A 52,603-nucleotide genomic window follows, 5' to 3' on the forward strand; every position below is an offset into this window, starting at 1 on the left:
AGAGAGTGAGCAGACAATGGCGGGACAGAAGATCCGCATTCGCCTGAAGTCGTACGACCACGCCGGACTGGACTCGTCCGCGCGCAAGATCGTCGACACCGTGACCCGTGCCGGTGCCACCGTGGTGGGCCCGGTCCCCCTGCCGACCGAGAAGAACGTCGTGTGCGTCATCCGGTCGCCCCACAAGTACAAGGACAGCCGCGAGCACTTCGAGATGCGCACCCACAAGCGCCTCATCGACATCATCGACCCGACGCCCAAGGCCGTCGACTCGCTGATGCGCCTCGACCTCCCGGCCGATGTCAACATCGAGATCAAGCTCTGAGGTTCGACATGGCTGACATCAACTCCAAGATCTCCAAGGGCCTCCTCGGCACCAAGCTCGGCATGACCCAGGTGTGGGACGAGAACGGCAAGCTCGTTCCCGTCACCGTCATCGAGGTCGCCCCGAACGTCGTGACCCAGCTCCGCTCGGTCGAGAAGGACGGCTACAACGCCGTTCAGATCGGCTACGGCCAGATCGACCCCCGCAAGGTGAACAAGCCCCTGACGGCCCACTTCGAGGCCGCGGGCGTCACCCCGCGTCGTCACCTCACCGAGGTTCGCACCGCGGATGCCGCTGACTACTCGCTCGGTCAGGAGCTCACCGTGGACGGCCTGTTCGAGGCCGGCCAGCTGGTCGACGTCGTCGGCACCAGCAAGGGCAAGGGCACCGCCGGTGTCATGAAGCGTCACAACTTCAAGGGTGTCTCCGCTTCGCACGGTGCGCACCGCAACCACCGCAAGCCCGGCTCGATCGGCGCCTCGTCGACCCCGAGCCGCGTCTTCAAGGGCATGCGCATGGCCGGCCGTATGGGTGGCGAGCGCGTGACCGTCCTCAACCTCACGGTGCACGCCGTCGACGCCGAGAAGGGTCTGCTGCTCGTCAAGGGCGCCGTCCCCGGTGCCCGTGGCCGCATCGTCTACGTCCGCAACGCAGTGAAGGGTGCCTGATCTCATGGCTGACTCGACTCTCGCGCTCGACGTTCGCAAGTCCGACGGCAAGAAGGCCGGCTCCGTGGAGCTGCCCGCCGCGATCTTCGACGTCAAGACGAACATCCCGCTGATCCACCAGGTCGTCGTCGCCCAGCGCGCCGCCGCCCGTCAGGGCACGCACTCGACCAAGCGTCGTGGCGAGGTCTCCGGTGCCGGTCGCAAGCCCTTCAAGCAGAAGGGCACGGGTAACGCCCGTCAGGGCTCGATCCGCGCGCCGCACATGACCGGTGGTGGCATCGTCCACGGCCCGAAGCCCCGTGACTACGGCCAGCGCACCCCTAAGAAGATGATCGCCGCAGCCCTGCTGGGCGCGCTGAGCGACCGTGCTCGTGGCGAGCGTCTCCACGTCGTGGAGTCGTTCGGCATCGAGGGTGCTCCGTCGACCAAGGCCGCTGCCGCGGTCCTGACCGCTTTCGGCGCCGTCAAGAACGTCCTCGTGGTCATCGACCGCGACGACGAGCTGACGGTCAAGAGCGTGCGCAACCTCGCGTACGTCCACGTGCTGACCTACGGCCAGCTGAACGCCTACGACGTGCTCGTCTCCGACGACATCGTCTTCACCAAGGCCGCCTACGACGCGTTCGTCACGTCGAAGTCCGGCGCCACCGAGGAGGTCTCGGCATGACCGCCGTCAACAAGGACCCGCGCGACATCATCCTGAAGCCGGTCGTCTCCGAGAAGAGCTACTCGCTCATCGACGAGGGCAAGTACACGTTCCTCGTGGACCCCCGCGCCTCGAAGACCGAGATCAAGCTCGCGATCGAGAAGATCTTCGGCGTCAAGGTGGCTTCGGTCAACACGATCAACCGCGTGGGCAAGGCCCGTCGCACCCGCTTCGGCATCGGCAAGCGCAAGGACACCAAGCGCGCGATCGTCAGCCTCAAGTCGGGCACCATCGACATCTTCACGGCAGTCGGCTGACGGTCGGGATAGAGGACAAGAACAATGGCTATTCGCAAGTACAAGCCCACGACGCCCGGTCGCCGCGGCTCGTCGGTGGCCGACTTCGCCGAGATCACCCGATCGACGCCTGAGAAGTCGCTGCTGCGCCCGCTGTCGAAGACCGGTGGCCGCAACAACCAGGGCCGCATCACGACGCGTCACATCGGTGGCGGTCACAAGCGCCAGTACCGTCTGATCGACTTCCGTCGTAACGACAAGGACGGCATCGACGCCAAGGTCGCTCACATCGAGTACGACCCCAACCGCACCGCGCGCATCGCGCTCCTGCACTACAAGGACGGCGAGAAGCGGTACATCCTCGCCCCCAACAAGCTGCAGCAGGGCGACGTCATCGAGTCCGGTGCCGGCGCCGACATCAAGCCCGGCAACAACCTGCCGCTGCGCAACATCCCCACCGGTACGGTGATCCACGCGATCGAGCTCCGTCCCGGGGGAGGAGCGAAGATGGCCCGTTCGGCCGGCGCCTCCGTGCGCCTGGTCGCCAAGGACGGCCCCTACGCCCAGCTGCGTCTGCCCTCGGGCGAGATCCGCAACGTCGACGTGCGCTGCCGCGCCACGATCGGCGAGGTCGGCAACGCCGAGCAGTCGAACATCAACTGGGGCAAGGCCGGCCGCAAGCGCTGGAAGGGTGTCCGTCCCACCGTCCGTGGTGTCGCCATGAACCCGGTCGACCACCCGCACGGTGGTGGTGAGGGCAAGACGTCCGGTGGTCGTCACCCCGTTTCGCCGTGGGGTAAGGCCGAAGGCCGTACCCGCCACGCGAACAAGGAAAGCGACAAGCTGATCGTCCGCCGTCGCACCGCCGGCAAGAAGCGTAAGTAGGAGTAGAGGAAGATGCCTCGCAGCCTTAAGAAGGGCCCCTTCGTCGACGAGCACCTGCTTCGCAAGGTCGTCTCGCAGAACGAAGCCGGTTCGAAGAACGTCATCAAGACCTGGTCGCGCCGTTCGATGATCATCCCCGCCATGCTGGGACACACCATCGCCGTGCACGACGGACGCAAGCACATCCCCGTGTTCGTGACCGAGACCATGGTCGGCCACAAGCTGGGCGAGTTCTCGCCCACCCGCACCTTCCGCGGCCACGTGAAGGACGACAAGAAGGGCCGTCGCCGCTAAGGCGACCGAGGAGGAGAGAGAAATGGTGGAGTCCATCGCACGCGTGCGACACATCCGCGTGACCCCTCAGAAGGCTCGTCGTGTCGTCGCTCTCATCAAGGGGAAGCAGGCCGAAGAGGCCCTCGCCATCCTGAAGTTCGCGCCGCAGGGTGCGAGCGAGCCGATCTACAAGCTCGTCGCCTCGGCGATCGCGAACGCTCGCGTCACCGCCGACAAGACGAACGAGTACCTGGATGACGCCGACCTGTACGTGAAGAACGCGTACGTCGACGAGGGCACGACGCTCAAGCGTTTCCAGCCCCGCGCACAGGGTCGCGCCTTCCAGATCAAGAAGCGCACGAGCCACATCACGGTCGTGCTCGCGACGCCGGAAGACGCTGCTGCGGCCCCGGCTCGCGCCAACAAGAAGGCGAGCAAGTAATGGGACAGAAGGTCAACCCGTACGGCTTCCGCCTCGGCATCACCACCGACCACGTGTCGCGGTGGTTCTCCGACTCGACGAAGCCCGGACAGCGCTACGCCGACTACCTCGCCGAGGACATCAAGATCCGTCGCCTGCTGACCACCTCGCTCGACCGCGCGGGCGTCAGCAACATCGAGATCGAGCGCACGCGTGACCGCGTCCGCGTCGACATCCACACCGCCCGCCCGGGCATCGTGATCGGTCGCCGCGGCGCCGAGGCCGAGCGCATCCGCGCCGACCTCGAGAAGCTCACCGGCAAGCAGATCCAGCTGAACATCCTCGAGGTCAAGAACCCCGAGGCCGACGCTCAGCTGGTCGCCCAGGGTGTCGCCGAGCAGCTCTCCGCCCGCGTGGCTTTCCGCCGCGCGATGCGCAAGGGCCTGCAGGGCGCGCAGCGCGCGGGCGCCAAGGGTGTCCGCATCCAGGTGTCGGGCCGCCTCGGCGGCGCCGAGATGAGCCGCTCGGAGTTCTACCGCGAAGGCCGTGTGCCCCTGCACACCCTGCGCGCGAACATCGACTACGGCTTCTACGAGGCCAAGACGACCTTCGGCCGCATCGGCGTGAAGGTGTGGATCTACAAGGGCGACCTCACCAACAAGGAGCTCGCCCGCGAGCAGGCCAACGCCCCGAAGTCGCGCGGTCGTGACGACCGTGGCGGCGACCGTCGTCGTGGCCCTCGCAATGAGGCCCCCGTGGCAGAAGGAGCGTCGGCGTAATGCTCATCCCCCGCAAGGTCAAGTACCGCAAGCAGCACCACCCCGGTCGCTCGGGCCAGGCCACCGGCGGCACCCAGGTGTCGTTCGGCGAGTTCGGCATCCAGGCTCTGACCCCCGCCTACGTGACCAACCGTCAGATCGAGTCCGCTCGTATCGCGATGACCCGTCACATCAAGCGTGGTGGAAAGGTGTGGATCAACATCTACCCCGACCGTCCGCTCACCAAGAAGCCGGCCGAAACCCGCATGGGTTCCGGTAAGGGTTCCCCCGAGTGGTGGGTTGCGAACGTCAAGCCGGGTCGCGTCCTCTTCGAGGTCGCCGGTGTCAACGAGGAACTCGCTCGTGAGGCACTGACCCGTGCCATCCACAAGCTGCCGCTGAAGGCACGCATCATCAAGCGCGAGGAGGGCGACGCGTAATGGCGATCGGCACCAAGCAGCTCGCCCCGAGCGAGCTCGACACGTTCGAAGACCAGCGCCTCGTCGAGGAGCTGCGCAAGGCCAAGGAAGAGCTGTTCAACCTGCGCTTCCAGTCGGCCACCGGCCAGCTCGAGAGCCACGGCCGCATCCGTGCAGTCAAGCGCGACATCGCGCGTCTGTACACGGTGATCCGTGAGCGCGAGCTCGGCATCCGCGCCACGCCGGCCCCGGTCGAGGCGACGAAGGCGAAGAAGAGCAAGGCGAAGAAGGCGGATGCCGCTGACGACGCCGCGAAGGAAGAGGCGGAGTAATGGCTACCGCGAAGAAGGCAGAAGCCGAGGCGCAGGTCGTCGGCCACGAGCACGCGGCGAACGATGTCCGCGACGAGAGCGCCCGCGGTTACCGCAAGGCGCGTCGTGGCTACGTCGTCAGCGACAAGATGGACAAGACGATCGTCGTCGAGGTCGAGGACCGCGTGAAGCACCCGCTCTACGGCAAGGTCATCCGTCGCACGTCGAAGGTCAAGGCCCACGACGAGACGAACTCGGCCGGCATCGGCGACCTGGTCGTCATCAACGAGACCCGTCCGCTCAGCGCCACCAAGCGCTGGCGCCTGGTCGAGATCCTCGAGAAGGCCAAGTAAGCCTCGCGGCTTGCTTGGAACCCAAGGAGTAACAAGTGATTCAGAACGAATCCCGGCTGAAGGTCGCCGACAACACCGGCGCCAAGGAGCTGCTGACCATCCGTGTGCTGGGCGGCTCCAACCGTCGGTACGCGGGCCTGGGCGACGTCATCGTCGCCACGGTCAAGGACGCGATCCCCGGTGGAAACGTCAAGAAGGGCGACGTGGTCAAGGCCGTCGTCGTCCGCGTGGTCAAGCAGACCCGTCGTCCCGACGGCTCGTACATCAAGTTCGACGAGAACGCCGCCGTGATCCTGAAGAACGACGGGGAGCCCCGCGGCACCCGCATCTTCGGACCGGTCGGTCGTGAGCTTCGCGACAAGAAGTTCATGAAGATCGTCTCGCTCGCCCCGGAGGTCATCTGATCATGGCGAAAATCAAGAAGGGTGACCTGGTTCAGGTCATCTCTGGCAAGAAGCAGGACAAGGGCGGCGACCGCGGCAAGCAGGGCAAGGTCCTCGAGGTCCTGACCGAGCAGAACCGCGTCATCGTCGAGGGCGTGAACTACGTCACGAAGCACAACCGCGTCGGCCAGTCCCAGCGCGGCACCAAGACCGGTGGCATCGAGACGTTCGAGGCCCCGATCCACATCTCCAACGTCGCGATCGTCGACCCCTCGACCAAGAAGCCGACCCGCGTCGGTCACCGCGTCGAGGAGCAGGTGAAGGACGGCGTCAAGCGCACCGTCCGCGTGCGCTTCGCGAAGAAGTCAGGCAAGGACCTCTGAATATGAGCACCGACACTGCCGCGGTGGCTGGCAAGATCCAGCCCCGCCTGAAGCAGAAGTACAACACCGAGATCAAGAAGGCCCTGCAGGAAGAGTTCGGCTACGCGAACGTCATGCAGATCCCCGGTCTGGTCAAGGTCGTCGTGAACACCGGTGTCGGCGAGGCTGCTCGCGACAGCAAGGTGATCGATGGCGCGGTCGAGGACCTCACCAAGATCACCGGTCAGAAGCCCATCGTCACCAAGGCCCGCAAGTCCATCGCGCAGTTCAAGCTCCGCGAAGGACAGGCCATCGGTGCGCACGTCACCCTCCGTGGCGACCGTGCGTGGGAGTTCGTCGACCGTCTCGTCAACCTCGCCCTGCCCCGTATCCGCGACTTCCGCGGTCTCTCGGCCAAGCAGTTCGACGGCAACGGCAACTACACCTTCGGTCTCCAGGAGCAGTCCGTGTTCCACGAGATCGATCAGGACCGCATCGACCGCGTGCGTGGTTTCGACATCACGATCGTCACCACCGCGAAGACCGATGACGAGGGCCGCTCGCTGCTTCGCCAGCTCGGCTTCCCGTTCCAGTCGGCGGACGCTCAGGCCTGAGCCCCCGGGCCCCCGGGATCCCGGGGGCCTCTCATCGAAGGTCGCCTGTCGTGTAACGGCAGTCGAAACCTCATGATCGAAAGAAGCAACACATGACGATGACAGACCCGGTCGCAGACATGCTGACCCGTCTGCGCAACGCGAACTCGGCGCACCACGACTCCGTGTCGCTGCCGAGCTCGAAGCTCAAGACGCACATCGCCGCCATCCTCAAGCAGGAGGGTTACATCGCCGACTGGTCCGTTTCGGACGCCCGTGTCGGCCAGACCCTCACCCTGACGCTGAAGTACGGCCCGAACCGCGAGCGGTCGATCGCCGGCATCAAGCGCGTGTCGAAGCCCGGCCTTCGCGTGTACGCGAAGTCCACCGAGGTCCCCACGGTCCTCGGCGGCCTGGGCGTCGCCATCCTGTCCACCTCCTCCGGTCTCCTCACGGACCGTCAGGCCGAGCAGAAGGGCGTCGGCGGGGAAGTCCTCGCCTACGTGTGGTGATCTGACATGTCGCGTATCGGACGTCTTCCCATCGACATCCCCGCCGGCGTCACCGTTTCGGTGAACGGCCGGGAGGTCCACGTCAAGGGCCCGAAGGGCGAGCTCGCGCTCACCATCGCGCAGCCCCTCGAGGTTTCGGTCGAGGAGAACCAGGTTCTCGTCACCCGCCCCGACGACGAGCGCGAGTCGCGGTCGCTCCACGGCCTGACCCGCACGCTCATCAACAACAACATCATCGGTGTCACCCAGGGCTACACCAAGGGCCTCGAGGTCGTCGGCACGGGTTACCGCGTGGCGCAGAAGGGCAGCTCGGTCGAGTTCGCCCTCGGCTTCTCGCACCCCGTCCTGATCGACCCGCCCGCGGGCATCACCCTCACGGTCGAAGGCAACAACAAGCTGACCGTGAGCGGCATCGACAAGCAGGCCGTCGGCGAGGCCGCCGCCAACATCCGCAAGATCCGCAAGCCCGAGCCCTACAAGGGCAAGGGTGTGCGGTACGCGGGTGAGGTTGTGCGCCGCAAGGCCGGAAAGAGTGGTAAGTAGCCATGGCTATCAAGACAAAGTCCGCCGCCCGCGCGCGTCGCCACGCTCGTCTGCGCAAGAAGGTCGTGGGTACGGAGCTCCGTCCCCGTCTCGTCGTGACGCGTTCGGCCCGCCACGTCTTCGTCCAGCTGGTCGACGACAGCAAGGGCCACACCGTGGCCTCGGCCTCGACGCTCGAGGTCGACCTGCGTTCGTTCGACGGTGACAAGACCGCCAAGGCCCGCAAGGTCGGCGAGCTCGTCGCCGAGCGCGCGAAGGCCGCCGGCTTCTCGGACGTCGTGTTCGACCGTGGCGGCAACCGTTACGCCGGTCGTGTCGCCGCGATCGCCGAAGGCGCCCGCGAAGGAGGGCTGAACCTGTGAGTGACAACAAGGAGACCGAAGTGACCGAGCAGACTGCACCGACTGAGGGTGCGGCTGGGTCCCAGGCACCCGCCGAGCGCGAGCGCGAGCCCCGCCGCGGCGGTCGCGAGCGCAACGCCAACCAGCGCGACCGTGGTTCGCGCGACCGCAACGAGAGCCAGTTCCTCGAGCGCGTCGTGACGATCAACCGCGTCTCGAAGGTCGTCAAGGGCGGTCGTCGCTTCAGCTTCACGGCGCTGGTCGTCGTGGGCGATGGCAACGGCGTCGTGGGCGTCGGCTACGGCAAGGCGCGCGAAGTGCCCCTCGCCATCTCGAAGGGTGTCGAAGAGGCCAAGCGCAACTTCTTCCGCGTGCCGCGCTCCGGCTCGACCATTCCCCACCCCGTCCAGGGTGAGGCTGCCGCCGGTGTGGTGCTCCTGCGCCCCGCCGCTGCCGGTACCGGTGTTATCGCCGGTGGTCCCGTCCGCGCCGTCCTCGAGTGCGCCGGCATCCACGACGTCCTCTCGAAGTCGCTCGGTTCGTCGAACACGATCAACATCGTGCACGCGACCGTCGAGGCTCTGAAGTCGCTCGAGGAGCCCCGTGCCGTGGCCGCCCGCCGCGGTCTGGAGTTCGACCAGGTCGCCCCGGCCCGCCTCGTGCGCGCCGAGGCCGCCGCTCAGAAGGTAGGTGCCTGATGGCCGAGCGTCTGAAGGTCACGCAGATCAAGTCCAAGGTGAGCGAGAAGCAGAACCAGCGTGACACGCTGCGCTCGCTCGGTCTCAAGCGGATCGGCGACTCCGTCGTCCGTCCCGACGACGCGCAGACGCGCGGCTACGTCAAGACCGTCGCCCACCTCGTCAAGGTTGAGGAGATCGACTAATGGCTGACAAGAAGGACGAGACCACCACGGTCGACGCCCCGAAGAAGGCTCCGGCCCGCAAGACGGCCGCGAAGAAGGATGCCGCACCCGCGGCGCGCCCCGGCGTGCTGAAGGTCCACCACCTGCGTCCCGTCCCCGGCGCTCGCACCGCGAAGACCCGTGTCGGTCGCGGTGAGGGCTCCAAGGGTAAGACCGCCGGTCGCGGTACCAAGGGAACGAAGGCCCGCTACCAGGTCAAGGTCGGCTTCGAGGGTGGGCAGATGCCGCTGCACATGCGCACCCCGAAGCTCCGTGGCTTCAAGAACCCGTTCCGGGTCGAGTACCAGGTCGTCAACCTCGACAAGCTGGCCGAGCTCTACCCGCAGGGCGGCGATGTGACCATCGTCGACCTGGTGGCCAAGGGCGCCGTGCGCAAGAACGAGAAGGTCAAGGTGCTCGGCACCGGCGACATCTCGGTCGCGCTCAACGTGTCGGTCGACAAGGTCTCCGGCTCTGCGGAGCAGAAGATCGTCGCCGCAGGCGGCTCCATCAACTGACGTCACACCCCGAAGGGGCCGGCGGCCGTGTGGCCGTCGGCCCCTTCTGGGTTAGTCTGATTCCGTGTGCGCCTGGTCGCGCGCCGAGATCGTTCTGGAGGAATCCCCTTGTTCAGCGCCATCGCGCGGGTTTTTCGCACGCCCGACCTGAGGCGGAAGATCGCCTTCACGCTGGGCATCATCGCCATCTACCGGCTGGGTGCCCACGTGCCGACGCCCTTCGTCGACTTCCCGAACGTCCAGCGCTGTCTGGCGGCGTCCGGGAGCACCGAGGGCCTGCTCTCCCTGGTGAACCTCTTCTCGGGTGGAGCGCTCCTCCAGCTGTCGATCTTCGCCCTGGGTGTCATGCCGTACATCACGGCGACGATCATCGTGCAGCTGCTGCGCGTGGTCATCCCGCACTTCGAGACGCTGTACAAAGAGGGCCAGGCCGGTCAGGCCAAGCTCACGCAGTACACGCGCTACCTGACCATCGCGCTCGCGCTGCTGCAGTCCACGACTCTGGTCACCGTCGCGCGCTCCGGGCAGCTCTTCGGCACCGGCGGCGCCCCGGAGTGCCAGCAGCTCCTCACCAACGACATCTGGTGGGCCCAGCTGCTCATGATCATCACGATGACCGCCGGTACGGGCCTGGTCATGTGGTTCGCCGAGCTCGTCACCGAGCGCGGCGTCGGCAACGGCATGTCGATCCTCATCTTCACCTCCGTCGCCGCGACCTTCCCGGCCGCCATGCTGTCGATCCTGAACACGCGCGGCGTCGAGATCTTCCTTCTCGTGCTCGCGGTGGGCATCGTGGTCGTCGCGCTGGTGGTGTTCGTCGAACAGTCCCAGCGCCGCATCCCGGTCCAGTACGCGAAGCGCATGGTGGGACGCCGCACCTACGGCGGTACGAACACCTACATCCCGATCAAGGTCAACATGGCCGGCGTCGTGCCCGTGATCTTCGCGTCGTCGCTGCTGTACATCCCGGCACTCATCGCCCAGTTCAACCAGCCGCAGGCGGGTCAGGAGCCGGCCGCGTGGGTGACGTGGATCTCGCAGTACCTCACGCGCGGCGACCACCCGCTGTACATGCTCGTGTACTTCCTGCTGATCGTGGGCTTCACGTACTTCTACGTCGCCATCACGTTCAACCCGGTCGATGTCGCCGACAACATGAAGAAGTACGGCGGCTTCATCCCCGGCATCCGCGCGGGTCGTCCGACCGCCGAGTACCTCGACTACGTGTTGACGCGCATCACGCTCCCGGGATCCATCTACCTCGGCCTCATCGCTCTGCTGCCGCTCGTGGCGCTGGCGACGGTCGGTGCCAACCAGAACTTCCCGTTCGGTGGCGCGTCGATCCTGATCATCGTCGGCGTCGGCCTCGAGACGGTGAAGCAGATCGACGCTCAACTCCAGCAGCGTCACTACGAGGGGCTTCTGCGATGACCGCACGTCTTCTGATCGTCGGACCCCAGGGCTCGGGCAAGGGGACGCAGGGCGTCCGTGTCGGCGAGGCTCTGGGTGTCCCGGTCGTCTCCACCGGCGACGTGTTCCGTGCCAACGTCTCGCAGGGCACCGAGCTGGGGCTCCAGGTGAAGTCGATCATCGATGGGGGAGACCTCGTCCCCGATGAGCTGACCAGCGCCGTCGTCCGCGACCGGCTGTCGCAGGCCGACGCGGCCGAGGGTTTCCTCCTCGACGGCTACCCGCGCAACCTCGCGCAGGTCCTGCACCTCGACGAGTTCCTCGAGGGACGCGACGAGAAGCTGGACGCCGTGATCGCCCTCGTCGTCCCGCGGGAGGAATCGCTGGCCCGGCTCACGTCCCGTGCGGCCGAGCAGGGCCGTGCCGACGACACCGAGGCCGCGATCGCCACGCGACTCGGGATCTACGAGCGCGAGACCGCTCCGATCCTCGACGTGTACGGCACCCGCGGCATCGTCGATGAGATCGACGGCGTCGGCGACCTCGACGAGATCACCGCGCGCATCTTCGCGGCGCTCGAGGCGCGCGGTCTGCGACCGGCGCGCTGACGTGGTCCTGCGCTCCTCGATCTACAAGAAGCCCGCTCAGCTGCGGGCCATGGTCGAGCCCGGTCTGATCACCGCCGCCGCGCTGGATGCCGTGCGCGAGCTGATCGCCCCCGGCGTCACGACCCTCGACCTGGATGCCACTGCCTCCGCCGTCATCACCGGGCGCGGCGCGAAGTCGAACTTCCAGATGGTGCGGGGATACCGTCACACGATCTGCGCATCGGTCAACGAGCAGGTCGTGCACGGCATCCCGAACGACCGTCCCCTCCAGGCGGGGGATCTGCTCTCCATCGATGCCGGGGCCGAGTTCCGAGGCTGGAACGGCGACTCGGCGTTCACCGTGGTCGTCCCCGGCGACGCTCCGGACGAGATCGTCGCTCCTCGGCGACGCCTGTCCGAGGTGACCGAGGGTTCGTTGTGGGCCGGCATCGCCGCGCTCAGTCGTGCCGCGCACCTCGGCGAGGTGAGTGCTGCCATCGAGGGATACATCGAGGACAACGCGCCCGATGGGGGTTACGGCATCCTGCGCGACTACGTCGGCCACGGCATCGGCCGCAAGATGCACGAGTCGCCGAGCGTCTTCAACTACCGGGTGCCGGATCGTGGCGCCGAGGTGCGGCCCGGACTCGCGGTCGCGATCGAGCCCATGGTGGTCATCGGCGATCAGGAGACCCGGGTCGAAGACGACGGGTGGACGGTCTCGACCATCGACGGCACAGCCGGCTCCCATTGGGAACATAGCGTCGCCGTGCACGATGGAGGAATCTGGGTCCTCACCGCGTCCGACGGCGGTGCGGAGAAGCTGGCACCCTTCGGTGTGGTGCCGAAGGAGATCGACTGATGATGATGGCCGCGGCTCGCAAGTCCACGAACTGGTTCGCGATCGGGGTGACGGCGGCCGCAGTGGTCGTCGTCCTCGTGATCGGCGGAGTGGTGTGGTTCGCCAACAACCAGGCGACGTCGCCGGGGACGGTGCCGCAGTCCTCGGCGGTCAACGCCGACACAGGCGCGATCGCCGTGGGTTCCGGCAGCCAGACGGTCGACACCTACATCGACTTCATGTGCCCGATCTGCAACTCGTTCGAGCAGGCCTACGGCTCGACGCTCCAGCAGCTCGTCGACGACGGCACCATCACCCTCAACATCCACCCGATCTCGATCCTCGACGCGCAGTCGCAGGGCACGCAGTACTCGACGCGCGCCGCGAACGCCGCCTACTGCGTCGCGGTCGACGACCCGGCGAACGTGTCCGCTTTCGTCACGGCGATGTACGCCCAGCAGCCCACGGAGGGCACCTCCGGCCTGGATGACGCGACGCTCGCGACCATCGCGAAGAACGCGGGAGCCTCGGATGCCGTGAGCTCCTGCATCACGGACGGGACGTACACGAAGTTCGTGACGGCGATCACCAAGAAGACGCCGTCGCAGACGGGGTCCGGGATCGCGACGCCGACGATCGCCATCAACGGCACGGTTCTGGTCAACCAGACCGATCTCACCGGCGACCCCCAGAAGGACATCGTCGATCGCCTCAACGGCTGAGTCGATGCGGCGAGTTGCCGCATCGCGCTCTACCACGTATGATTGATCTTTGGTGCGTTGCGCCTTTATTGGCGTGTCGTAGCACCGAATCCCCATCCACCGCAGACCGGCCGGTCTGCAATGAGCGTGAGCGAGTTTATGGCGAAGAAAGACGGTGTCATCGAGATCGAGGGCACGGTGTCCGAGGCACTGCCCAATGCGATGTTCCGTGTCGAACTGACCAACGGTCACAAGGTGCTCGCCACCATCTCGGGCAAGATGCGGCAGAACTACATCCGCATCATCCCAGAGGACCGCGTCGTCGTCGAACTGAGCCCATACGACCTCACGCGCGGTCGTATCGTCTACCGCTACCGCTGAGCCCGGCCGAGAAGTAACGAACCGCTCGCGCGGATCGAAGACAGCGAACAGGAACACCCCCATGAAGGTCAACCCCTCCGTCAAGCCCATCTGCGACCACTGCAAGGTGATCCGTCGCCACGGGCGCGTCATGGTGATCTGCAAGAGCAACCCGCGTCACAAGCAGCGCCAGGGCTGAGTGCGGACCGGACTCCAGGTCCGGCCCGACTCGACGACAGACTTCCAACTGAATACACAACGGCAGGATCAGAACCCGCGATGCGGGGGACACCTCGGGGCGGAGGCCCGGGCACCGATCCTGCTCCACACCTCCACGACACTCTGAGGAGAGCCGCATGGCACGTCTCGCCGGCGTCGACATCCCGCGCGACAAGCGCGTGGTGATCGCACTTACCTACATCTACGGCGTGGGCCGTACCCGCTCCACCGAGATCCTCACCGCGACCGGCATCAGCCCGGACGTCCGCGTCAAGGACCTCACCGACGACCAGCTGGTCGCGCTGCGCGACCACATCGAGGGCACCTACAAGGTGGAGGGTGACCTCCGTCGCGAGGTGGCCGCCGACATCCGCCGCAAGGTCGAGATCGGTTCCTACGAGGGCCTGCGCCACCGCCGCGGCCTCCCTGTGCGCGGTCAGCGCACGAAGACGAACGCGCGTACCCGCAAGGGCCCCAAGCGCACGGTCGCCGGCAAGAAGAAGGCGCGCTAGGCCTCCGCCGGCGCAGGATTCAGGAGAACCGCACATGGCACAGGCCAAGTCCGCCGCGCGCAAGCCGCGCCGCAAGGAGAAGAAGAACATCGCCGTGGGTCAGGCCCACATCAAGTCGACGTTCAACAACACCATCGTTTCGATCACCGACCCCTCCGGGGCCGTCATCAGCTGGGCATCGTCCGGCGGCGTCGGCTTCAAGGGCTCGCGCAAGTCGACGCCCTACGCCGCTGGCATGGCCGCGGAGTCCGCCGCCCGCCAGGCGCAGGAGCACGGCGTGAAGAAGGTCGACGTCTTCGTGAAGGGCCCCGGCTCGGGTCGCGAGACCGCGATCCGTTCGCTCACGGCCGCCGGCCTCGAGGTCGGCTCGATCCAGGACGTGACGCCGCAGGCGCACAACGGCTGCCGTCCGCCGAAGCGCCGCCGCGTCTGACGCATCGTTCCCGGGGAGTGCTCGTCACTCCCCGGGAACGTTCGCGCTCCCGCGCATCCCAGGACACCCGGATGCCGGCGGCCGTCGGGCCGTCAGCATCCGGCGAGTACAACTCAACACCTCACCCCATTACACGTGTCATATAGCGGGCACGTGATCGAAAGGAACACATAGTGCTCATCGCACAGCGTCCCACTCTGACCGAGGAGAAGATCGGGGAGTTCCGCAGCCGTTTCGTCATCGAGCCGCTCGAGCCCGGCTTCGGTTACACGATCGGCAACGCGCTGCGTCGCAGCCTCCTGTCGTCGATCCCCGGCGCGGCCGTCACGAGCATCCGCATCGATGGCGTCCTGCACGAGTTCAGCACCATCCCGGGCGTGAAGGAAGACGTCACCGAGATCATCCTGAACATCAAGCAGCTCGTCGTCTCGAGCGAGCGCGACGAGCCCATCACGGCCTACCTGCGCAAGACGGGTGCCGGCGAGGTCACGGCGGCGGACATCTCCGCACCCGCGGGCGTCGCGGTGCACAACCCCGAGCTGGTCATCGCGACGCTCAACGACACCGCGAAGTTCGAGCTCGAGCTCACCATCGAGCGCGGCCGCGGCTACGTCTCGGCGACCCAGAACCGCAACGAGTACGCCGAGGCGGGTCAGATCCCGATCGACTCGATCTACTCGCCGGTGCTCAAGGTCAGCTACCGCGTCGACGCGACCCGTGCCGGTGAGCGCACCGACTTCGACAAGCTCGTCCTGGACGTCGAGTCGAAGCCGTCGATCGCCCCGCGCGACGCCGTGGCGTCGGCCGGTCGTACGCTCACCGAGCTGTTCGGTCTCGCCCGCGAGCTGAACGTCGAGGCCGAGGGCATCGAGATCGGCCCCGCGCCGGTCGAGACCGTCCTCTCCAACGAGCTGTCGATGCCGATCGAAGACCTCGACCTCTCGGTGCGCTCGTACAACTGCCTCAAGCGCGAGGGCATCAACACCGTTTCGGAGCTGGTCGCCCTCTCCGAGACCCAGCTGATGAACATCCGCAACTTCGGTCAGAAGTCGGTCGACGAGGTGCGCGACAAGCTCACCTCCCTCGGCCTGTCGCTCAAGGACTCGGTGCCCGGTTTCGACGGTGCACAGTTCTTCGGCGGCTACGACGACGAGACCGTCTGACCCGTCGGACCCGACCGAACCTTCCTACTGGAGTAACACGACATGCCCAAGCCCACGAAGGGTCCCCGTCTCGGCGGCGGCCCGGCCCACGAGCGCCTGCTTCTCGCGAACCTCGCGGCGGCCCTGTACACCCACAAGTCGATCAAGACGACCGAGACCAAGGCCAAGCGCCTGCGTCCGCTCGCCGAGCGACTGATCACGTTCGCGAAGCGGGGTGACCTCCACGCCCGCCGCCGCGTCCTCTCGGTGATCGGTGACAAGGAGGTCGTGCACACCCTCTTCACCGAGATCGCTCCGCTGGTCGCGGACCGTGACGGCGGATACACCCGCATCACCAAGGTCGGCAACCGCAAGGGCGACAACGCGCCCATGGCCGTGATCGAGCTCGTCCTCGAGCCCGTCACCAAGAAGCCGTCGGCGTCGAAGTCCGCGGCACCCGCTGCGGCTGCCACGCCCGCTGCCGAGGAGACCCCCGCCGAGGAGACCTCGACCGAGGAGACCCCCGCCACCGACGAGGCTGCCGACGCCGGCGCCGAGTCGCAGGAGGAGGGCGCGGCCGCCGAGGCCGCCGCCACCGACGCGGTCGAGGACGACGCCAAGGCGTGATCCTCTGCTTCCTGAACGAGGCCCTCTCCCGCTGGGGAGAGGGCCTCGTTCGTCATCCCGGGGCACGTAGGCTGAACGGGTGCGCATCCGTCTCGACATCGCCTATGACGGCACACATTTCCGCGGGTGGGCGCGGCAGCCGGACCTGCGCACCGTCCAGGGAACGCTCGAAGACGCCCTGAGCCGCATCGTCGGCGGAGAGCCGCGATTGGTCGTCGCCGGACGGACGGATGCCGGGGTGCACGCCTCGGGTCAGGTCGCTCACGTCGACCTCGATGAGGCGCAGGTCGCCCGCCTTCCGCGCCGGCGTCGCCAGGGGGACGAGCCGGACGGCGTCACGGCCCTCGCGGGCCGGATCCGAGGCGTCCTGGGCGCCTATCCCGACGTCACGGTCCATCACACGGTTCCGGCCCCGGCGGGGTTCGATGCCCGCTTCTCCGCCGTCTGGCGTCGCTACGTGTACCGCATCGCCGATCTCGGAACCGGGTACGACCCGCTCGAGCGTGCGCGGACCACCACCGTCAAGGCACACCTGGACGTCGCGGCCATGGATGCCGCAGCCCGGAGCCTCATCGGTCTCCACGACTTCGCCGCCTACTGCAAGGCGCGCGAGGAAGCCACCACGATCCGCACACTGCTGGAGTTCGATTGGCACCGTGACCCCGCGGGCGCACTCCTCGCCCATGTGCGCGCCGATGCCTTCTGCCACAGCATGGTGCGTGCACTGGTGGGCGCGTGCGTGGCCGTCGGCGAGGGCAGGATCAACCCGGAACGCGTCGTCGCGATCCGTGACGCGGGAGCGCGTCTGCCGGACACGAAGGTCCTCGCCGCACGCGGGCTCGTGCTGGCCGAGGTGGGGTATCCGGCGGACGAGCTGCTGGCATCCCGGGCCGAACAGACGCGGAATCGGCGCGACGCCGACGACATCGGTTCGTGAGCGTTGTGCAACCCTCAGCAAGCTGAGGGCTGCGCCTTCTAGGCTGGCGGGGCCATGAAGGTCATTTCGTACAACTTGCGCAAGCATCGCGCGGCGGGCGAGCTCGCCGCCCTCGTCGACGCGCACGCGGTCGACGTCCTGTGTCTGCAGGAATGCGACACCCGCGACATCCCCGCGGAGATCTCCGGGCTGCGTCTCGCGGAGGCCACGCAGCGCAACCGGCTCGGACTCGCCGTGTACTACCGCGAGAACACGTTCCGTGCGGTCGAGGTGCGGTCGATCGCCCTCAAGAAGTCCCTGCACGACTACGTGCTGAAGCCGGCGGAGGAGCGCATGCTGGGTGTCCGCCTGCGCGACATCGACGACGGTCACGAGATCATCGTCGCCTCCTTCCACGCGGCACCCCTCACCGCGCTCAACTCCCTGCGCCGCCATCAGATCCGCACCGCGTTGGCGGAGCTGCAGAACCTCGGTCCCGGGTTGCCCGCTCTCATGGTCGGCGACTACAACTACCCGGTGTTCAAGGAGAACCTCGGGCAGGCGGTGCGCGACCAGGGATACGAACTCACCCTCAGCGACTCGCGTACCTACACGCGCTACCGCTTCTTCCGGGGTCACTACGACTTCGCGACGTCGATCGGTTTCGACATCGCACACATCCGCACCCTCCCGCAGGGGCTGAGCGACCACCTGCCGATCCTGATCACCGCGGAGGTCGAGGGCAGCCGCCCCGCGGTGGCCTCCTGAGCCGACCGGAGACCGGTACCTCGCCGGGCGTCGGCGACTCAGACGTCGAGATCGTGCCGGTGACGTCGGACGGTGGCGCCCACGGCGATCGCACCGCCCGCGAGCGCGAGAGCGCCGCCCCCGATCCAGAACCCCAGCGCGGGTGCGCCCCCGCCGGGGACGCTGGCGGAGGCGTGGGTCGTGGTGTCATCGGGGGAGCCGTCCGCCGCCGCGTGGGCGATGGACGGGAGGGCCAGGACGGCTCCGGCGGCCAGAGCGGCAGCGGCCAGGGAGCGGACCAGCGTGTTCTTCATGCGGCACCCACAAGCATCGAGGACGGGAGACCGCGCACGTCGCGTGCAACGGGCCGGCGGTGATCGCCCCCAGCGCGATGCGGATCCGCCTCTTCGACTATCCCCCATCCGTACACGGCGCGCCACCGATCGGCGTTTCGATTGCGTAAAGGATCGGCGTCGTCTGCGCCACCCGTCGCCCAGCCGCGGGCGTCGACGCCCGAGGCCGGGCGTGGCTCCCTGAGCCCTCGCGACCCGTTGCCGCCTAGACTCGACGGAAGACCACAGGAGGATTCATGGGGGACCGGGTGCGCCGCGGCCGAGCCGCGCTGGGTGCGATCGGCGCGGGGACGATGCTGCTCGCGCTGGTCGGGTGCGGCGCGCCGCCGTGGGCGCAGGGCGGTGGGCAGACGACGCCCTCCTCCTCGCCGACGGTTTCGGCCTCCACCACTCCGGTTCCCACGCCGGTGCCGAACGACCTTTCCAGCGGTTCCACCGAGAAGAAGGTGACCGCCGGCGCCATCGCCGCGACGGTGAAGTACTGGTCCACGCTGTCGATGGACCGCTGGACGGCGACGGCGCTGAAGCCGGTGAGCATCTCGATGGACACCACCGTCACGCCCAACGACGGGCAGCAGGTCTATCTGCAGAGGGCGACGATGACGGTCGTGCCGGGCAATGCCACGCAATCGTTCGCGCCGCTGACCCCGCAGGTCGATCAGAGCAACCCGCCCGGCTACGTGGTCCTGTCGCCGTACAGCTACTCGCAGACGTTCAACGTGGGGGAGGTCCCCGCCGAGGCGACGTTCGTGACGCTCCAGTTCACGTACGAGTTCCTCCTTCAGACGACGCCTACCTCGAGCGACTTCGCCAAGCAGACCGCCAGCGACACCCTCACCGTCGCCATCGCCCGCGACGCCACGCCCGAAGGCTGATCACGCGCGAACGCGCTCCCACCGGTCGCCGCCGAGTCGCGTCGCCGTCATCGCGGCGTCCTCCGCCCGGCCTACGAGTTCGTCGAGGTCGTACCAGGCCGACTCCGCCGGCACCCACCCGATGCTCGCCGAGAGCTGCAGGTCGGCCCAGTCGTCGGCATCCATCTCGGTCACCCGTCGCAGGAGAGTGCGCACGTGCTCGCGGAGCACGGGCCCGGGGCGACAGACCACCACCACCAGGCGACCGCGCGCCGGACGCCCGATGTCGGCCTCCGCGGGGAGCGTGGCGGCCACGACGGCCTCGAAGGCCGTGGTGATGCGGTTCCAGCCGTTCTCGCCGATCGTGCTGCGGATCTGGTCGGGGTCGTCGAGGCGGATCGCCAGCACGTTCCAGGAACTCTCCTGTGCCCGACGCGCGCGGGTGAGCCGATCCTCCGCGGTCACGGAGAACTGCGGCCACGAGCGCGCCGCGCGTGTCCCGACGGGCGAGACCGAGGTGAAGTACAGGACGCTCACCGTCGCGCACACGAGGTAGATCAGCATCGCGAGGCCGTTGAGGATGCGGGGGAGCGTGAGGTCCTGCGCGCTCGAGGGCAGCGCCAGACCCGCCACGACGATCGCGCCGGCGAGGGCGACGAAACCGGCGGACACGACGGTCAGGGGCAGCGCGAGTCGCTCGAACCGGTCGGCGGCACGACGGACCTCGGCGATCGTGAGTCCGGCGAAGATCGCCGCCGCCAGGAAGGCCACGCGGAACGTCATCCCGTACACCTGGGGGTCGACCGCGAGCACGAAGGCGACGGCGGTCGCGATCGACTGCAGCACGGCGATCCACGGCAGCGCCGGAACGTGCCGCCGGGCGCGGAAACCCGACCAGATGAGCGCGGGAGCCCCGAGCATCAGACCGAGTCCCGCGCGACGGACGGCCTCGTCGCCGACCACGGAACCGGCGACGGAGATCCACGTGCTCGACATCGCCAGTACGAACGCCAGCGACCACAGGAGCGCGGCACGGGACGGTCGGTGCAGGAAGCCGAGACCGATCACCATCACGGTGGCCAGGGTGGCGACGGTCGCCTGGGCGAGCCCGAGATTGGCGAGCGTCTCCTGGGCGGTCATGCCTCGGTCGCCCCCGACCGCGAAGGCAGACGCACCGTCACGGTGGTCCCCGTCCCGACCTCGCTCTCGAGCTCGAGCGATCCCCCCTGCTCTTCGACGATGCTGCGGACGATCCCCATGCCCAGGCCCGTGCCGGGGGTCGGGCTCTCGCGTGCCGCCCGGGCGCGGAAGTACGGGTCGAAGATCCTGGGCAGTTCGTCGGGGTGGATGCCGATGCCGGTGTCGGCGAACGTGAGCTCGACGTGGTCGTCGAAGACGTGCCCCGTGATGTGCACGCTGCCTCCGCCGGGGGTGTACTTGATGGCGTTGCTGAGGATGTTGTCGAACGCCTGGCGCAGGCGGAACCCGTCGCCCACGACCTCGGCCGAGAGGGGGAGGTCGTCGGTCACGCTCACGCGGCGCGCGGCGGCGGCCGGGCGGAACGACTCGAGCGAGGAGGCGATGATGCGACTGGCGTCCGCCGTCGCGGCCGACTTCTCTTCGCGGAACACCCCGCGGGAGTTCGCCAGGATCTCGGAGATCAGTGTCTGCATGCGTTCCCCGGCGCCCGCGATGACCTCGAGCTGCTCGCGCACCTTGGGCGTCAGATCCGGGGCGTCGAGTGCCAGGTCGGCGTGGCCGATGATGGCCGTGAGGGGGTTGCGCAGTTCATGCGACACGGTCGCAGCGAGACGCTCGCGCGCCCGCTCCGCCTCGATGAGGGCGGTGACGTCGTGGACGATGAGGAGCGTGCTCTCGGGCTCGTCGGACGAGACCAGGCGCCGGGTGGACGCGGACAGGGCGTGCCAGTCGCCCTGGGCGTCGAACAGCCACACCCGTTCGTCCTCGAACTGCTCGCCCCGCGCCGCGCGCGCGAACGGGCGCTCCGAGTCGGGCAGCGGTTCGCCCCGCAGGGTGGCGTACTCGACGGCTCCGCCGGGCCGCGACGGTTCGTCGCGCTCGATGCCGTAGAGGTTCACGTACGTGTCGTTGAGGGCGAGCACCTCGCCGTCGACCGACAGCCGGGCGATGCCCGTGTCGAGACCGTTCAGCATCTGCGACACACGACGTTCCTGTCCGGTCACGCGTTGCAAAGTGCCCTGCAGCCTGCTGGCCTGGCGTCGGAGGAGTTGTTTGAACGCGCGCGTCTGGCGCGACGACAGATACGCCGTGATGGCGATGAACGTCAGGGACAGGAGCACCACGATCAGGCGCAGTGCCGTGGCGGGTCCGGCGCCGTTGACCGAGGCGTCCGCGACGATGATGACGCCGACCGCGGCCAGCGAGGCGATCATCATGCTGAGGACGAAGTGGGTGGCGATCCACGTGATCGGGAACACCCAGAAGAATCCGAACCGCAGGTCCGTCCCGAAGCTCAACAGCCCGATGCCGACGATGTCGCCGAACGGGATGAGGGCGACCGCATTCCGCGGCAGTCGGTGCCAGGGCACCATGATGGCGACCGCGGTCAGCGCGATGACGACGCCCACTCCGGTGGAGAACGTCCATACCGCGAAGAGGGACGGTTCGAGCGCTTGGACGAGCAGGACGGTGATGACCACGCTCGCGCCGAGGACCAGCTGCAGGAGCCAGACCGAGCGTGTCCGGCTGCTGGGTCCGCTCGCGTCGTCGGACTCGGAAGCGACCGGCGACGACGCCGGCGGAACGCTCCTCACGGCTGCCATGTGATCGAGTGTATAGACGATGGTGTAGTCTTCTGCGCGCCATCCTGTCTCTGCTCGCCCTTCGCGTCCTACCCGTCGCGTCGTCCGGTCAGACTCCCCCTGAGGCCTGCATCCCGCAGCGTGATGGTCGTCTCGTCGACCTCTGCGCACCCGCGCCCTCAGACCCGGGAGATACCTGTGAGCAGCTCCACTCACCGTCGTACCGTGCGAGCCCTCGCGCTCGCCGCCGTCGTCGCGCTGGGCGGCCCGATCACCCTCTCCGGGTGCACGCAGGTCGTGGACGCCTTCAACGCCATCCAGGCCCAGACCTCCGGTGGCGGGCAGTCGGTCGTCGTCGCCACCCCCGCACCGCAGTCGACGGCGTCCGCGATGCCGTTCGACTCCCGATTCACCTATGACGGGTCGGTGTCGCTGTCGTCCGAGGTCGCCGACGGTCTCGAGCTGCGCCTGGACGTCTGGGCCGTCGACCCCAAGCGCACGATGGAGTGGACGACGACGAACGAGAAGCAGTTCGGCTTCGCGCTCAACGTGCACGACCACCGCGTCGACGAGAAGGCGGTGCTCACCGAGAAGCGTCGCGTCTACATCTCCTCGGTGTCCATCACCTCTCAGACCGCCCAGACGGGCGGCCAGGTGTCGAACCCGTTCCAGTTCAGCGCGGACCCGCGCACGCTCGTCCCCACGGACACCCTGCGCTCGGACCGTGGTCTGCTCCTGAACAGCTTCCAGGGCGGTCTGCTCGTGCCCACGACCTCGATCCGCCAGCTGCCCAACGACACGTACGGCATCACGCTCGAGTTCGCCCTGAACATCGCCGTCGAAGGCTCCGCGAACTCCGATACGTCGTTCACCCAGCAGACGGTCTACCAGTACCTGCCCATCGCGATCTTCGAGTCCGACGGCGCCACCGCCGCCGGTCAGGCCACCGACTCCGGCACCAGCACCGGCCGGGCGCCCGGATGGGGTCAGACCACCGACCAGGGCTGAGTGCCCGGCGAGCCCCGGTTCAGGCGTGGGGCACCGCGCTCGAACCGGGACGCAGCCGACGGCTCTCCATCAACAGGGAGAGGTCGTGCACGTCCGCCACGGCGTGGTGCTCGAAGGTCAGGTCGGGCGTGTCGGTGTAGTCGATCAACGGCATCTGCCCCGCGAACGTCCGCCGTACGCCGGCCTCCACCTCGGTGCGGGGCGTCGACCCGGCGTGCAGCACGAAGACGGTGTCGCGGGCGGGGACGCCGGCCGCGGATCCGGGCAGCGCCTCGTGGGCGGCATCCACGAGGACCGTGATCATCTCCTCGGCGCGACCGGAGCTGTGCGCCGCGCGGATCAGATCGATCTCCGGGATGCGGACGACGGCGACGTGGACGCGCCCGTGGGCGCGCAGGAGATCGTCCGCGGCCTGGCGGAGGCTTCGACGGTCGTGCGCGCGGGTCCCCGGTGAGGGGTCGTCGTCGAGCTGCCGCCCCAGGCGCACCGATCCGAACCCCATCCCGACGATGGCCAGCGCACTGAGGATGGTGGTGATCTGCGTCGACGTCGTGTGCTGCCAGAGCGCCGACGACATCCCGGCGACGGTGCCCACGACCAGCCGGTAGAGGTTGAACGTCCCGAACACGACCAGGGTGGCGACCAGGACGCGGGTTCCGGAGAGGTCGCTCAGCGGTCGGCGCGCGAACTCGACGGAGGCGAGCGCGGCGAAGATCACGAGTCCCGCGGTCTTGATCAGCGTGGCCTCGTCCAGCGGAACGACGAAGGTGACGGCCAGCATCAGGATGCCGACGGCTCCCGTCGTGGCCGCCCCGATGCCGCGGCGCGCGTTGAGGCGCCGGGCGCCCGCCCAGGCCAGCCCGACCGTCACCACGTTGGTCGCGTTCCCCACGGCGGCGGCGAACGTTCCGCCGCCGGCGACCTCCGCGACGTTCGCGAGAGAGCAGGCCAGCGCCGAGATGGCGGCGACGCCCATGTACCGCACGAGCTCGGCGCGCGGCCCTCCGCGGTCGTCTCCGTGGCGGCCGTGCGCCAGGAACAGCGCGGCACCCGCGACGGAGGCCGCGGCGATGGCGGCGAGGAGGTCGAGGACGACCATCGGTCGGAACTCTCCCTGTGCCGGGGCCCCGGGGGAATCTTGAGGAAACCTTGCGGGGACGATGGTCATGTTCGGCTGTTGCCTTGCGGTGAACCTATCAGAGTGGGACACGGCTGAACCGCCGCCCCTCCGACAGGAAGACACCGCCATGACCGATGCGCGCAGCTTCGCTCCCCAGACCCGGGCGCTCACCTACCCCGTGGGCGGCACGGCGAGTCCCGTCGTCGAGGAGCACGCGTTCCCGGACGACTTCGCCTCGGTCCTGGAGCACTCCACGGTGCACCGCTCGACGATCGGATGCGTCATCCCGGCGTACAACGAGGAGGAGTCGATCGCGGAGGTCATCGAGGCCCTGCTCGGCCAGACCCGCGTGCCCGACGTCATCCACGTCGTCGTCAACAACACCTCCGACGCGACGGTCAAGATCGCCTCCGAGTACAGCGGGCCGCACGAGATCACCACCGAACTCGGTGAGCAGTTCACCGAGGTGTTCGTCCACGACATCGGCAAGAACCCCGACAAGAAGGTCGGCGCCCTGAACTACGGCTACTCGCTGGTCGAGGGGTACGACTACCTGCTCGGCGTCGACGGTGACACCATCGCCGACAGCAAGGCCGTGGAGTACCTCGAGACCGAGGCCGTGTCCGACTCCCGCATCGGCGGCATCTCGGCGATCTACACGATCGACGACAAGCCGATCAAGGGTCTCGTGGCACGCTTCCTGACGGCGGGTCAGCGCACCCAGTTCGCCGCGTTCAACCTGCAGAACCTGCTGCGCGGTCGCAACATGGCGGTGCTGGGCGGCCAGTTCTCGATCTTCTCCACCAACGCCCTTCGCGAAGCGATGAAGCAGAACCACCAGGTCACGCCCTGGGTGAAGGACTCCGAGGTCGAGGACTCGCTGCTGTCGCTGCAGATCAAGAGCGCCGGCTACCTGACGAAGATCAGCCCGTACGCCCGCGCCAATGTGGGCGGCATGACGACGCTCTCGGGTTACGACGCGCAGCAGGTCAAGTGGACCTACGGCGCCATCGAGCTCATGTGGCCGGGGCAGCGCGGCGACACCAAGGGTCAGCCGTTCCACCCCAACCTGCGTCTGCGGTGGTTCGAGAACTTCGGCATGTTGACGAACCTCTTCGTGCGAGTCGCGTTCCTGACCCTGCTCGCCGGGTCGCTGTCGATCAACGCCTTCGTCTTCTCGCCCCTGTGGCTGATCCCGCCGGTGGTGGCGATGCTGCTGAACCTGCGCATCGCGCGCACGATGGCCGCGGTCAACCGCACCGATGTCCTGTTCGCCGTGCTGTTCTTCCCGGCCGAGATCTTCATGTGGATCCGTATCAGCCACTTCGTCCGCTCGTGGACCCGCTTCCTCTCGCGGAAGAAGGTCGACAACTGGGCGATGCAGGCCAAGGCGGAGCGCGGTGGGGGACTCGGTCACTGGGCTCCGATGGTGGTCCTCATCGCCGTCGCGATCGCGCTCGCCGTCATCTGGGTGCTGGTCGGCCCGATGGTGCAGTCCTCGATCCTCTGGATCGGCTGGCCCATCGTCGGTGTCGTCACCGTCCTGCAGACCCTCCTCATGTTCTCCAAGCTCGTCCGTCGTCACCACGGATACAAGGTCTGATCGCGACCCGAACGCATCAGAGATAAAACGGATGCCTCGGCCCTGGGGAGGGTCGAGGCATCCGTGATGTCCGGGGTCGGTCAGGGGGCCGCCAACAGCTCCGACGTGAGGCGATAACCCACGCCGCGCACGGTCTCGATGTACCGCGGGTTCGCGGGGTTGTCGCCGAGCTTGCGACGGAGGTTCGTCATGTGCGCTTCGATGGCGCGCTTGTCGGCCTCGCCGACGAAGTAGCTGGTGACGTAGGACTCGCCGCGGAGCACGAGTGTGAGGTCGGCCTTGCTGCGCACGCGCCGCTTGGATTCCATGAGCGTCGCGAGGAGATCGAACTCCGTGCGGGTCAGGTCGAGTTCGAGGCCGTCGACGCGGACGATGCGGCTGTCGGGATCGAGCTGGAGGTCGCGGTGGACGATCCACTGGCCGCCGGTCGGGGTCAGCTCCCCGTGCGCGCGGGGCGCGACGTCGGTGCCGGGGCGCGTCGCCAGGTCGTTGCCCGGCGGCGTGGACCACGGATCCGGGCCCTGCGACGACGGCACGACGACCGGGGCGCCCGGCAGGGGTGCGGCGGGGGCCGGTGCCTGTTCGACGTGCGGGACGGGTTCGGGTGCCGGGCGCGCGGCCGGGAACGACGGCCCCACGCTGTCCTGGCGCGGACCCGGGACGGCGGCGCCTCCGGCGCGCGGGCGGCGCAGGAGCGCCTCGATGCGCGCACGCAGCTCGCGAGGACGGAAGGGCTTCACGACGTACTCGTCGGCACCCGCGCCGAGGCCGAGGACGACGTCGGCCTCCTCTTCGAGCCCGGTGAGCATGACGATGTAGGTGTCGCTCTGCTGGCGGATGCGCCGGGCGGCTTCGAAGCCGTCGATCCCGGGCATGTTCACGTCGAGCGTGGTGATGAGGGGTTGATAGGCGATGACGGCTCGCACGCCGTCGATCCCGTTGCCGACGGACACGGTGGAGAAGCCGGCCGATTCGAGCACCTCGACGAGGAGGTGGCGGATGTCGGGGTCGTCCTCGACGATCACGGCCGTCTTCAGCATCTCGGTGCTGTCGCTCATCCCACCACTCTTCCGGGTTTGCACGGATGTCGTGCCCGCGATCTCCCCCGAGTCACGGCGACCGCAGTGCGGCCGAGCCACATCTTTACATACTTAGTGGCGCTTACGGGTTAGCTCGTGGCGCGTAGGGGTGAGATCAGCGGCTCTCGCGCGTCAGCTCGACGGCGGCATCCGGCCACCACTTTCCCGCGACGGGGCCGCCGTTGCACTCGCCGTCGCTCTCGCCGGGGGGCTTGATCCACAGGGTCGTGTCGACCACGCCGTCGCCGTACGCGCCGCTGGCCGCTCCGACGAGCCGACCGGCGGGGTTGCACCACTCCGCCCCGGCCGGACCCGCGCCGTTACGGGAGGTGTCGATGATGGCGTGCGTTCCGCCGAGCAGCTCGGAGAGCTGGTGGGCGTAGGCGAACTCGTCCGCGGTGTCCTGGTAATTGGAGACGTTCAGGGCGACTCCGCGCACGTCGCCCATGAGACCGGTGGAGCGCAGAAGGTCGGCCATCTCGGTCGCGGGATGCCACGCCGAGTGGCCGCCGTCCAGGTAGATCCACGTGTCGACGCCGCGGATGTTGTCCACCGCGGTGCGCAGGTATCCCGCCCGGTCCTCGAGTGACCCGCAGGACGGAGCGAGGGCGATGCTGTCGGGTTCGAGGACGACGATCTTCCGTACGTCGGAGGCATTGCGCAGCGCATCGCCGATCCGCGCCGTCCATTCGCGGTAGGCGTCCGGATCCAGCCCGCCGGCGGAGTGATTGCCGCAGTCGCGGTCGGGGAGCCCGTAGACGGCGATGGAGACGGTGGCATCCTGGTCGCGCGCCTCGGCCGCCAGGTGTGCGATGCGATCCCACACCTCGTCGACCGGGTCGATCTCGGGGGTCAGCCAGTAGGTCGTCGGCTGGGCGGCCAGCCACGCGGCGGCGTCCGCCTCGGGGGAGCCCGACTGCTCTTGCGCCGCGGCTTTCGCGGCCTTGGATTCATCGGGGGTCACGATCCGCGTGTCCACGGCGGGGGGCCGGGCCGACAGGGTCTGGAAGAGATTGGTCACCAGCGAACCGACGACGGCGATACCGATCAGGAGCGCGACGACGAGCACGACAGCCCCCGTCACCAGGACCGGCCGCGGTATCCGACGCCGACGGCCCGGGCGGTGCGCTCTCCCCACTCTGAGGACTTTAGTCGAGCGTCGGGGGGCGGCGGTCGTGTGCGACCGATCGTGCGGTGGGGCGCGGATTCTGGACCCGATCCGATAATTCCCCGCACGCGTGCGGCCCCGCCGTATTGGTTAGGTCGGTGGAGCGGATACGCTGTCGGGGTGGGCAAACTGGTTTACGACGCGCTCGGTCACTCTTTCGACATCGAGGACCGCACGCTGGCTCACCTGCGCCTCGTGTTCATGAACAAGCTCCGCCGCGGCGAGCCGTTCATGTTCCACTTCCCGCTCGGAGACGGGAGCGGTACGCGCACCCTCTGGATCCACCCGTCGATTCCGCTCGTCTTCCACTTCTACGGCAGTCGTCCGCCGCACGTGAACCGCCGCTGGGTCGACGAACTCATGCACGAGGCGAGTTCGGCGAACGGGCTCACGGTCGTGGCGGAACCCGACCCGGATGCCGTGGAGCCCGTGCGCGTCTGAACCCGCTCAGCGGCACTCGGCGTCGACGACCTCGCGGACGCGATCGAGGAAGTCCGCCAGTTGGTCGGCCGCTCCGGGCGGGAGGTCCAGCGCGAATTCGCGGATCCGGGCCGTGACGGGGTCGATCGAGTCGGCATCCGTGTCGCGGTCGAAGGGGACGACGAACTTGCTGCGCCGGTCCGCGGGGTTCGCCACGAAGCCGATGAGCCCGCCGGCGGCCAGCCGATCGAGCATGCCCGTGACCGATGCCGTCGAGACCGCGAGGGCCTGGGCGATCTCGGTGGGGGTCACAGTGGCGCCTTCGTCGGCCCGCTCGAGGATCAGGCGCATCGCCGCACGGGCGTTCTCGCTGGGTCCGCAGTCCGTCTGCCGCCGTCGGGCCAGGCGCGCCTCGGCGAGTCGCAGTCTCTCGACGGCGCGGGCGGCGACTGTCGAAGGGTCGTCTTCAGTCACGATCGTCATGGCTCTCCTGTAAGGGTCCGGCCGCCCGATGCGACAGTCTAGTTAGGCAAACGAGATTTCAGCGATGCGATAGACCTGGCGTAGCCCCTGGTGAACAGAAAAGAAACTTGGCGCGTGCCGGATATTCCTGCGTGATTCATTAGGCAATAGTTAGGCAACCTAGTAAAATATGAGATGTCGAAACTCCGGAAGGAGATGCTCATGGGCCTACTGTTCTACGGGTCGTCCGAGCGCCCGATCCGGATCCCGGACCGAGTGCTCGCGCACGTGAAGGTCGTGATCGCGACCAAACTCCGCCGCGGGGAGAGCTTCACGATGTCCTGGCGCCACCCGGACGGCGAAGAGGGCGGGCGCAGCACGATCTGGATCCAGCCCTCGATCGCCCTCCGATTCGTCTTCGGCTCGGTCGAGCCCGAGATGCTCGATCCCGCGCTGCTGCAGTCGTACGCCAACTCGGCGAACTCGTCGAGCGGCCTGACGATCGACCTCGATGTCTCCGCGCCCGCCGAGGCGGCCGAGGCCGCGCGCCGGAGCGCCTGACGCGCGGACATCCTCTGCGTCGTCGGCGCCGTCATGTCACCGTCGGCCCGACGCGTGCCGGTGGGCGATGACGGACATCCACTCCATCCCCGGACACGGCGGTGCCGAGCGGCCGCGCAGGCGTTCCCACGCTTCGACGTAGATCCCCTCGAGGAGGGATGCCGCAGTGTCGGCGTCGCGCGTGAGCGTGAGCAGGACCGCGTACACGCGGGGCGACGTGGCGTCGTAGAAGTCGACGAAAGCGTCGCAGTCGCCGGTCGCCGCCCGCACCAGGAGGGCGTCCAGGTCGATTCCGCCGAGCTCCGCGGCGGGGCTCTCCGTGAGCGTCATGGGCACCTCCTTGCTCGACGTGTGCTCAGTCAATCGGCCCGTGCGCTCAGCGTCCGGGGGTTGCGCTTCCGGTGCGCTTCGCGTAGCGCCCGCCGCCGATACGCGACGACTCCCGACGGCGGCCCCGTCAAGCCCGGCCGACTCGCCCGTGGGCGCCTCTAGCCTGACGCCATGAGATCGTTCGTCCGATGGGGCCTGGCCCTGGCAATGACCTTCGCCGGAGTGGCGCACCTCACCTTCGCCCGCCGCGACTTCCAGGCGCAGGTGCCCGACGCGGTCGTGGAACGCGGGCCGCTCGATCGTGATGCCGTGGTCGTGGCATCCGGGGTCGTCGAGATCGCGTTCGGGGTGGCTCTGATCGCGCTGCCCCGGGAGCGGCGGCGCATCGGCGCGGCGCTCGCTGCGTTCTACGTCGCGATCTTCCCCGGCAACGTCGACCAGTGGCGCAAGAAGCGCTCGGCGTTCGGACTCGACACCGACCGCCGCCGTTTCGCGCGCCTGTTCTTCCAGCCCGTGCTCGTCGCCGCGGCGTGGTGGTCGACCCGCTGATCCGACGATGACCGATGTCGTCAGCCTCGAGTTCGTCTTCGACGCGGATGCCGACGCCGCCATCCGTCGCGAGTGGGCGGTCCTGGCCTCGGCGGGGTTGCCCAGTCAGGCCCGGCACACCGGTCCGACCAACCGCCCCCACGTGACGCTGCTCGTGCGCCCGTCCCTTCCCGACCTCGCCGCGGACGGACTGTCCGATCGGCTCCCTCTTCCCGTCACGCTCGGCGCCCCCGTGCTCTTCGGCACCGGTCGGACACGCGTGATCGCACGCTCGGTGGTTCCGAGCGCCCCCTTGCTCGGCCTGCACGCGGCCGTGCACGCTCTCGCCGGTGCCGGCCAGGACGCGCCGCACACGGCGCCGGAGGAGTGGACGCCGCACGTGACGCTCGCGCGCCGCGTACCCCTCGACCGTGTCGGCGAGGCGCTCGCCGCGCTGGGCGGCGAGGGCGGCGAGCCGATCGGAGCCCGCGCGATCGGCATCCGGCGCTGGGATGCCGCCACGCGGACGGTCGCACACCTCGCCGGACGTGGCACGCTGGAATCGTGCTGAACGACGACGCCCTGGCCTTCCTCGCCGAGTACCACCTCGCGACGCTCTCGACCGTGGGTCGCTCGGGTCGCGTGCACTCCGTGCCGGTGGGCTTCACCTACGACGCGGGCGTCGTGCGGGTCATCGGCTCGCGCGGGACGCAGAAGTTCGTGAACGCGGAGCGTTCGGGGAGGGCGTCGGTCTGTTCGGTCGACGGGAGCCGGTGGATCAGCTTCGAGGGTCCCGCGCGCGTGAGCGACGATCCCGAGGCCGTCGCCCGTGCCGTGGACCTGTATGCGGCGCGCTATCGTCAGCCCCGCGTGAACCCCGAGCGGGTGGTGTTGGAGCTCACCGTGGAGCGGGTGCTCGGATCCGCCCCGTTCCGAGCCTGAGCGGCGTACCCTCGAAGCATGTCCTCTCTTTCCCCCGCGATGCCCCCCGGGCGTGAGGGGGTCGTCGGCGTCCGCATCGCCGACGGCAGAGGCGCGATCGGAGCCGTGGCCCTCGCCGCCTGAGCGGCGACGTCGCGCGACCTCGGTGTCGCGCGCCCACACCCGCGTTCGACGTGCGTCGGCGCGGCATCCTCCGCTCGCCCGTGCACGACGCGGGCGTCCTCCGACCGGAGCCTCTCCGGTCCATCGATGGGACCCTCATGATCGCCCTCACCGAATCCACCGTCCGATCCAGCTTCGTCAACGTCTCGCTGCGCGAGCGCAAGGCGATCGTCCTCCCCGCGGATCTCGCGGAACGCGACTGGGACCGCCTCGACTACTTCGGCTGGCGCGACCCCAAGTCGCCGCTGCTGGGGTTCATCGTCGCCGAGATCGACGGGAACGCCGTGGGCCTGCAGCTGCGTCAGGCCGAGCAGCCCACCCGGTCCCGGCCGCAGTGCTCGTGGTGCTCGGACGTGACGTTGCCCAACGACGTCGTGTTCTTCTCGGCTCGGCGCGCCGGGGGCGCCGGCAAGGCCGGCAACACCGTCGGCACGCTTCTGTGCTCGCGTTTCGAATGCTCCGCGAACGTGCGTCGTCTCGATCCGCCCGCGTACCTCGGCCACGACGCCGAGGCGGCGCGGGATCGTCGTATCGAGTCGCTTCGCACGCACGTCGACGGATTCTTCCGCGACCTGATGGCCGGGTGACCCGAGTGCCCCGGACCGTCCGGTCCGGGGCGCTCCCCGCGGGTCGACCTGCGCTCCCGCCCGGTCAGCCGGCCGGGCAGTTCTCGAAGGCGTACTCCGCCGCGTCGGGTGTCGACAGTCGTCGATCGCGCAGCACGGTCGCCGCGGGCGTCGCCTCGTCGGCGCACATCTGCGTGAACGGTCGGGGCAGCTGATCGGTGTACTCGATGTCGATCACGTGGGCGCCGTAGACGTCCGTGTACGCGGCGCACTCGTCGTACGCCGCGCACTCCTCGGCCACGGCGAAGTCGAAGCCCGCGGCATCCCGGAGCCGGTCGGCGAACTCGGCGGCGTTCTTCTGGCCGGCGGCGAGCCCGGCGTCATGCGCCACGGCCACCAGTGCGGCGGCGACGGCGGCGTTGTCCTCGAAGGAGAGTGCACCGTCGGTGCGCGTGAACGTGTCGAGGTTGTCGAACTCCACCGCCTGGAACCCGGATGCCGCGCACCCGCGGATCCAGGGCGCGACGTGCTCCACCACACGCGCGCGCGTGCCCTCGGTCGAGGTGTCGACGAGGCGTTCGTCCGGCCAATCGGGATCGACCACCGGCTCTCCATCGCGCTCGAGGAGCGTCCCGTCCGGCCACTCGGCACTCTCGCCGGGTTGGGTCTGGAACGCGTTGACGTAGCAGACCGAGTACAGGCCGTCCGCCGGGGCGGCGGTGCGGTCCCGGACGACGACGGTGACGCCGTCGGCCGGGGGATAGGGCGCCCCGAGCTGGTAGTCGACCCGCGCGTCGGTCGGAAAGGCGGCCGGCGAGTCGGGCGTGCGCGCGGCATCGTCCGAGCCGCACGCGGCGAGGAGGAGCGCCAGCCCCGCGACGGCGACGAAGAGCACGGCACGCGGCATGCGTCCACCCTACGGTTCGCCGCCTGGGATACTCGACGCGATGAACCGCAGCCGGACCGCCCTGATCGCCGTCGCCGCGTGCGCCGTGACGCTCTCGGGGTGTGCTCCCGCGGTGCCGGTCGCGCCCTCGGCGCCCTGCGCCCCGGGAGCCGTCGCGGTGGGCGAGGGGGCGGACGCCCTGCAGGCCGCCCTGGACGCGGCCGCACCGGGAGCCGTGCTGCAACTCGCGCCGTCGGTCTACCACGGACGGTTCCGCGCCACGGCGGTCGCGACGGCCGACGCTCCGATCGTGCTGTGCGGCACGACGGGCACGGTCCTCGACGGCGGCGACGTCGCGGGCGGGTACGCACTGCAGTTGGAGGGCGCCGCGTACTGGGACGTCCGCGACCTCGCGGTGCGGGGCGGGCAGAAGGGCGTCGTGCTCGACGCGACGACCCACTCGTCGCTCAGCGGTCTGACGATCTCGGATGTGGGACAGGAGGGATTGCACCTCCGCACCGGGAGCGCCGACAACACCGTGCGTTCGGTCACGATCGAGCGCACCGGCCGGACGGATCCGGAGTTCGGCGAGGGGGTCTACGTCGGTTCCGCGGAGTCGAACTGGTGCCGCTACACCGCGTGCGATCCCGACCGCAGCGATCGCAATTCGTTCTCGGGTCTCATCGTGCGCGACACCACCGCGGAGGCGCTCGACGTCAAGGAGGGCACGACCGGTGGGATCGTGCGCGACTCGTCGCTCTCCACGAGCGCCGCGGCCGTGGTCGACAGCGCGGTCGACCTCAAGGGCGCGGACTGGCGGATCGAGGGCAACACGATCGAGGGTCGTGTGGATGCCGTGAGCATCCACGTCATCCTGGCCCCGTGGGGGTCGGGCAACGTCCTCGCGGCGAACGTCCTGCGTCCGGGTGCCGGGGGCGTGGGAGTCGCCGTCGTGGGGGCCGCCCGGGAAGCGGGCAACACGGTCGCCTGCGGGAACACGGTCGCAACGGGCGTGTCCTTGAGCGACGTCGCCTGCACGTAACACGGACGCGGTAACCTTCACTGTCCTCCCCGGGCCGTCATTCGGCGTATCCGCCGCACGCAGGGGAGAAGACGTGGGCCACGGGTCATTCGGTGAGCAGCTGATGTGGCTGCTGCCGTTCGGGTACCTGGGCATCGTGTCGTGGGGCTTCTGGATCGTCCGAAAGCTCCTGGCGGCCACATCGCGCCCGGTGCGCAACGACTACCGCACCACGACCACGGTCGTCGTGCCGTCCTTCCACGAGGATCCCGACGTGCTGCTGCGGTGTCTGAAGACGTGGGTGCGGCAGGGGCCGTCGCGCATCATCATCGTCCTCGACGTCGCCGACGTGGAGGCCCAGCAGCGCATCGAGGCGCTGAGGATCCCGACGGTGGACGTCGTGATGTTCCGGCACCGGGGGAAGCGCTCGGCGCTGGGTGTCGGCATCCGCATGGTCGACACCGAACTGATCGTGTTCGTCGACTCCGACACCGCATGGGAGGACGGCACGCTCGAAGCCGTCCAGATGCCCTTCATCGACCCGGCCGTCGGTGCGGTCAGCACTCGGCAGAACGTCTACCTGCCGAAGTCGAGCGTGTGGCGTCGCGTCGCGGACTGGATCATCGACCTGCGCTGCACCGACTACGCCCCGGCGATGGGCCGCTTCGGCGGGGTGATCTGCGCGTCCGGCCGCACCGCCGCCTACCGGACGTCCGTGATCCAGCCGTGCGTGGAGGACCTCGAGCACGAGATGTTCTTCGGCAGGGAGTGCGTTGCGGGAGACGACGGTCGGATGACGTGGCTCGTGCTGTCGCAGGGGTTCCGTGTCGCCCACCAGGACAGCGCGCGGGCGCTGTCGATGTTCCCGGGCGTTCGTGAAGCAGCGGGTGCGCTGGAGCCGTAACTCGTACCGGTGCTACCTCACCGCCATCCGCAACGGGTGGGTGTTCAAGGTGCCGCTCATCTCGCAGATCACGATGATGCAGATCCTGTTGACGCCGTTCACGATGTTCGTCGCGCTGGCCTACATCGTGCTCGCGGTGCGGGCCGACAATCCGACGCTCGGCATCATCCTCGCGATCGTGTGGATGTTCGTCGGTCGTGGCATCCGCGGAATGGCGCACCTGTGGCGTCGTCCTGAGGACATCGTGCTGCTGCCCCTGGTGACGGTCGTCATCATCTTCGTCTCGCTGCCGATCAAGGTGTACGCGTTGTTCACGATGAACAAGCAGGGGTGGCTGACGCGGTCCGCGGACAGCCAGGGCGGCGAAGGACAGTCCGAGGCGAGCCTGGGCGGCGAGGGGCAGTCGGCGCAGAGCGTCGGGTTGATGTCCTCGCCCGACGGGGAGGGCTCCCGTGGATGACGACGGCGCGCTGACCGCGCTGGAACGCGGCGACACGCATCCGGCCATCCGCGGGGTGGCTCGGGTGATCATGGTCGTCGCGGTGGTGGTTCTCGTGGCCGCGGTCGTGCTCGTGGGCAATTTCGTCCACACCGGGACGTTCCTGCCGTGGCTTCGTGCCGAGGCGCCGACGGGGCCGGTCGTGGCGGTGTCTCCCTCGCCCGACACCACCGACGCCCCGGCTGCTCCGAAGACCCCCGCCGAGCTCGTCGCCGCCGAGGATGAGCGACTGACGGCCGTGGCGGGGTTGGCGCCCGGGGACCCGGCGCTCGCCGACCAGTGGAACACCGTCGTGCTCGCCCCTCAGAACGGGCAGCGGTGGGGGTACACCGTCGCCGATCTCGAGGCCCTCGGCGCGCTGCGCGTCGAGGACGACCGCACGCTCACCCTCGTCCGCAACGTCGTCGTCCGTCGCGGTGCCGAGCTGGACTTCTACGGCGGCGGAACGGTCCGGATGCTCAGCTCGGCGGAGGGGACCACGAGCATCGTCGTCTGGGGCGGCACCCTCGGGGTCTTCGGTGGCGAGGACGATCCGCTCGCGTTCACGTCGTGGGACGAAGCGGCGGCGGCACCCGACAGGGACGAGAACGACGGCCGCGCGTACGTGCGCGCCCGCGACGGGCTGCTCGTGATCGGCCACGCGGAGTTCCGCGACCTCGGCTACTGGAGCGGACGGACCGGTGGTCTCGCCGTGACGGGAACGGGCGATGACCGCGCGTCCGCGGGAATCGTCTCTACGAAGATCACCGGGCTGCATTACGGGGTGTTCTTCTCGGACACCACGCAAGCCGGCATCCAGGACACCACGATCGAGGATTCGACGCTCACCGGCGTGGAGGTGACGAACGGCGCCTCCGACACGACGATCGAACGGACGACGATCACGGGCTCCGGCGGCGACGGTGTCTCCGTCTCCCGTCAGTCCACCGGCACGAAGATCACCGATTCCATCGTGGACGGTTCCGCGGGCTGGGGCATCCGCATCGACGGCTCCGCGCTCGCCACCGGTCCGACCTCGGGCGGGTACGGGCTGAGCCCCGCCGACGGGTTCACGCTCACCGGTTCGCACGTGCGCGACAGCGGCGAGGGCGGAGTCCGCGTCATCTCCACCGACGCGACCGAGATCCGGGGTACCCAGGTGTCCGAGACGCGCACGGCCGTCCTCGTGGAGGGTCCGTCCACCGGGCTCACCGTGGCCGATGCCGACCTCTCCTCGTCGGACCTCCGGGGTCTGGACGTCTCGGGGCGGATCACGGATGCCACGGTGTCCGACTCCCGGCTCGCGGGCCGCCGCATCGCGCTCGAACTGACCGGAGCGGCTGTGATCGTCCGCGACAACGATCTGCGGGTGGCCTCCGGATTCGCTGTCGAGCTCTCGGAGGATGCACGCGCGGACATCACCGGGAACACTTTCCACGGCGTCGGTCAGGACGTCGTGGCGTCGTGGTCGGGATCCCGCACGATGCAGCAGGGCAACGTCCAGACCGATTGGACGTTCCAGTGGGCGTGGGTCGGGTGGATGAACGAGCACCCGATGATGTGGATGTGGGCGCTCGTCCTCCTCGTCCCGGCGATCGGCCTGCCGGTGCTCTGGCGTCGACGTCGAGAGCATCAGAAGCTCCGGCGGCTGCTGCACGAGGCGCTGTTGCGCCACGGTGAGGAGCAGGTGGCCGCGTATCGCGCCGACGACCCGACCTCGGGAGGGGTGGCGCCGGATCAGGTGCGGCGCGAGCCCGTTCCGACCCCGGCGCCGGCAGCGCCTCGTCCCGGGACCGGATGGCGAGGACCCGCCCCGGCACCGGCCGCCCCCGCGGCGTGGGCCGAGTCCCGCCCGACCGCGCCGTCCGCGACGCTCGGCCCGCGTCCGGCGCACCACCGACCGCGCTCGTTCGCGGACCTGCGTACCGGTCCTCTGGAGGGGCGTACCTTCGCCTCGTTGCGGCAGTTCGCCGTCGCGGCCGTCCTCGAAGGCGGCTATTCGGTGCCGACCATCGCGCGTCTGTTCCGCATCGCGCAGTGGCGACTGCAACAGTGGGTCGAGGAGGCAGCGCGTAACCCGACTGTGGGAGGAAGTCGTCGATGACCGAGGAGCACGAGGAGGATCGCCTGAACGCCGTCCTGCACACGCTCGGTGAGCGGGTACGGGCCATGCGCCTGGCGCGCGGCATGTCCGTCGCGGCGCTGTCGTTCGAGGCCGCGCTGTCGGAGCAGCGCATCAGATCGATCGAGGCGGGCCGCACCGCGGTGCCGCTGGCGGTGCTCGTGGCGCTCGCCGACGTCTTCGAAGTCGGTGTGTCGGATCTGTTCGGCGACGGCATCGCCCGCACCCCGGTGTCGGACGCGATCGACGCACCCAGTTCGAGTCCGCACGTGGTGCCGAGCCCCGTGATCTGGGGTGGGGAGCTCCCGCCCGCGCCGTGGATGACCTCCGGAACGGAGGTGCCGGCGCCGGCACCTCCGCCCCCGGCCGAACGACTCCCCGCGGCGGGGTTCTCGCCGCACATCGCCCCCGGGACCGCGGCGCTGCCGCCGGCTCCGTGGCAGACGTCCCCGCCCCCCGCGGCGCACCCCGTGGGCCCGCCGCCGACCCCCGCGGAGTACGGAACACCCGTCCCGCCTCCGCACGTGCCGTCGGTCGCCCCGCGCGTGCATCAGCGCGCCGCCGAGAGGGGGATGCAGGGCGCGTCGGCGTACGTGTTCGTCGCGCCCGGTGCGGGAGCCGCCACCGCGCCCCGCACCTTCGCCGACCTGCGCGTGGGTCCGCTGGCCGGGCGGAACTTCCGCTCGTTGCAGGAGTTCGCCGTGGCATCCGTGATCGAAGGCCATCACGCGATCACCGACGTCGCCCGCGTGTTCCGCGTGCCCCCGTGGCGTCTCGAGCAGTGGGTGCGCGAGACCGGTCACGCGGTCTGAGCCACACGGGCCCGACCGCGCGACCGGGCGGGACGTCAGAGCGCGCGCAGCTTCTCCAGCAACGGGGCGGCCACCTCGTCGACGAAACGCTGCTGGTGCTCGTCGCCGACCTGCACGATGGCGATGTCGGTGAAGCCGGCGTCGATGAAGGGGCGCACGCTCTCGGCGAGCTCGTCGAGGTCCGGGCCGCAGGCGATGGAGTCCGCGACGTCTTCGGGACGCACGAACTGCGACGCTCCCGCGAACCCCGCGGGAGTGGGCAGGTCGGAGTTCACGGCCCAGCCGCCGGCGAACCACCGGAACTGGTCGTGGGCGCGAGCGATCGCGGCATCCTTGTTCGGGTCCCAACTGATCGGGATCTGACCGATCTTGCGTGAGGCGCCGTCGTGGTGCTCGTCCCACCCGCGGATGAGGTCGGCTTCGGGCTCGGTGGTGATGAGGTGGTCGCCGAGCGGCGCGAACCGCTCGATCGAATGCTCGCCCGACACGGCGACGCCGATCGGCACACCTCCGTCGGGGGCATCCCACACGCGGGCCGAGTCGACGCGGAAGTACTCCCCGTCGTAGGTCACGAGGTCGCCGGTGTGCAACGCGCGGATGATCTCGATCGCCTCGACGAGCATGTCCTGGCGCGCGTGGACGGCCGGCCAGCCCTCGCCGACGACGTGCTCGTTGAGGTTCTCGCCCGATCCGAGACCAAGGGTGAAGCGCCCGTCCGACAGCAGCTGCAGGGTGGCTGCCTTCTGCGCCACGACGGCCGGGTGGTACCGGATGGTCGGGCACGTGACGTAGGTCATCAGCTCGACGTCGGTCGTGGCGTGCGCGACGGCCCCCAGGACGGTCCACGCGTAGGGCGCATGACCCTGCGACGTCAGCCAGGGGGAGTAGTGGTCGCTGGAGACGAGGAAGTCGTACCCGGCGCGCTCGGCGCCGACGGCGTAGTCCACGAGCTCGCGGGGGCCGCTCTGCTCGGTCATGAGGGTGTATCCGAAACGAGTCATGCGGTCACGGTAGGTCGGCCGCGGGCTGCTGCCCGCGGGGTTGCGCTCCGGGAGCGGATACGGCAACGGGCCCGCGGCATGCGCCGCGGGCCCGCCCGGTGTCGAGAGGGTCAGTCCTCGGGGGCGTGGATGACCTTCTCGCCCTCGAACAGGTCGCGGCGCTTTTTCTCGGCATCCCTCCGCGTCTTGGCGAGGCTCGCGATGGTCGCCACCGCGACGGTGGCGGCGATGAACAGTAGCGACAGCCAGATCGGGATCTCGGGCACCCAGAGCAGCGGCTCGCCCCCGTTGATGAACGGCAGCTCGTTGACGTGCAGCGCGTGGAAGACGAGCTTCACACCGATGAACGCCAGGATGACGGCCAGTCCCTGCGACAGGTAGACGAGGCGCTCGAGCAGGCCGCCGATGAGGAAGTACAGCTGGCGCAGACCCATCAGGGCGAACGCGTTGGCGGTGAAGACGATGTACGCCTCGTTCGTCAGACCGTAGATCGCGGGGATCGAGTCGATCGCGAAGACGAGGTCGATGAAGCCGATCGCGACGATCACGAGGAGCATCGGGGTCACGAAGCGCTTGCCGTCCTTGTGCACGGTGAGCTTGTCGCCGTTGTACTCCTCGCTGACGGGGAGGACGCGCCGCACGAACCGCATGAAGCGTCCGTTGGCCGGGTCGCTCTCGCCGTGCGAGAAGGCCTGGCGGTACGCGAGGAAGAGGAGCAGCGCGCCGAAGACGTAGAAGATCCAGGAGAAGTTCTCGATCAGCGCCGCACCGACGGCGATGAAGGCGCCGCGCATGATCAGAGCGATCACGATGCCGATCATCAGCACCTTCTGCTGGTACTTCTTCGGCACCGCGAAGCCGGTCATGATGATGAGGAAGACGAAGAGGTTGTCGATCGACAGCGCCTTCTCGGTCAGATACCCGGCGAAGTACTCGCCGCCGTACGTCCAGCCCGAAACGACGCCGATGCCGACGCCGAACAGCAGCGCCAGGCCGATGTAGAACGCCGACCACCGCGCCGACTCGCCGATGGTCGGCTCGTGAGCCTTACGGACGTGCGCGAAGAACTCGAACACGAAGAACGCGATCGTCACGGCGATCGTGATGATCCAGATGAGCGGGGTCACACCCACGCGGGCCTCCCAGGGTTTTGGTGTACGTCGAAACACCAAGGTCTCTTCCACTCGCGAAGCGAGCCGACGCCCCGGGTCCACGATGGCGTGGACCGTATTGACGGGATCGTCGCGTGGGAATACTCCCCTTGCCGGCCTTCATCCTACCGGAGCTTGACAGGATGCGGCCGCGCGCCCGGAGAGTCGATCAGCACGGCCGCGTCCCGGACGCAACCCCCCGGTCCGGCATCCGACCCGCCGACAGGATGCCGAGAGGACCCGGATCGAGGAGGACCCCATGGACGATCGCGAACCCACCCAGGACGCCCCGGTGATGGACGGCGCCACCGAGGCGGCGCCCGAGGAGAAGAAGGCCGGTGCGAAGCAGCAGCGGGCGGCCGACGCGGCCGTCAGCGACGACGCAGCCGACGACGATCTGAACGACGACGTCCGCAGCATCCGCGCCTACGGCGAGGACCGCTGAACGACGAACCCCGTCCGGAGCCGGGGTGGGGGAGTGGCTCGACGGACGGGGACGTCGTGCGCCGTGAGAGGCGCCTCCGCGCCGGCGATGCCGGGGCTGGGTGAGACGACAGTACGCCCCCGCGTGGGGTGAGGGGCGCGCTCTCAGCCGATCCGAAGGCGCCGCCGCACCATCTCTCGGAATCGCCAGGTGCGTTCGCGCATCCGGTGTCGTCGAGCCGCCCGGCGCAGCGTCGCGCTCCATCGCTCCAGCACGACCGGCTCGTCGAGCTCCGCAGCCCGGGCGACGGCGTCGCGTCGCATCCGGGTGAGCACGCGCTCATCCGTCGTCACGGCCGCCACCAGTGTCTCGGTGAGTCGAGCGACATCGCCGGCCGGCACGAGCCACCCCGTGCGGCCGTGCCGGATGAGTTCGCGCGGACCGTACGGCACGTCGTAGGCGATCGGCAGGCATCCGGCCGCCATCGCCTCCGCCACGACCAGTGAGAACGCCTCGGAGCGGCTGGTGAGCAGCAGAACGGATGCCGAGGTCAGCGCCTCCCGCGCGGTCGGAGCGAAGCCGTGCAGACGAACAGGCCCATCCGTGCCCGCGAGCGCCTCGAGCCGCTCGCGCTCGGGTCCGTCGCCGTAGACGTCGAGCGTGAGTCCGGGGACGGTCTCCGCCGCCCCGCGCGCGGCCGCGACGGCGTCCTCGACACGCTTGATGCCCTCCAGCCGCGCGAGGACGACCGCCCCGTCGCGGGGCCCCGGTCGAGACTCCACCCGCGACACGGGGTGCGGCACGACGGCGAGCAGCGGCAGGGGGCCGACCCGACGTCGCACATCGCGCGCCTGCCGGGCGGTGCAGAACACGACCGCATCGAACGCTCCCAGCCGCGCGAAGACCTCCGCCCGCGACGGGCGCAGGGCCGCGCCGTCGTCGGTCAGGTGCGAGCCGTGCACCACGTGGACGACGACGACGTGCGGGCGCCGGTATCCGGCGGCGAACCGAGCCATCGCCTTGCTGTCCACGAGGAGGAACGTCGGCTCCGCGCCGGTGAGGTGATCCAGCCACGCGGCGTACAGGCTCCGAACCCCGCGCCAGGCGGCCCGTGGGGAGCCGTCCGCACCGCAGGTCACGACGACGCGACGGACGCCGCCGTCCGGCGCGGGCACGTCGCGGCGGTCGCTCGCGGCCAGGGTCCCGTCGGGGCGCAGGTGGTCGACCTGCTGCACCGTCCCCCGGGCGTCCGTCCGGACGCGGCGCAGCACGGTTCCGTGGGCCCGGTCCTCCGCGGAACCGTCCGGAAGGGGAGAGAACCCGGCCGACGGTCCGACCGGGCGACCCCGCAGATCGTTGTCGCGCAACCAGTCCCACAGGTTCCTCACCCGCACGCCCGCCGACAGGGCCGCGCGGTCGGACAGCTCGGCCTCCGCGGACACCGTGTCGGCGCGATCATCGCAGGTCAGGACGTCCACGGGGGCGCCACCGCGACGGTCGAACAGTCGCGAGCGCTGCAGCAGGGCCGCCGTCAGCCCGCCGTACGCCCGGGGGATCCCCCACGTGAGGACGAGCTGGCGCCCCGGAGACAGTGCCGTCACCGCGCGCGACCGGGGGCGGACGTGCGGAGGTGGCGGAGACGGCGGAGACGGGCGCCGCGGGGGGAGGTGCGCATGACGCGACTCTACGCGGGGGTGCCGACCCGGCCGTCGTGCAACCCCGGGGCCGGTTCCCGGACCGTGCCCGAAGATGAGGACATGCCGACGGATGCCGCGCCCGGATCGCTCGCGAGGCGGGCGTGGAGCCGCGACCTCTCCTGGTGGGCCCGGGACTACGTCTACGCCGTCGCGGCCCAGCTGCGCGCGATCGGCGCCGGACGCCCCGACGGCCTCGTGTCCGGAACGAAGCGGCCCCTGGTGCTCCTGCCGGGGATCTACGAGACGTGGCGATTCCTCGAGCCGCTCGCCGAGGCGCTCCACGAACGGGGGCACCCGGTCCACGTCGTCGCGGGGCTCGGAGCCAATCGCCGCCCCGTGATCGAGTCGGCGGGCCGCGTCGTCGACCTGATCGTGGAGCGCGAGTTGGACGACCTGGTCCTCGTCGCCCACAGCAAGGGCGGTCTGATCGGCAAGCACGTCATGGCCTTCGATCCGGTGGGCGAGCGGGTGCGGGCCATGGTCGCCGTGGCGACCCCGTTCAGAGGATCCCGGTACAGCAGCCTGATGCCCGCTCCATCGCTCCGCGCGTTCCGTTCGGGGGATGCCACGATGCGGGCGCTCGCCGCCTCGGCCGAGGTCAACACGCGCATCGTCTCCGTCTACGGCGCCTTCGACCCCCACATCCCGGAGGGCAGCGAACTCGCGGGGGCACGGAACATCCGACTGGATGCCGGCGGTCATTTCCGCGTGCTCGCCGACCCGCGGGTCATCGCCGAAGTGGTGCGCGCGGCGGAGTGAGCCGGGCCGGGCCGCTCACCGTCCGCCTCCGCCTCCGCCTCCCATCCCTCCGCCCGAGAAGCCACCGCCGAACGAGCCGCCCGAGAAGCTTCCCGAGCCGCTCACCTGCGGTGCCGGGCTGGTCCCGGAGTTCATCGTCGACAGCGACGACGCCAGCAGGGCGCTCGAGAACCCGTTCGGTCCCGAGTACCAGCCGAGTTCCGTCCCGGTCGCCCGGGCCCCGGTGGCGAGCACGTCGGCCCACTCTCGCTCCACGCCCCAGACGACCGCCCACGGCAGCAGCTTCTCGTGCAGGTGCAGCACCTGCACGGGGTCATCGACTCCGGCGGGCCGGCGCTCGGCTCCCTCCGGACTCTGCAGCACGCGCATACGGTCGGCTTCGGCCAGGGTCAGGTAGTCCCGCAGCCCGAGCAGATGGTCGCGCGCGGGCGCCCCGGCATCCGTCACCCGATCCGAGTACCGGAGGAGGACGAACGTCAGGATGCCGCCGGCCACCGTCGCTGGGATCGCTGCGATCTGCCACCAGGTCGGTGCCGCTCCGACCGACGTGATGATCAGGGCGGCGACCGCGACCCCGAACGCGGTCACGGCGATCGTCCCCGCGACCACCGCCCCGCGCATCCGCGGTGGACGCATCCATCCGCGGCGGCGCACCTCTGCGCCGGCCACCGTGAGCAGGTCGCGCAGCCGTTCGCCCGCGTCGCTGCCCGGTGTGTCCAGTGCCACGCGCTCGCCGGGTCGCGGACGCTCGCCGAACACGGCGGCGAGGACCCCCGCCCGCAGGGGGGTCGCTCCGGTTCCGTCGATGTATTCCAGGGCCAGTTCGTCGTCCGCGGAGGGGTCTTCCACGATGCGGAGGTGTCCGGCGACCGCCGTGTCGAGGACCGCGGCGGGGAGGGCGCCGCGCGAACGTCCGACGAGGTGCGCGCCCTCGAGCACGTCGACGTCGGCGGGCGGGGCGTACTCCGGGACGATGATGCCCCGACCCGCGGCGTCGCGGTTGCGGCGACGCGAGGAGATCGCCGCTCCGATCGCGGCGGCGGTGACGCCGAGGGTGCCCAGCGAGATCGCGGACAGCGCCGGCGCGGCATCCACGGAGAACTGTTCGGCCGCGGTCCGCACCACCTCGCCCGGGACGAACGTGCCCCGCGCGAAGCCGACGGAGATGGTGAGGTTCTCGCCCGGTTCGAGGTCGTCCGCCGCGGCGGAGAACGTCAGGCCGCCGTCCGCACGATCCGCTCGGACGATGTCGCACCGGTCGGTCGAACCTTGTTCGCCCCGGTAGCAGGCGGTGGCGCCGTCGAGTGCGGTCGGCGCGAGAGCGGCATCCACCGTCACCTCGACGCTCACCCGACCGAAGGGCTGCGCCCACTCCGTTCCGTTGACGTCGCGGTAGAACTCGTCGGTGTCGGTGTCGTCGAACGCGCGGATGGTGTCGCGCTGGGTGTACGAGATCACGTACGTCTGCCTGCCGTGCACGTAATCGTCGTCGCCGGTGAGGACCCGGACCTCGCGTCGGTCCGTCTCGATCTCGTAGGGGATGGCTGCGCCGTCGGCACCCGTGACCGAGATGATGCGCGTCTGCAGGGGTACGCCGTCGTAGTCGTCCGGGATGGCCCGGACGATGCCGCGGTTCTGGTCGTCTTCCGGGAACTGCGCGACGAGCGTCTCCGTGACCGTCGACTCGGCGTGCCCGTCCGCGGCCCGCGTCAGCGACATCTGCGCATCGAAGGACTCGAACCGGAAGTCGTCCACGTCGGCGTGCGCGGGGGCGGGCGGCGTCGCCGCCAGGAGGAGCAGGCCGAGGAGCGCCGCCGACGTCAGCGCGGAGCGGATCGAGCGGACTCGAGAGGCGAGGGCGTCCATGTCTCGACGGTATCGAGATGCGCCCGGCGGGGGATCCGTCCTGCGGGGGAGGTCGGTGCGCGGAGCGTCGACGGCGCGCCACGGAATCGGGCTGTCAGCCGGCAGCGCGTCCGGCCGCGGGGTGCTCGGCCGGACGCTCGCCCAGGCAGCACGGCGCCCCCGTCCTCGTGCACGAGCCATCGACGGCGCAGCGCATGCGTTCGAGGAAGGTCGTCACGGCATCCGCCTCGACTCCGCTCATTCCGGAAGTGACGCGCATCATGCGCTCGTGCATCCCCCCGAGGGTGTCGCGGATCTCGTCCTCCGTGTGCGCGGTCCCGCGCACGAGGATCTTCCGTCGATCCGTCGGATGCCGCTCGCGTCGCACGTGCCCCGATCGTTCGAGGCGATCCAGGAGCGCGGTGATGGATGCCGTCGACAGCCCGAGGTGGCGCGCGAGATCGGCGGGTGTCGTGTCGGCCCCTGCTGCGGCAGTGCGGGTGAGGAATCGCAGGACGAGGAGTTCGTTCTCGCCCATGGCCATCGAGTCCTGCGTGCGCCGACGCATCGCCATCTCCGCGGACCGGTACTCCCGAAGCGCCTGCATGACGCGCGATCCGCGTCGCTCGTCGGCGCTCTCGCCGTACCAGTAGGGAGCGGGGGATGCGGTGGTCATCGGGCCGCCTCCGATCTTCGCCTTATATCTCGGTTGCTTATTCGCTAGTCTACCTAGTAAGTTTGTAAACAAGCAAAGAGTGAAGGGACACATCATGGCGAAGCTGTTCTACGGAACGACCCCCGAGCCCATCACGATCGACGATCGGATGCTCGCCCACGTCAAGGTGGTCGTCGCCACCAAGTTGCGCCGCGGCGAGAGCTTCACGCTGTCGTGGACGCACGGCGAGGACGAGCCCGCCGGCCGCTCGACGATCTGGCTGCAGCCCGCCATTCCGCTGCGCTTCGTTTTCGAGTCCGAGCAGCCGGAGTCCCTCGACCAGAACCTGCTCAAGCGCATGGCGAACGACGCCAACTCCTCGCGCGGTCTGAGTCTCGACATCGACACCGCCGCGGCCGCCGAGCGCCCGGCTTCCGCCCGACCCGGTCAGGCGCGGTCCACTGCGGCACCGCGCTCCCTGGTCCGCGCCGCATGAGCGCCGCCGACCCGGTGGTCGTGACTCACTCCCTCGCGTGGGACGTGCCCACCGAGCCGCTCACGATCATCACGCCCGCGGCCCTCGCCGCCACCGTCACGGTGTGACGTCATCGGCGTCCTCGCCGTCGCCCCGTCCCGCCGCGCCGGGCTCCCGCCGCGTGAGAACGATCGCGACGGCCAGCAGGACGGCGCCGACGACGATGAAACCGAGTTTCGGGGCGACCGGGCCGTCGGCCGGGAGCACCGACGTCGGGGCCGCGAACACGAGGGCGGCGAGGCCGGCGACGATCGCCCCCCACGGGCGCTTCGTCATCGATGCCGTCTCACGCTCACTTCCGCCCGGCGCGGTCACGGGACGACGTATCCCGCCGCACGGACCAGCGCGTACCACTCCGCCCGGGTCAGTACCACGTCGGCTCCCGCCGCCGCGTCGATCACTCGACCGGGCGTCGTGGTCCCCAGCACCACCTGCATCCCGGCGGGATGCCGGGTGATCCATGCCACGGCGATCGCGATCGGGGTGACACGGTAGCGCGCGGCCAGGTCGTCGATCACGGCGTTCAGCTCGGCGTAGGCCGGGTCGCCGAGGAACACGCCGTTCCCCCTCGTCCCCTGCAGCGGTGACCATGCCTGGAGGGTGATGCCTTCCAGCCGGCAGTAGTCCACGAGTCCGCCGCCGTCGAGGACGGCGGACTGTGGTGCGGACTCCATGTTCATCGCGAGCCCCTGCGCGACGATCGGCGCGTGCGCGACGGAGAGCTGCACCTGGTTCGCGACGATGGGCTGGCGCACCGCCGTGCGCAGCAGGTCGATCTGGCGCGGGGTGTGGTTGGACACCCCGAAAGCGCGCACCTTGCCGGCGGCCTCCAGCTCATCGAACGCACGCGCGACTTCGTCGGGTTCGACGAGCGCGTCGGGTCGGTGCAGCAGCAGAACGTCGACGTAGTCGGTCCTCAGCGCGCGGAGGGACTCGTCCACGGAGACGACGATGTGCTCGTAGGAGAAGTCGAAGTACGGACCCTCGCGGACGATGCCCGCCTTCGTCTGCAGCCGGATCTCCGCGCGCTCGGACGACCCGAGCGCAAGCGCCTCGGAGAACCGCCGCTCGGCGGAGTGGAGCTCGCGCGCGTAGATGTCGGCATGGTCGAAGAAGTCGATGCCCGTCGAGCGTGCGGCTTCGTAGAGCTCGCGCACCTCCGCGTCGGTCTTGCCGTCGATCCGCATCATTCCGGCGACGACGGCGGGGACGGCGGGGCCCGAGGGGCCGAGGGGGACGGATCGCATCGCTCCACGTTATCCCCCGCCCGGGCCCCGGCGTCTCAGTCGGACGGCGTCGAGCCCGCTCCGCCGCCGTCCGCCGCCGCGGGCTCGGCATCCTGATCGTCCTCACCCGGTCGCGGCGTCCCCCGCGGTGTCGCGCGCAGCAGCTCGTTCATCTCGGAGAGGAAACCGCCGAGCTGTTGCTGCTGCCAGCGGAGGTCGCGCGTGCGGTCCTCGGCGTCCCGCAGCACCGTGGCCGCGTGCGCCGTGATCGTGTCCGCGATCCGTTGCGCCTTCTCCCGCGCGTCGTCCAGGACCTCGCGCGCGTGGACGTTCGCCTGCGCCTCGATCTGTTGAGCCTGGGCGCGTGCCAGTCGCTCGTGATCGTCAGCCCGTGCCGCGATCCGACGCGCGTGATCGAGCGCCGCCTCCACCTGTTCGCTCGCGTCCGAGGTGATCCGTTCGGCGTGCGCGACCGCCTGATTGTGCAGGACGAGGAACTCCTGCTGCGCCTCGTCCTGACGCCGGGTCAGAGACTCTTCGAACTCGAGGACCCGGGCGGTCATCTCTCGGACGTCGCGCTCCGCGGCGGCCCGGAGGTCACCGGTCTCGCGCGAGACGAGCGAGCGCAGTGCCGCCGCCCCTCTCTCGGCCTCCGTGCGCAGCGCGACGGCCTCGCGCTCGGCCTGGGCCACCTTCTCGGCCGCGTGGGCGGCCTCCCGCTCGAGGCGAGCGTGATGCGCAGCGAGCTCCGTCTCGATCCGCAGACGTGCCTGATCGGCGTCGTGCTGGGCCTCGGAGCGGATCCGGTCGCGTTCGGAGACCGCGTCCGCCCGGATGCCGTCGGCCTCGTCGCGGGCACCGGCCAGGAGTCGATCCGCCTGCGCCGCCGCATTCTGGACGAGGACGTTCGCCTGCTCCTCGGCGACGCGGAGGATCGCGTCGAACCGCTGACGACTCTGCGCGGGATCCTCGCCGTCGCCGTCGGAGCCCGCGACGAGACCGGCGGAGAGGGCGGCGACCTGGGCCTCGGCTTCGGCTGCGCGCGCGGCCGCCGCGCGCGCCTGCTCCTGCAGCCTGCCGGTCTCCTCGACGTGTCGCCGGGCCGCCTCCGCGAGCTCGTCATCGTGGTCTGCGCGCTGCTGCGCGTACATCGTCTCGGCGCGGAGCTTCTCGCGATGCACCTCGTCCGAGGCCGCGCGTGCGCGCTGGACGAGAAGACGGACGGCGTCGTCGACGGCTTCGCGGTCGTACCCGCGGAAGGCGGCGGGGAACGTCGGAGACGCATCGTCGGCGTCGTCCCGTCGCAGCAACTCGTCGAGCGGGGAAGACTCTGCTCCGTCCGTCGACGCCGGCGACTTCTCGGTCTGGTCGTCCGTCACGGGACTCCTCTCGGTGGGCTGCCTGGGCGCCCGACGAGTGGGGTGCAGGCTCGTGCGGAGGGGATGCGCGGTCTCGAACCGGGTGCCGTGGCCACGAGACCGCGCATCCATGATGAGCGATCGGATTGAAGAGTAAGGAACTTGGGGGAGAACCACTCGAGATCACTCGAGGACGACCCTGCCACGCGTGGCCGCCGTCGCTCCCCGGGGAGGGCCATACCTCACCCGGGGAATCGCCCGCGTCCCGCACGGATTCCGACCACGTCGGCATCCGATGTCCCGCTCTGCGGCGCGCGTGTGCACCGGGCGCGGTAATGTGGCCAGGCCCCTCGACGCCGCCGGAGACGCCCATGACCGAGACGATCGTTCGGTCGCCCCGCCTCGCACCCCGCTCGGGAAGCCGTCGTGTCGTGCTCCTCGCCCTCGTCGGCGGGGGCGCCGCTTTCCTCAGCGCGGGCCTCATCTGGCTCAGTCGCCTCTGGGATCCGACCGTTCACTACGTGAGCCAGTTGGGTGCCACCGGCATGCCCACGGCGCCCGTCTTCAACTCCGCCCTCCTGCTGCTCGGCATCGCCGCCGTTCTCGTCGACCGCGCGATCCTGCACCGGCCCGACGTCTACGTCGTCGGCTGGCCCATCGCCGCGACCCTCGTCGTGTGCGGGGCGTGCTTCGCCCTGGCATCCGTCGTCACCTGCTCGCCCGGGTGCCCCGTGCCCTTCACCCCGGGTGCCCTGCCGCAGGACCTCATCCACATCAGCGCCGCGGTGCTCGGGTTTGTCCTGGCGATCGTCGCGATGGCGCAGGTGTCGGTTCTGCGTCGCCGTCCATGGATGCGCGCCGCGAGTCTCGCAACGCTCGTCGCCGTCGGCCTCACGTCGTTCACCGGCGCGATGCTGGCGCTCTTCCGCGGCGACACGGTCCTCGGAGGGAACCTCGAGTTCATCGCGGCGACGCTCGCGATCGCGTGGTTCGGAGTCTTCGGGCTGCAGGTCGCCGCGGACGAACGCGTCACCCGCGCCGACGCACCGGCTACCGTTTACCCATGACCCGACGTCGACTGCGCCGTGTGGTCGGACTCGTGGTGCCGATCGCGAGCGTCGTCGTCGTGCTGACGGTCCTCCATGGCGCGGGTCTGCCGCTGACGTTCCCGGGAGTGCTCGTCTTCGTCGTGCTCCTCATCGTGGCGCGGCTGGTCTTCGGGTTCGCCCGCCGCCGGCGCGCCGACCGGGGCTGAGTCGGCGCGCCCGGCCTCACAACTCGCCGTCCGCCTCGATCAGGCCCCATGCGTGCGCGGCGCGGATCGCGCTCGCGCGGTCCGACACCTCGAGCTTGCGATACAGGCTCTGCAGCTGCGTCTTGACGGTGTTCGGCGAGACGACCAGTGCGCGGGCGATGTCGGCGATCGTCGACGTCGGGGTGAGCTGTGCCAGGACCACCTGCTCGCGCTTCGTGAGGTGGGGAACACTCACGGATGACGCGAAGAACGAGACGCGGTCCGACACGCGATCACGTGCCGCGGGGGACAGGAGCCGGAGGACGAGGCCGCGGTCCTCGGGCGCGACCGCGCTCCACGGGCTCCACAGGTCGTGACGCGCACTCAGCGCCTCGGCCCGTTGGGCGGTCGAACGGTGGGCCCCCGTCCCGTTGAGCCGGACGTCGGAGACCATGCTGACCACCATGCTCTCCAGCGCGGCGCGCGGTGAGGAGTCCTGGTGGATGCCCCACTTCACACTCATCACATAGGCCTCGTGGGCGCGTCCCGCGTAGAGCTGCGACAGGGCGATCGCGGGCGCGGTCGCGGCCGACAGCCCGAACGGCCCCTCGAACAGGGCCAGGGCCTTGCGCGCCTGGCGCAGGGCGATCAGCACCTTCGCGCGGGCCGTCAGCAGCTGGATCGACTGGAAGTGCGACGGGGGCGTGCTGCGCGTCCGCCCCATCCACGACCGCAGCATCCCCAGCGCGTCGGGGGCCGCTCCGGAGAGCAGGAACGCGATGGCCTGGACCGACGCGGCGAACGGCCACAGCTCCCGCGCGCCGCCGGTCGCGGTCATCGTGTCGAGGCGCTCCCGTGCGGCTGCGGCGTCGCCGCGTTCCAGACTCAGCCAGGCATCAGCCAGCCGCGTCCCCTCGCCCCACGGCGAACCGGCCCACGCGTCCTCGCGATCGGCGTCGCACAGCACCCCCGCCGCACGGACGTCGCCCTCCAGCAGCGCCACGACCGCGAGCACCCCGCGGGCGCGGAGCCGGCGGGCCGGGGGAGCGAGTCGCTCGACCTGCCCGAGGGCGAGGGTCGCATCGCGCAGCTTGCCCATCGCGAGGTGGGTCATCCCGACTTGGTACCACCCCTCAGCGACGACGTCGTCCGAGAGCGCCGGCCGACGACGAAGTGCGTCCACGAGGAGCGTCGCCGACTCGGTGGCCAGGGCGAACCGCCCCGCGGCGCGCAGCAGGTTCACGCGGACGATCAGCGCCTCGACGTTGTGCTGCGCGGCCGCCTTCGCCTCCGGGAGGCGCCCGAGCGCGCCGACCACGAGCGCGGGGGTCTCCGCGGATGCCGCGGTGTCGGGGTCGACCGAGAGGAGCGCGTCGACCGACACGGGGTCGAAACCCACGTGCGCGCGTAGTGTCTCGACGAGCGTCGCGAAGGCGACGGAGTCGCGTGCCCAGATCTCCGGGCCGGCCGAGCGCAGGATCGAACCGAGCGTGGGCCACTGGGCCGCGTCGGCGGCGAGCTGCGCGGCGCGCAAGGGCTCGCCCGCGGCGACGAGGTGATCGAGCAGGCGCAGGCGCGCGTGCTCGACCAGTTCGGGAGCCCCGGCCGTGATCTCGCGCAGCCATTGCGCGCGGACGGGCTCGGCCAGCACCAGCCGAGTCGTGCTGGGCCAGACGAAGCCCGCGTCCTGCAGCTCGCCGAGCAGATCACTCGTGTTTCCGGCGGTCGAGTCGATGCCGATGGCGTCGGCCAGTTCGACGTTGATGTACGGGGCCACCGCGAGCAGTCGGACCTCGTCGGTGATCGGGACGCTGAGGTGCGCCTCCATGTCCGCGGTGAGCGCGCGAGCGGCATGATCCGCGATGGCATCCGCCTCGTCACGCGTGCGCAGCGGCAGGCCCTCGAGACGCAGCCGGGAGCTTGCGAGCTGCGCGAGCGCGGGCCATCCGTGGGTGCGTCGCATGAGCACGTCGACGGCGACGTCAGTGGTCTCGATCCCGTTCAGGTCGAGCACCAGAGCCAGCTCCTCGCGCGTCATCAGCAGGTCGGCCGGGGTGAGGACGTGGACGTCGAACTCGAGAGCGATCAGCGGACTCTCGAGCCGGGTCACGTGCCGCGTGGCCACGACCACGCGAAGCGCCGGGTCCGCGCGGAGCAGGTCGAGAATCGCGGCGGAGTCGACCGCCGGCCCGTCGGTGAGGTTGTCCACGAGCAGCACGTGCTGCGGCGGACCCTCGCCGAATGCGGCCGCGACGCGGTCGAGGGTCTCCGCGTCGGCGTGGGCGGAGTCCAGGAGCTGGATGCCGGTCTCGGGGTCGTCGTCGAGGGCCGCGGCGAATTGCCGCAGCAGGGCGCTCTTGCCTACTCCGGCAGGCCCCCGGAGAAGGACGACGTCGCTCTCGAGCGCTTCGCGGAGCTTGGCGACGGTCAGGGTGCGTGGTGTCCAGAAGCGGCTGGAGCGCCGGGCGGCGCGGGCCGCGGCGGGAGGGGTGTCGAGGTCGATCAGCATCGTGTTCTCCAACTCTCGGTCTGCGCAGTCGTCGGCCCGGGTTC

The 52,603-nt window shown here is 69.6% G+C and carries 69 protein-coding genes; 51 read left to right on the forward strand and 18 right to left on the reverse strand.

What is annotated here, in order from left to right; all coding sequences use genetic code 11:
- Positions 1-16 precede the first annotated feature (16 nt).
- The 32 genes from rpsJ (at position 17) to QM517_RS11585 (ending at position 18,024) form a co-directional block, all read left to right on the forward strand.
- Positions 17-325: a 30S ribosomal protein S10 gene (gene rpsJ / locus QM517_RS11430; protein WP_013584016.1), complete on the forward strand. Its 309-nt coding sequence runs from the start codon at positions 17-19 to the stop codon at positions 323-325.
- An 8-nt stretch (positions 326-333) separates the two neighbouring features.
- Positions 334-993 (forward strand): 50S ribosomal protein L3, encoded by a 660-nt coding sequence (rplC, locus tag QM517_RS11435; protein ID WP_022878261.1) that lies wholly within the window; start codon positions 334-336, stop codon positions 991-993.
- 4 nt (positions 994-997) lie between these two features.
- A complete protein-coding gene (rplD, locus tag QM517_RS11440; protein ID WP_077049579.1) occupies positions 998-1,660 on the forward strand; it encodes a 50S ribosomal protein L4 in 663 nt (220 codons plus the stop codon).
- A complete protein-coding gene (gene rplW / locus QM517_RS11445) occupies positions 1,657-1,956 on the forward strand; it encodes a 50S ribosomal protein L23 (RefSeq protein ID WP_022878259.1) in 300 nt (99 codons plus the stop codon). Before rplD ends, rplW begins: the two co-directional genes overlap by 4 nt.
- 24 nt (positions 1,957-1,980) lie before the next feature.
- Positions 1,981-2,820: a 50S ribosomal protein L2 gene (gene rplB, locus QM517_RS11450; RefSeq protein WP_077049578.1), complete on the forward strand. Its 840-nt coding sequence runs from the start codon at positions 1,981-1,983 to the stop codon at positions 2,818-2,820.
- Between the two features lie 12 nt (positions 2,821-2,832).
- A complete protein-coding gene (gene rpsS, locus QM517_RS11455; RefSeq protein ID WP_013584011.1) occupies positions 2,833-3,114 on the forward strand; it encodes a 30S ribosomal protein S19 in 282 nt (93 codons plus the stop codon).
- Between the two features lie 22 nt (positions 3,115-3,136).
- Positions 3,137-3,535 (forward strand): 50S ribosomal protein L22, encoded by a 399-nt coding sequence (gene rplV, locus QM517_RS11460; protein ID WP_058623970.1) that lies wholly within the window; start codon positions 3,137-3,139, stop codon positions 3,533-3,535.
- On the forward strand, positions 3,535-4,293 hold the full coding sequence (rpsC, locus tag QM517_RS11465; RefSeq protein WP_058230882.1) for a 30S ribosomal protein S3: 759 nt from the start codon (positions 3,535-3,537) through the stop codon (positions 4,291-4,293). Before rplV ends, rpsC begins: the two co-directional genes overlap by 1 nt.
- Entirely contained in the window at positions 4,293-4,712 is a 420-nt protein-coding gene (gene rplP, locus QM517_RS11470) for a 50S ribosomal protein L16 (RefSeq protein WP_077049577.1), read from the forward strand. The genes rpsC and rplP overlap by 1 nt, the downstream gene beginning before the upstream one ends.
- Positions 4,712-5,023 carry a 50S ribosomal protein L29 gene (gene rpmC / locus QM517_RS11475; RefSeq protein ID WP_013584007.1) on the forward strand — a complete coding sequence of 104 codons (312 nt, stop codon included), beginning with the start codon at positions 4,712-4,714 and terminating at the stop codon, positions 5,021-5,023. The genes rplP and rpmC overlap by 1 nt, the downstream gene beginning before the upstream one ends.
- Positions 5,023-5,355 carry a 30S ribosomal protein S17 gene (gene rpsQ / locus QM517_RS11480; protein ID WP_076491314.1) on the forward strand — a complete coding sequence of 111 codons (333 nt, stop codon included), beginning with the start codon at positions 5,023-5,025 and terminating at the stop codon, positions 5,353-5,355. Before rpmC ends, rpsQ begins: the two co-directional genes overlap by 1 nt.
- Before the next feature lie 35 nt (positions 5,356-5,390).
- Positions 5,391-5,759, forward strand: coding sequence for a 50S ribosomal protein L14 (gene rplN, locus QM517_RS11485; protein ID WP_013584005.1), 369 nt, complete (start codon positions 5,391-5,393; stop codon positions 5,757-5,759).
- Between the two features lie 2 nt (positions 5,760-5,761).
- Entirely contained in the window at positions 5,762-6,121 is a 360-nt protein-coding gene (gene rplX / locus QM517_RS11490) for a 50S ribosomal protein L24 (protein ID WP_077049576.1), read from the forward strand.
- A 2-nt stretch (positions 6,122-6,123) separates the two neighbouring features.
- The gene (gene rplE / locus QM517_RS11495; protein WP_077049575.1) at positions 6,124-6,714 is read left to right on the forward strand and encodes a 50S ribosomal protein L5; all 591 of its coding nucleotides are present in this window, start codon (positions 6,124-6,126) and stop codon (positions 6,712-6,714) included.
- A 92-nt stretch (positions 6,715-6,806) separates the two neighbouring features.
- On the forward strand, positions 6,807-7,205 hold the full coding sequence (gene rpsH / locus QM517_RS11500; RefSeq protein WP_077049574.1) for a 30S ribosomal protein S8: 399 nt from the start codon (positions 6,807-6,809) through the stop codon (positions 7,203-7,205).
- Between the two features lie 6 nt (positions 7,206-7,211).
- Positions 7,212-7,748, forward strand: coding sequence for a 50S ribosomal protein L6 (gene rplF / locus QM517_RS11505; protein ID WP_077049573.1), 537 nt, complete (start codon positions 7,212-7,214; stop codon positions 7,746-7,748).
- Positions 7,749-7,750: 2 nt separating this feature from the next.
- Positions 7,751-8,110, forward strand: coding sequence for a 50S ribosomal protein L18 (rplR, locus tag QM517_RS11510; RefSeq protein ID WP_022877830.1), 360 nt, complete (start codon positions 7,751-7,753; stop codon positions 8,108-8,110).
- The gene (rpsE, locus tag QM517_RS11515; protein WP_022877829.1) at positions 8,107-8,787 is read left to right on the forward strand and encodes a 30S ribosomal protein S5; all 681 of its coding nucleotides are present in this window, start codon (positions 8,107-8,109) and stop codon (positions 8,785-8,787) included. Before rplR ends, rpsE begins: the two co-directional genes overlap by 4 nt.
- Positions 8,787-8,972: a 50S ribosomal protein L30 gene (gene rpmD / locus QM517_RS11520; protein WP_013583998.1), complete on the forward strand. Its 186-nt coding sequence runs from the start codon at positions 8,787-8,789 to the stop codon at positions 8,970-8,972. The genes rpsE and rpmD overlap by 1 nt, the downstream gene beginning before the upstream one ends.
- Positions 8,972-9,508, forward strand: a complete 537-nt coding sequence (gene rplO / locus QM517_RS11525; RefSeq protein ID WP_278103663.1) for a 50S ribosomal protein L15 — start codon at positions 8,972-8,974, stop codon at positions 9,506-9,508. The genes rpmD and rplO overlap by 1 nt, the downstream gene beginning before the upstream one ends.
- 108 nt (positions 9,509-9,616) lie before the next feature.
- Positions 9,617-10,939, forward strand: coding sequence for a preprotein translocase subunit SecY (gene secY / locus QM517_RS11530; protein WP_077049571.1), 1,323 nt, complete (start codon positions 9,617-9,619; stop codon positions 10,937-10,939).
- The gene (locus QM517_RS11535; protein WP_077049570.1) at positions 10,936-11,526 is read left to right on the forward strand and encodes an adenylate kinase; all 591 of its coding nucleotides are present in this window, start codon (positions 10,936-10,938) and stop codon (positions 11,524-11,526) included. The genes secY and QM517_RS11535 overlap by 4 nt, the downstream gene beginning before the upstream one ends.
- Before the next feature lies 1 nt (position 11,527).
- Positions 11,528-12,367 carry a type I methionyl aminopeptidase gene (gene map, locus QM517_RS11540; RefSeq protein WP_283287531.1) on the forward strand — a complete coding sequence of 280 codons (840 nt, stop codon included), beginning with the start codon at positions 11,528-11,530 and terminating at the stop codon, positions 12,365-12,367.
- A complete protein-coding gene (locus QM517_RS11545; protein WP_175627533.1) occupies positions 12,367-13,068 on the forward strand; it encodes a DsbA family protein in 702 nt (233 codons plus the stop codon). Before map ends, QM517_RS11545 begins: the two co-directional genes overlap by 1 nt.
- A 138-nt stretch (positions 13,069-13,206) precedes the next feature.
- The gene (gene infA / locus QM517_RS11550) at positions 13,207-13,428 is read left to right on the forward strand and encodes a translation initiation factor IF-1 (RefSeq protein ID WP_013583992.1); all 222 of its coding nucleotides are present in this window, start codon (positions 13,207-13,209) and stop codon (positions 13,426-13,428) included.
- A 61-nt stretch (positions 13,429-13,489) separates the two neighbouring features.
- Positions 13,490-13,606, forward strand: coding sequence for a 50S ribosomal protein L36 (rpmJ, locus tag QM517_RS11555; protein ID WP_005050492.1), 117 nt, complete (start codon positions 13,490-13,492; stop codon positions 13,604-13,606).
- A gap of 157 nt (positions 13,607-13,763) precedes the next feature.
- Positions 13,764-14,138 (forward strand): 30S ribosomal protein S13, encoded by a 375-nt coding sequence (gene rpsM / locus QM517_RS11560; RefSeq protein WP_063256596.1) that lies wholly within the window; start codon positions 13,764-13,766, stop codon positions 14,136-14,138.
- 34 nt (positions 14,139-14,172) lie between these two features.
- Positions 14,173-14,571, forward strand: a complete 399-nt coding sequence (rpsK, locus tag QM517_RS11565; RefSeq protein ID WP_013583990.1) for a 30S ribosomal protein S11 — start codon at positions 14,173-14,175, stop codon at positions 14,569-14,571.
- A 173-nt stretch (positions 14,572-14,744) separates the two neighbouring features.
- Positions 14,745-15,734: a DNA-directed RNA polymerase subunit alpha gene (locus QM517_RS11570; protein WP_283287538.1), complete on the forward strand. Its 990-nt coding sequence runs from the start codon at positions 14,745-14,747 to the stop codon at positions 15,732-15,734.
- 42 nt (positions 15,735-15,776) lie between these two features.
- Positions 15,777-16,340, forward strand: coding sequence for a 50S ribosomal protein L17 (gene rplQ / locus QM517_RS11575; RefSeq protein WP_077049568.1), 564 nt, complete (start codon positions 15,777-15,779; stop codon positions 16,338-16,340).
- Between the two features lie 79 nt (positions 16,341-16,419).
- Positions 16,420-17,277, forward strand: a complete 858-nt coding sequence (gene truA / locus QM517_RS11580; protein WP_283287541.1) for a tRNA pseudouridine(38-40) synthase TruA — start codon at positions 16,420-16,422, stop codon at positions 17,275-17,277.
- A 54-nt stretch (positions 17,278-17,331) separates the two neighbouring features.
- Entirely contained in the window at positions 17,332-18,024 is a 693-nt protein-coding gene (locus QM517_RS11585; protein WP_077049566.1) for an endonuclease/exonuclease/phosphatase family protein, read from the forward strand.
- A gap of 38 nt (positions 18,025-18,062) precedes the next feature.
- Here the strand turns inward: QM517_RS11585 and QM517_RS11590 are convergent, their stop codons facing one another.
- On the reverse strand, positions 18,063-18,317 hold the full coding sequence (locus QM517_RS11590; RefSeq protein WP_077049565.1) for a hypothetical protein: 255 nt from the start codon (positions 18,315-18,317) through the stop codon (positions 18,063-18,065).
- Positions 18,318-18,592: 275 nt separating this feature from the next.
- Here QM517_RS11590 and QM517_RS11595 point away from each other — a divergent pair, with 275 nt between their 5' ends.
- A complete protein-coding gene (locus QM517_RS11595; protein ID WP_283287542.1) occupies positions 18,593-19,231 on the forward strand; it encodes a hypothetical protein in 639 nt (212 codons plus the stop codon).
- On the opposite strand, the gene QM517_RS11600 is transcribed toward QM517_RS11595, so the two are convergent.
- Together QM517_RS11600 and QM517_RS11605 are read right to left on the reverse strand one after the other, a co-directional pair.
- On the reverse strand, positions 19,232-20,350 hold the full coding sequence (locus QM517_RS11600; RefSeq protein WP_283287543.1) for a hypothetical protein: 1,119 nt from the start codon (positions 20,348-20,350) through the stop codon (positions 19,232-19,234).
- The gene (locus QM517_RS11605) at positions 20,347-22,014 is read right to left on the reverse strand and encodes a sensor histidine kinase (protein WP_278103670.1); all 1,668 of its coding nucleotides are present in this window, start codon (positions 22,012-22,014) and stop codon (positions 20,347-20,349) included. The genes QM517_RS11600 and QM517_RS11605 overlap by 4 nt, the downstream gene beginning before the upstream one ends.
- 177 nt (positions 22,015-22,191) lie before the next feature.
- Here QM517_RS11605 and QM517_RS11610 point away from each other — a divergent pair, with 177 nt between their 5' ends.
- Positions 22,192-23,001 carry a fructose 1,6-bisphosphatase gene (locus tag QM517_RS11610; RefSeq protein WP_077049562.1) on the forward strand — a complete coding sequence of 270 codons (810 nt, stop codon included), beginning with the start codon at positions 22,192-22,194 and terminating at the stop codon, positions 22,999-23,001.
- Between the two features lie 19 nt (positions 23,002-23,020).
- On the opposite strand, the gene QM517_RS11615 is transcribed toward QM517_RS11610, so the two are convergent.
- Positions 23,021-24,100, reverse strand: a complete 1,080-nt coding sequence (locus QM517_RS11615) for a hypothetical protein (protein WP_283287546.1) — start codon at positions 24,098-24,100, stop codon at positions 23,021-23,023.
- Positions 24,101-24,248: 148 nt separating this feature from the next.
- Between QM517_RS11615 and QM517_RS11620 the strand changes: the two genes are divergently transcribed.
- The gene (locus QM517_RS11620; RefSeq protein WP_077049560.1) at positions 24,249-25,724 is read left to right on the forward strand and encodes a glycosyltransferase family 2 protein; all 1,476 of its coding nucleotides are present in this window, start codon (positions 24,249-24,251) and stop codon (positions 25,722-25,724) included.
- 80 nt (positions 25,725-25,804) lie between these two features.
- On the opposite strand, the gene QM517_RS11625 is transcribed toward QM517_RS11620, so the two are convergent.
- The gene (locus tag QM517_RS11625; RefSeq protein WP_283287548.1) at positions 25,805-26,782 is read right to left on the reverse strand and encodes a response regulator transcription factor; all 978 of its coding nucleotides are present in this window, start codon (positions 26,780-26,782) and stop codon (positions 25,805-25,807) included.
- A 136-nt stretch (positions 26,783-26,918) separates the two neighbouring features.
- Positions 26,919-27,887: a glycoside hydrolase family 6 protein gene (locus QM517_RS11630; protein ID WP_283287550.1), complete on the reverse strand. Its 969-nt coding sequence runs from the start codon at positions 27,885-27,887 to the stop codon at positions 26,919-26,921.
- A gap of 204 nt (positions 27,888-28,091) precedes the next feature.
- Here QM517_RS11630 and QM517_RS11635 point away from each other — a divergent pair, with 204 nt between their 5' ends.
- Complete coding sequence (locus tag QM517_RS11635) at positions 28,092-28,412, forward strand: DUF7882 family protein (RefSeq protein WP_077049559.1); 321 nt, start codon at positions 28,092-28,094, stop codon at positions 28,410-28,412.
- 6 nt (positions 28,413-28,418) lie between these two features.
- Here QM517_RS11635 and QM517_RS11640 read toward each other — a convergent pair whose 3' ends face one another.
- Complete coding sequence (locus QM517_RS11640) at positions 28,419-28,874, reverse strand: MarR family winged helix-turn-helix transcriptional regulator (protein WP_077049558.1); 456 nt, start codon at positions 28,872-28,874, stop codon at positions 28,419-28,421.
- Positions 28,875-29,048: 174 nt separating this feature from the next.
- Between QM517_RS11640 and QM517_RS11645 the strand changes: the two genes are divergently transcribed.
- Positions 29,049-29,414: a DUF7882 family protein gene (locus QM517_RS11645; protein WP_283287551.1), complete on the forward strand. Its 366-nt coding sequence runs from the start codon at positions 29,049-29,051 to the stop codon at positions 29,412-29,414.
- Between the two features lie 36 nt (positions 29,415-29,450).
- Here QM517_RS11645 and QM517_RS11650 read toward each other — a convergent pair whose 3' ends face one another.
- Positions 29,451-29,744, reverse strand: coding sequence for a hypothetical protein (locus QM517_RS11650; protein ID WP_077049556.1), 294 nt, complete (start codon positions 29,742-29,744; stop codon positions 29,451-29,453).
- A 171-nt stretch (positions 29,745-29,915) separates the two neighbouring features.
- Between QM517_RS11650 and QM517_RS11655 the strand changes: the two genes are divergently transcribed.
- The 4 genes from QM517_RS11655 (at position 29,916) to QM517_RS11670 (ending at position 31,963) form a co-directional block, all read left to right on the forward strand.
- Positions 29,916-30,293 carry a DoxX family protein gene (locus QM517_RS11655; RefSeq protein WP_278103677.1) on the forward strand — a complete coding sequence of 126 codons (378 nt, stop codon included), beginning with the start codon at positions 29,916-29,918 and terminating at the stop codon, positions 30,291-30,293.
- A gap of 7 nt (positions 30,294-30,300) precedes the next feature.
- A complete protein-coding gene (locus tag QM517_RS11660; RefSeq protein ID WP_283287553.1) occupies positions 30,301-30,843 on the forward strand; it encodes a 2'-5' RNA ligase family protein in 543 nt (180 codons plus the stop codon).
- Positions 30,837-31,214: a PPOX class F420-dependent oxidoreductase gene (locus QM517_RS11665; RefSeq protein ID WP_083734914.1), complete on the forward strand. Its 378-nt coding sequence runs from the start codon at positions 30,837-30,839 to the stop codon at positions 31,212-31,214. Before QM517_RS11660 ends, QM517_RS11665 begins: the two co-directional genes overlap by 7 nt.
- Before the next feature lie 260 nt (positions 31,215-31,474).
- Entirely contained in the window at positions 31,475-31,963 is a 489-nt protein-coding gene (locus QM517_RS11670) for an FBP domain-containing protein (RefSeq protein WP_077049553.1), read from the forward strand.
- 64 nt (positions 31,964-32,027) lie between these two features.
- Here the strand turns inward: QM517_RS11670 and QM517_RS11675 are convergent, their stop codons facing one another.
- The gene (locus tag QM517_RS11675) at positions 32,028-32,849 is read right to left on the reverse strand and encodes an endo alpha-1,4 polygalactosaminidase (protein WP_077049552.1); all 822 of its coding nucleotides are present in this window, start codon (positions 32,847-32,849) and stop codon (positions 32,028-32,030) included.
- A 40-nt stretch (positions 32,850-32,889) separates the two neighbouring features.
- On the opposite strand from QM517_RS11675, the gene QM517_RS11680 reads away from it, so the two are divergent.
- The 5 genes from QM517_RS11680 to QM517_RS11700 all read left to right on the forward strand — a co-directional run bounded on the left by QM517_RS11680 (position 32,890) and on the right by QM517_RS11700 (position 38,165).
- A complete protein-coding gene (locus tag QM517_RS11680; RefSeq protein WP_283287557.1) occupies positions 32,890-33,870 on the forward strand; it encodes a hypothetical protein in 981 nt (326 codons plus the stop codon).
- Positions 33,871-33,943: 73 nt separating this feature from the next.
- Positions 33,944-34,753 carry a glycosyltransferase gene (locus QM517_RS11685; protein ID WP_283287559.1) on the forward strand — a complete coding sequence of 270 codons (810 nt, stop codon included), beginning with the start codon at positions 33,944-33,946 and terminating at the stop codon, positions 34,751-34,753.
- Positions 34,725-35,213 (forward strand): hypothetical protein, encoded by a 489-nt coding sequence (locus tag QM517_RS11690; RefSeq protein WP_283287560.1) that lies wholly within the window; start codon positions 34,725-34,727, stop codon positions 35,211-35,213. The genes QM517_RS11685 and QM517_RS11690 overlap by 29 nt, the downstream gene beginning before the upstream one ends.
- Complete coding sequence (locus QM517_RS11695) at positions 35,206-37,335, forward strand: right-handed parallel beta-helix repeat-containing protein (protein WP_283287562.1); 2,130 nt, start codon at positions 35,206-35,208, stop codon at positions 37,333-37,335. The genes QM517_RS11690 and QM517_RS11695 overlap by 8 nt, the downstream gene beginning before the upstream one ends.
- Positions 37,332-38,165: a helix-turn-helix domain-containing protein gene (locus QM517_RS11700; RefSeq protein WP_283287564.1), complete on the forward strand. Its 834-nt coding sequence runs from the start codon at positions 37,332-37,334 to the stop codon at positions 38,163-38,165. The genes QM517_RS11695 and QM517_RS11700 overlap by 4 nt, the downstream gene beginning before the upstream one ends.
- A 35-nt stretch (positions 38,166-38,200) precedes the next feature.
- On the opposite strand, the gene QM517_RS11705 is transcribed toward QM517_RS11700, so the two are convergent.
- Together QM517_RS11705 and QM517_RS11710 are read right to left on the reverse strand one after the other, a co-directional pair.
- A complete protein-coding gene (locus tag QM517_RS11705; protein ID WP_278103684.1) occupies positions 38,201-39,166 on the reverse strand; it encodes an LLM class F420-dependent oxidoreductase in 966 nt (321 codons plus the stop codon).
- Positions 39,167-39,276: 110 nt separating this feature from the next.
- The gene (locus QM517_RS11710) at positions 39,277-40,299 is read right to left on the reverse strand and encodes a TerC family protein (RefSeq protein ID WP_283287566.1); all 1,023 of its coding nucleotides are present in this window, start codon (positions 40,297-40,299) and stop codon (positions 39,277-39,279) included.
- A gap of 277 nt (positions 40,300-40,576) precedes the next feature.
- On the opposite strand from QM517_RS11710, the gene QM517_RS11715 reads away from it, so the two are divergent.
- Entirely contained in the window at positions 40,577-40,762 is a 186-nt protein-coding gene (locus tag QM517_RS11715) for a hypothetical protein (protein WP_283287568.1), read from the forward strand.
- Positions 40,763-40,905: 143 nt separating this feature from the next.
- Here QM517_RS11715 and QM517_RS11720 read toward each other — a convergent pair whose 3' ends face one another.
- Positions 40,906-42,342 carry a glycosyltransferase gene (locus tag QM517_RS11720; protein WP_283287569.1) on the reverse strand — a complete coding sequence of 479 codons (1,437 nt, stop codon included), beginning with the start codon at positions 42,340-42,342 and terminating at the stop codon, positions 40,906-40,908.
- A 72-nt stretch (positions 42,343-42,414) separates the two neighbouring features.
- Here QM517_RS11720 and QM517_RS11725 point away from each other — a divergent pair, with 72 nt between their 5' ends.
- Positions 42,415-43,197, forward strand: a complete 783-nt coding sequence (locus QM517_RS11725; RefSeq protein ID WP_283287571.1) for an esterase/lipase family protein — start codon at positions 42,415-42,417, stop codon at positions 43,195-43,197.
- A 15-nt stretch (positions 43,198-43,212) separates the two neighbouring features.
- Here QM517_RS11725 and QM517_RS11730 read toward each other — a convergent pair whose 3' ends face one another.
- Positions 43,213-45,063 (reverse strand): DUF2207 domain-containing protein, encoded by a 1,851-nt coding sequence (locus QM517_RS11730; protein ID WP_283287572.1) that lies wholly within the window; start codon positions 45,061-45,063, stop codon positions 43,213-43,215.
- A gap of 94 nt (positions 45,064-45,157) precedes the next feature.
- Positions 45,158-45,718: a MarR family winged helix-turn-helix transcriptional regulator gene (locus QM517_RS11735; RefSeq protein WP_283287573.1), complete on the reverse strand. Its 561-nt coding sequence runs from the start codon at positions 45,716-45,718 to the stop codon at positions 45,158-45,160.
- A 94-nt stretch (positions 45,719-45,812) separates the two neighbouring features.
- On the opposite strand from QM517_RS11735, the gene QM517_RS11740 reads away from it, so the two are divergent.
- Positions 45,813-46,193 (forward strand): DUF7882 family protein, encoded by a 381-nt coding sequence (locus tag QM517_RS11740; RefSeq protein WP_283287574.1) that lies wholly within the window; start codon positions 45,813-45,815, stop codon positions 46,191-46,193.
- A gap of 96 nt (positions 46,194-46,289) precedes the next feature.
- Here QM517_RS11740 and QM517_RS11745 read toward each other — a convergent pair whose 3' ends face one another.
- From QM517_RS11745 to QM517_RS11755, 3 genes are read right to left on the reverse strand one after another with little or no spacing between them, the layout of a single operon-like run.
- Positions 46,290-46,508: a hypothetical protein gene (locus QM517_RS11745; protein ID WP_283287576.1), complete on the reverse strand. Its 219-nt coding sequence runs from the start codon at positions 46,506-46,508 to the stop codon at positions 46,290-46,292.
- A 35-nt stretch (positions 46,509-46,543) separates the two neighbouring features.
- Positions 46,544-47,479: an aldo/keto reductase gene (locus QM517_RS11750; protein ID WP_283287578.1), complete on the reverse strand. Its 936-nt coding sequence runs from the start codon at positions 47,477-47,479 to the stop codon at positions 46,544-46,546.
- 35 nt (positions 47,480-47,514) lie between these two features.
- Entirely contained in the window at positions 47,515-48,837 is a 1,323-nt protein-coding gene (locus QM517_RS11755) for a hypothetical protein (RefSeq protein ID WP_283287580.1), read from the reverse strand.
- Between the two features lie 350 nt (positions 48,838-49,187).
- Between QM517_RS11755 and QM517_RS11760 the strand changes: the two genes are divergently transcribed.
- Positions 49,188-49,883: a DUF998 domain-containing protein gene (locus tag QM517_RS11760; RefSeq protein ID WP_160897638.1), complete on the forward strand. Its 696-nt coding sequence runs from the start codon at positions 49,188-49,190 to the stop codon at positions 49,881-49,883.
- Complete coding sequence (locus QM517_RS11765) at positions 49,880-50,071, forward strand: hypothetical protein (RefSeq protein ID WP_283287583.1); 192 nt, start codon at positions 49,880-49,882, stop codon at positions 50,069-50,071. Before QM517_RS11760 ends, QM517_RS11765 begins: the two co-directional genes overlap by 4 nt.
- Before the next feature lie 16 nt (positions 50,072-50,087).
- Here the strand turns inward: QM517_RS11765 and QM517_RS11770 are convergent, their stop codons facing one another.
- Positions 50,088-52,559 carry a helix-turn-helix transcriptional regulator gene (locus tag QM517_RS11770; protein ID WP_283287585.1) on the reverse strand — a complete coding sequence of 824 codons (2,472 nt, stop codon included), beginning with the start codon at positions 52,557-52,559 and terminating at the stop codon, positions 50,088-50,090.
- Positions 52,560-52,603: the final 44 nt, after the last annotated feature.

The sequence above is a fragment of the Microbacterium sp. IEGM 1404 genome (assembly GCF_030056775.1).
GTDB lineage: Bacteria > Actinomycetota > Actinomycetes > Actinomycetales > Microbacteriaceae > Microbacterium.

What these genes read in the sequence shown, in the direction of transcription:
- QM517_RS11535 (WP_077049570.1), top strand. Translation starts at nt 10,936, where the DNA reads ATGACCGCACGTCTTCTGATCGTCGGACCCCAGGGCTCGGGCAAGGGG.
- QM517_RS11660 (WP_283287553.1), top strand. Translation starts at nt 30,301, where the DNA reads ATGACCGATGTCGTCAGCCTCGAGTTCGTCTTCGACGCGGATGCCGAC.
- QM517_RS11675 (WP_077049552.1), bottom strand. Translation starts at nt 32,849, where the DNA reads ATGCCGCGTGCCGTGCTCTTCGTCGCCGTCGCGGGGCTGGCGCTCCTC.
- QM517_RS11680 (WP_283287557.1), top strand. Translation starts at nt 32,890, where the DNA reads ATGAACCGCAGCCGGACCGCCCTGATCGCCGTCGCCGCGTGCGCCGTG.
- QM517_RS11625 (WP_283287548.1), bottom strand. Translation starts at nt 26,782, where the DNA reads ATGAGCGACAGCACCGAGATGCTGAAGACGGCCGTGATCGTCGAGGAC.
- rpsC (WP_058230882.1), top strand. Translation starts at nt 3,535, where the DNA reads ATGGGACAGAAGGTCAACCCGTACGGCTTCCGCCTCGGCATCACCACC.
- rpsK (WP_013583990.1), top strand. Translation starts at nt 14,173, where the DNA reads ATGGCACAGGCCAAGTCCGCCGCGCGCAAGCCGCGCCGCAAGGAGAAG.
- rplD (WP_077049579.1), top strand. Translation starts at nt 998, where the DNA reads ATGGCTGACTCGACTCTCGCGCTCGACGTTCGCAAGTCCGACGGCAAG.
- rplC (WP_022878261.1), top strand. Translation starts at nt 334, where the DNA reads ATGGCTGACATCAACTCCAAGATCTCCAAGGGCCTCCTCGGCACCAAG.
- QM517_RS11645 (WP_283287551.1), top strand. Translation starts at nt 29,049, where the DNA reads ATGTCGAAACTCCGGAAGGAGATGCTCATGGGCCTACTGTTCTACGGG.
- rplV (WP_058623970.1), top strand. Translation starts at nt 3,137, where the DNA reads ATGGTGGAGTCCATCGCACGCGTGCGACACATCCGCGTGACCCCTCAG.
- rplQ (WP_077049568.1), top strand. Translation starts at nt 15,777, where the DNA reads ATGCCCAAGCCCACGAAGGGTCCCCGTCTCGGCGGCGGCCCGGCCCAC.
- QM517_RS11740 (WP_283287574.1), top strand. Translation starts at nt 45,813, where the DNA reads ATGGCGAAGCTGTTCTACGGAACGACCCCCGAGCCCATCACGATCGAC.
- rpsS (WP_013584011.1), top strand. Translation starts at nt 2,833, where the DNA reads ATGCCTCGCAGCCTTAAGAAGGGCCCCTTCGTCGACGAGCACCTGCTT.
- QM517_RS11715 (WP_283287568.1), top strand. Translation starts at nt 40,577, where the DNA reads ATGGACGATCGCGAACCCACCCAGGACGCCCCGGTGATGGACGGCGCC.
- rplB (WP_077049578.1), top strand. Translation starts at nt 1,981, where the DNA reads ATGGCTATTCGCAAGTACAAGCCCACGACGCCCGGTCGCCGCGGCTCG.
- rpmD (WP_013583998.1), top strand. Translation starts at nt 8,787, where the DNA reads ATGGCCGAGCGTCTGAAGGTCACGCAGATCAAGTCCAAGGTGAGCGAG.
- rpmC (WP_013584007.1), top strand. Translation starts at nt 4,712, where the DNA reads ATGGCGATCGGCACCAAGCAGCTCGCCCCGAGCGAGCTCGACACGTTC.
- rplF (WP_077049573.1), top strand. Translation starts at nt 7,212, where the DNA reads ATGTCGCGTATCGGACGTCTTCCCATCGACATCCCCGCCGGCGTCACC.
- QM517_RS11700 (WP_283287564.1), top strand. Translation starts at nt 37,332, where the DNA reads ATGACCGAGGAGCACGAGGAGGATCGCCTGAACGCCGTCCTGCACACG.
- QM517_RS11545 (WP_175627533.1), top strand. Translation starts at nt 12,367, where the DNA reads ATGATGATGGCCGCGGCTCGCAAGTCCACGAACTGGTTCGCGATCGGG.
- QM517_RS11585 (WP_077049566.1), top strand. Translation starts at nt 17,332, where the DNA reads ATGAAGGTCATTTCGTACAACTTGCGCAAGCATCGCGCGGCGGGCGAG.
- QM517_RS11605 (WP_278103670.1), bottom strand. Translation starts at nt 22,014, where the DNA reads ATGGCAGCCGTGAGGAGCGTTCCGCCGGCGTCGTCGCCGGTCGCTTCC.
- QM517_RS11725 (WP_283287571.1), top strand. Translation starts at nt 42,415, where the DNA reads ATGACGCGACTCTACGCGGGGGTGCCGACCCGGCCGTCGTGCAACCCC.
- QM517_RS11765 (WP_283287583.1), top strand. Translation starts at nt 49,880, where the DNA reads ATGACCCGACGTCGACTGCGCCGTGTGGTCGGACTCGTGGTGCCGATC.
- QM517_RS11655 (WP_278103677.1), top strand. Translation starts at nt 29,916, where the DNA reads ATGAGATCGTTCGTCCGATGGGGCCTGGCCCTGGCAATGACCTTCGCC.
- QM517_RS11745 (WP_283287576.1), bottom strand. Translation starts at nt 46,508, where the DNA reads ATGACGAAGCGCCCGTGGGGGGCGATCGTCGCCGGCCTCGCCGCCCTC.
- QM517_RS11615 (WP_283287546.1), bottom strand. Translation starts at nt 24,100, where the DNA reads ATGGTCGTCCTCGACCTCCTCGCCGCCATCGCCGCGGCCTCCGTCGCG.
- QM517_RS11705 (WP_278103684.1), bottom strand. Translation starts at nt 39,166, where the DNA reads ATGACTCGTTTCGGATACACCCTCATGACCGAGCAGAGCGGCCCCCGC.
- rpsH (WP_077049574.1), top strand. Translation starts at nt 6,807, where the DNA reads ATGACGATGACAGACCCGGTCGCAGACATGCTGACCCGTCTGCGCAAC.
- QM517_RS11590 (WP_077049565.1), bottom strand. Translation starts at nt 18,317, where the DNA reads ATGAAGAACACGCTGGTCCGCTCCCTGGCCGCTGCCGCTCTGGCCGCC.
- rpsJ (WP_013584016.1), top strand. Translation starts at nt 17, where the DNA reads ATGGCGGGACAGAAGATCCGCATTCGCCTGAAGTCGTACGACCACGCC.
- rplR (WP_022877830.1), top strand. Translation starts at nt 7,751, where the DNA reads ATGGCTATCAAGACAAAGTCCGCCGCCCGCGCGCGTCGCCACGCTCGT.
- rpmJ (WP_005050492.1), top strand. Translation starts at nt 13,490, where the DNA reads ATGAAGGTCAACCCCTCCGTCAAGCCCATCTGCGACCACTGCAAGGTG.
- rplP (WP_077049577.1), top strand. Translation starts at nt 4,293, where the DNA reads ATGCTCATCCCCCGCAAGGTCAAGTACCGCAAGCAGCACCACCCCGGT.
- rplE (WP_077049575.1), top strand. Translation starts at nt 6,124, where the DNA reads ATGAGCACCGACACTGCCGCGGTGGCTGGCAAGATCCAGCCCCGCCTG.
- QM517_RS11620 (WP_077049560.1), top strand. Translation starts at nt 24,249, where the DNA reads ATGACCGATGCGCGCAGCTTCGCTCCCCAGACCCGGGCGCTCACCTAC.
- rplX (WP_077049576.1), top strand. Translation starts at nt 5,762, where the DNA reads ATGGCGAAAATCAAGAAGGGTGACCTGGTTCAGGTCATCTCTGGCAAG.
- QM517_RS11750 (WP_283287578.1), bottom strand. Translation starts at nt 47,479, where the DNA reads ATGCGATCCGTCCCCCTCGGCCCCTCGGGCCCCGCCGTCCCCGCCGTC.
- QM517_RS11640 (WP_077049558.1), bottom strand. Translation starts at nt 28,874, where the DNA reads ATGACGATCGTGACTGAAGACGACCCTTCGACAGTCGCCGCCCGCGCC.
- QM517_RS11600 (WP_283287543.1), bottom strand. Translation starts at nt 20,350, where the DNA reads ATGACCGCCCAGGAGACGCTCGCCAATCTCGGGCTCGCCCAGGCGACC.
- rplO (WP_278103663.1), top strand. Translation starts at nt 8,972, where the DNA reads ATGGCTGACAAGAAGGACGAGACCACCACGGTCGACGCCCCGAAGAAG.
- infA (WP_013583992.1), top strand. Translation starts at nt 13,207, where the DNA reads ATGGCGAAGAAAGACGGTGTCATCGAGATCGAGGGCACGGTGTCCGAG.
- rpsM (WP_063256596.1), top strand. Translation starts at nt 13,764, where the DNA reads ATGGCACGTCTCGCCGGCGTCGACATCCCGCGCGACAAGCGCGTGGTG.
- QM517_RS11650 (WP_077049556.1), bottom strand. Translation starts at nt 29,744, where the DNA reads ATGACGCTCACGGAGAGCCCCGCCGCGGAGCTCGGCGGAATCGACCTG.
- rpsQ (WP_076491314.1), top strand. Translation starts at nt 5,023, where the DNA reads ATGGCTACCGCGAAGAAGGCAGAAGCCGAGGCGCAGGTCGTCGGCCAC.
- QM517_RS11770 (WP_283287585.1), bottom strand. Translation starts at nt 52,559, where the DNA reads ATGCTGATCGACCTCGACACCCCTCCCGCCGCGGCCCGCGCCGCCCGG.
- QM517_RS11670 (WP_077049553.1), top strand. Translation starts at nt 31,475, where the DNA reads ATGATCGCCCTCACCGAATCCACCGTCCGATCCAGCTTCGTCAACGTC.
- QM517_RS11595 (WP_283287542.1), top strand. Translation starts at nt 18,593, where the DNA reads ATGGGGGACCGGGTGCGCCGCGGCCGAGCCGCGCTGGGTGCGATCGGC.
- QM517_RS11730 (WP_283287572.1), bottom strand. Translation starts at nt 45,063, where the DNA reads ATGGACGCCCTCGCCTCTCGAGTCCGCTCGATCCGCTCCGCGCTGACG.
- QM517_RS11735 (WP_283287573.1), bottom strand. Translation starts at nt 45,718, where the DNA reads ATGACCACCGCATCCCCCGCTCCCTACTGGTACGGCGAGAGCGCCGAC.
- rplW (WP_022878259.1), top strand. Translation starts at nt 1,657, where the DNA reads ATGACCGCCGTCAACAAGGACCCGCGCGACATCATCCTGAAGCCGGTC.
- QM517_RS11760 (WP_160897638.1), top strand. Translation starts at nt 49,188, where the DNA reads ATGACCGAGACGATCGTTCGGTCGCCCCGCCTCGCACCCCGCTCGGGA.